Annotated in this window: 46 protein-coding genes and 1 riboswitch (2 of these 47 running past the window's edge); of the genes, 14 read left to right on the forward strand and 32 right to left on the reverse strand. The window is 72.4% G+C overall.

All coding sequences use genetic code 11. The annotated features are described in order from the left end of the window. The 11 genes from DCW30_RS28900 to DCW30_RS28950 form a co-directional block, all read right to left on the reverse strand. Positions 1–1,423: the 5' portion of an ABC transporter permease subunit gene (locus tag DCW30_RS28900; RefSeq protein ID WP_076684898.1), read on the reverse strand. Its footprint begins 545 nt before the window's first position; 1,423 of the gene's 1,968 nt are visible here — the first part of the coding sequence; the start codon lies at positions 1,421–1,423; the stop codon falls past the left edge of the window. Continuing rightward, positions 1,423–2,553, reverse strand: coding sequence for a quaternary amine ABC transporter ATP-binding protein (locus tag DCW30_RS28905; protein ID WP_076684899.1), 1,131 nt, complete (start codon positions 2,551–2,553; stop codon positions 1,423–1,425). Before DCW30_RS28905 ends, DCW30_RS28900 begins: the two co-directional genes overlap by 1 nt. Continuing rightward, positions 2,550–4,127, reverse strand: a complete 1,578-nt coding sequence (locus tag DCW30_RS28910; protein ID WP_076684900.1) for a GMC family oxidoreductase — start codon at positions 4,125–4,127, stop codon at positions 2,550–2,552. The genes DCW30_RS28905 and DCW30_RS28910 overlap by 4 nt, the downstream gene beginning before the upstream one ends. Before the next feature lie 65 nt (positions 4,128–4,192). Beyond that, complete coding sequence (locus tag DCW30_RS28915; protein WP_076684901.1) at positions 4,193–5,695, reverse strand: aldehyde dehydrogenase family protein; 1,503 nt, start codon at positions 5,693–5,695, stop codon at positions 4,193–4,195. 149 nt (positions 5,696–5,844) lie between these two features. Then, positions 5,845–6,438, reverse strand: a complete 594-nt coding sequence (locus DCW30_RS28920; RefSeq protein ID WP_076684902.1) for a hypothetical protein — start codon at positions 6,436–6,438, stop codon at positions 5,845–5,847. Next, positions 6,438–6,683 (reverse strand): helix-turn-helix transcriptional regulator, encoded by a 246-nt coding sequence (locus tag DCW30_RS28925; RefSeq protein ID WP_076684903.1) that lies wholly within the window; start codon positions 6,681–6,683, stop codon positions 6,438–6,440. The genes DCW30_RS28920 and DCW30_RS28925 overlap by 1 nt, the downstream gene beginning before the upstream one ends. Before the next feature lie 59 nt (positions 6,684–6,742). Continuing rightward, positions 6,743–7,540: a hypothetical protein gene (locus tag DCW30_RS28930; protein ID WP_079250028.1), complete on the reverse strand. Its 798-nt coding sequence runs from the start codon at positions 7,538–7,540 to the stop codon at positions 6,743–6,745. 3 nt (positions 7,541–7,543) lie between these two features. Then, on the reverse strand, positions 7,544–7,915 hold the full coding sequence (locus DCW30_RS28935; RefSeq protein WP_076684904.1) for a hypothetical protein: 372 nt from the start codon (positions 7,913–7,915) through the stop codon (positions 7,544–7,546). After that, entirely contained in the window at positions 7,912–9,786 is a 1,875-nt protein-coding gene (locus tag DCW30_RS28940) for a hypothetical protein (protein WP_076684905.1), read from the reverse strand. The genes DCW30_RS28935 and DCW30_RS28940 overlap by 4 nt, the downstream gene beginning before the upstream one ends. Before the next feature lie 167 nt (positions 9,787–9,953). Continuing rightward, complete coding sequence (locus DCW30_RS28945; RefSeq protein ID WP_076684906.1) at positions 9,954–10,943, reverse strand: malate dehydrogenase; 990 nt, start codon at positions 10,941–10,943, stop codon at positions 9,954–9,956. Between the two features lie 453 nt (positions 10,944–11,396). Beyond that, positions 11,397–12,503: an XRE family transcriptional regulator gene (locus DCW30_RS28950; RefSeq protein WP_076684907.1), complete on the reverse strand. Its 1,107-nt coding sequence runs from the start codon at positions 12,501–12,503 to the stop codon at positions 11,397–11,399. 509 nt (positions 12,504–13,012) lie between these two features. Between DCW30_RS28950 and DCW30_RS28955 the strand changes: the two genes are divergently transcribed. Continuing rightward, positions 13,013–13,315: a hypothetical protein gene (locus DCW30_RS28955; RefSeq protein ID WP_062778425.1), complete on the forward strand. Its 303-nt coding sequence runs from the start codon at positions 13,013–13,015 to the stop codon at positions 13,313–13,315. Between the two features lie 70 nt (positions 13,316–13,385). On the opposite strand, the gene DCW30_RS28960 is transcribed toward DCW30_RS28955, so the two are convergent. From DCW30_RS28960 to DCW30_RS28975, 4 genes are all read right to left on the reverse strand, one after another. Beyond that, on the reverse strand, positions 13,386–14,075 hold the full coding sequence (locus DCW30_RS28960; protein ID WP_076684908.1) for a response regulator: 690 nt from the start codon (positions 14,073–14,075) through the stop codon (positions 13,386–13,388). Beyond that, positions 14,072–15,235, reverse strand: coding sequence for a sensor histidine kinase (locus tag DCW30_RS28965; protein ID WP_076684909.1), 1,164 nt, complete (start codon positions 15,233–15,235; stop codon positions 14,072–14,074). Before DCW30_RS28965 ends, DCW30_RS28960 begins: the two co-directional genes overlap by 4 nt. Positions 15,236–15,501: 266 nt before the next feature. After that, positions 15,502–16,074 (reverse strand): DUF3017 domain-containing protein, encoded by a 573-nt coding sequence (locus DCW30_RS28970; RefSeq protein ID WP_076684910.1) that lies wholly within the window; start codon positions 16,072–16,074, stop codon positions 15,502–15,504. Between the two features lie 20 nt (positions 16,075–16,094). Then, a complete protein-coding gene (locus tag DCW30_RS28975; RefSeq protein WP_062778435.1) occupies positions 16,095–16,955 on the reverse strand; it encodes a bifunctional methylenetetrahydrofolate dehydrogenase/methenyltetrahydrofolate cyclohydrolase in 861 nt (286 codons plus the stop codon). A gap of 245 nt (positions 16,956–17,200) precedes the next feature. Here DCW30_RS28975 and DCW30_RS28980 point away from each other — a divergent pair, with 245 nt between their 5' ends. Next, positions 17,201–17,911, forward strand: coding sequence for an RDD family protein (locus tag DCW30_RS28980; RefSeq protein ID WP_062778438.1), 711 nt, complete (start codon positions 17,201–17,203; stop codon positions 17,909–17,911). A 158-nt stretch (positions 17,912–18,069) separates the two neighbouring features. On the opposite strand, the gene purH is transcribed toward DCW30_RS28980, so the two are convergent. Together purH and purN are read right to left on the reverse strand one after the other, a co-directional pair. Continuing rightward, positions 18,070–19,662 (reverse strand): bifunctional phosphoribosylaminoimidazolecarboxamide formyltransferase/IMP cyclohydrolase, encoded by a 1,593-nt coding sequence (gene purH / locus DCW30_RS28985; protein WP_076684911.1) that lies wholly within the window; start codon positions 19,660–19,662, stop codon positions 18,070–18,072. Then, positions 19,659–20,255, reverse strand: a complete 597-nt coding sequence (purN, locus tag DCW30_RS28990) for a phosphoribosylglycinamide formyltransferase (protein WP_076688955.1) — start codon at positions 20,253–20,255, stop codon at positions 19,659–19,661. The genes purH and purN overlap by 4 nt, the downstream gene beginning before the upstream one ends. Before the next feature lie 538 nt (positions 20,256–20,793). Between purN and DCW30_RS28995 the strand changes: the two genes are divergently transcribed. Further along, a complete protein-coding gene (locus tag DCW30_RS28995; RefSeq protein WP_079250030.1) occupies positions 20,794–21,555 on the forward strand; it encodes a hypothetical protein in 762 nt (253 codons plus the stop codon). A gap of 313 nt (positions 21,556–21,868) precedes the next feature. On the opposite strand, the gene DCW30_RS36905 is transcribed toward DCW30_RS28995, so the two are convergent. Beyond that, a complete protein-coding gene (locus DCW30_RS36905; protein ID WP_162933519.1) occupies positions 21,869–23,803 on the reverse strand; it encodes a cell division protein PerM in 1,935 nt (644 codons plus the stop codon). Between the two features lie 216 nt (positions 23,804–24,019). Here DCW30_RS36905 and DCW30_RS29005 point away from each other — a divergent pair, with 216 nt between their 5' ends. Continuing rightward, a complete protein-coding gene (locus DCW30_RS29005) occupies positions 24,020–25,225 on the forward strand; it encodes a helix-turn-helix domain-containing protein (RefSeq protein WP_076684914.1) in 1,206 nt (401 codons plus the stop codon). A gap of 93 nt (positions 25,226–25,318) precedes the next feature. Here DCW30_RS29005 and sucD read toward each other — a convergent pair whose 3' ends face one another. The 5 genes from sucD to DCW30_RS29030 form a co-directional block, all read right to left on the reverse strand. Further along, positions 25,319–26,203, reverse strand: coding sequence for a succinate--CoA ligase subunit alpha (gene sucD / locus DCW30_RS29010; protein ID WP_062782865.1), 885 nt, complete (start codon positions 26,201–26,203; stop codon positions 25,319–25,321). A gap of 21 nt (positions 26,204–26,224) precedes the next feature. Further along, on the reverse strand, positions 26,225–27,403 hold the full coding sequence (gene sucC, locus DCW30_RS29015) for an ADP-forming succinate--CoA ligase subunit beta (RefSeq protein WP_062782868.1): 1,179 nt from the start codon (positions 27,401–27,403) through the stop codon (positions 26,225–26,227). Between the two features lie 333 nt (positions 27,404–27,736). Continuing rightward, positions 27,737–28,864 (reverse strand): VWA domain-containing protein, encoded by a 1,128-nt coding sequence (locus DCW30_RS29020; protein ID WP_076684915.1) that lies wholly within the window; start codon positions 28,862–28,864, stop codon positions 27,737–27,739. Between the two features lie 721 nt (positions 28,865–29,585). Further along, entirely contained in the window at positions 29,586–32,006 is a 2,421-nt protein-coding gene (locus tag DCW30_RS29025) for a DUF5682 family protein (protein WP_076684916.1), read from the reverse strand. Then, on the reverse strand, positions 32,003–33,127 hold the full coding sequence (locus DCW30_RS29030; protein ID WP_062782876.1) for an ATP-binding protein: 1,125 nt from the start codon (positions 33,125–33,127) through the stop codon (positions 32,003–32,005). The genes DCW30_RS29025 and DCW30_RS29030 overlap by 4 nt, the downstream gene beginning before the upstream one ends. Before the next feature lie 153 nt (positions 33,128–33,280). On the opposite strand from DCW30_RS29030, the gene DCW30_RS29035 reads away from it, so the two are divergent. Continuing rightward, positions 33,281–34,627, forward strand: a complete 1,347-nt coding sequence (locus DCW30_RS29035) for an SWIM zinc finger family protein (protein WP_076684917.1) — start codon at positions 33,281–33,283, stop codon at positions 34,625–34,627. A gap of 125 nt (positions 34,628–34,752) precedes the next feature. Beyond that, positions 34,753–36,546 carry a DUF5691 domain-containing protein gene (locus tag DCW30_RS29040; protein WP_237283390.1) on the forward strand — a complete coding sequence of 598 codons (1,794 nt, stop codon included), beginning with the start codon at positions 34,753–34,755 and terminating at the stop codon, positions 36,544–36,546. A gap of 420 nt (positions 36,547–36,966) precedes the next feature. Here DCW30_RS29040 and DCW30_RS29045 read toward each other — a convergent pair whose 3' ends face one another. After that, positions 36,967–37,383: a coenzyme B12-dependent isobutyryl CoA mutase small subunit gene (locus DCW30_RS29045; RefSeq protein WP_076684918.1), complete on the reverse strand. Its 417-nt coding sequence runs from the start codon at positions 37,381–37,383 to the stop codon at positions 36,967–36,969. 556 nt (positions 37,384–37,939) lie between these two features. Between DCW30_RS29045 and DCW30_RS29050 the strand changes: the two genes are divergently transcribed. Further along, positions 37,940–38,737 (forward strand): lipase family alpha/beta hydrolase, encoded by a 798-nt coding sequence (locus DCW30_RS29050; RefSeq protein ID WP_237283551.1) that lies wholly within the window; start codon positions 37,940–37,942, stop codon positions 38,735–38,737. Between the two features lie 299 nt (positions 38,738–39,036). Continuing rightward, positions 39,037–40,620 (forward strand): M23 family metallopeptidase, encoded by a 1,584-nt coding sequence (locus DCW30_RS29055; RefSeq protein WP_076684919.1) that lies wholly within the window; start codon positions 39,037–39,039, stop codon positions 40,618–40,620. Positions 40,621–40,756: 136 nt separating this feature from the next. Here the strand turns inward: DCW30_RS29055 and pcrA are convergent, their stop codons facing one another. Next, positions 40,757–43,279, reverse strand: coding sequence for a DNA helicase PcrA (gene pcrA / locus DCW30_RS29060; RefSeq protein WP_129299913.1), 2,523 nt, complete (start codon positions 43,277–43,279; stop codon positions 40,757–40,759). Between the two features lie 349 nt (positions 43,280–43,628). Next, positions 43,629–43,785: riboswitch (cyclic di-AMP (ydaO/yuaA leader) on the forward strand. A gap of 7 nt (positions 43,786–43,792) precedes the next feature. Between pcrA and DCW30_RS29065 the strand changes: the two genes are divergently transcribed. Next, entirely contained in the window at positions 43,793–45,010 is a 1,218-nt protein-coding gene (locus DCW30_RS29065) for a C40 family peptidase (protein WP_076684921.1), read from the forward strand. A 104-nt stretch (positions 45,011–45,114) separates the two neighbouring features. Here DCW30_RS29065 and DCW30_RS29070 read toward each other — a convergent pair whose 3' ends face one another. Beyond that, a complete protein-coding gene (locus DCW30_RS29070) occupies positions 45,115–45,468 on the reverse strand; it encodes a hypothetical protein (RefSeq protein ID WP_076684922.1) in 354 nt (117 codons plus the stop codon). A 449-nt stretch (positions 45,469–45,917) separates the two neighbouring features. Between DCW30_RS29070 and DCW30_RS29075 the strand changes: the two genes are divergently transcribed. Further along, positions 45,918–46,991 carry a C40 family peptidase gene (locus tag DCW30_RS29075; RefSeq protein WP_076684923.1) on the forward strand — a complete coding sequence of 358 codons (1,074 nt, stop codon included), beginning with the start codon at positions 45,918–45,920 and terminating at the stop codon, positions 46,989–46,991. 91 nt (positions 46,992–47,082) lie between these two features. Here the strand turns inward: DCW30_RS29075 and DCW30_RS29080 are convergent, their stop codons facing one another. Beyond that, positions 47,083–47,814, reverse strand: a complete 732-nt coding sequence (locus tag DCW30_RS29080; protein WP_076684924.1) for a LuxR C-terminal-related transcriptional regulator — start codon at positions 47,812–47,814, stop codon at positions 47,083–47,085. Further along, positions 47,811–49,100: an ATP-binding protein gene (locus tag DCW30_RS29085; protein ID WP_076684925.1), complete on the reverse strand. Its 1,290-nt coding sequence runs from the start codon at positions 49,098–49,100 to the stop codon at positions 47,811–47,813. Before DCW30_RS29085 ends, DCW30_RS29080 begins: the two co-directional genes overlap by 4 nt. A gap of 184 nt (positions 49,101–49,284) precedes the next feature. Between DCW30_RS29085 and DCW30_RS29090 the strand changes: the two genes are divergently transcribed. Together DCW30_RS29090 and DCW30_RS29095 are read left to right on the forward strand one after the other, a co-directional pair. Further along, entirely contained in the window at positions 49,285–50,649 is a 1,365-nt protein-coding gene (locus tag DCW30_RS29090; RefSeq protein ID WP_076684926.1) for a PspC domain-containing protein, read from the forward strand. Continuing rightward, positions 50,636–50,875 (forward strand): hypothetical protein, encoded by a 240-nt coding sequence (locus tag DCW30_RS29095; protein ID WP_076684927.1) that lies wholly within the window; start codon positions 50,636–50,638, stop codon positions 50,873–50,875. The genes DCW30_RS29090 and DCW30_RS29095 overlap by 14 nt, the downstream gene beginning before the upstream one ends. A 13-nt stretch (positions 50,876–50,888) precedes the next feature. Here the strand turns inward: DCW30_RS29095 and DCW30_RS29100 are convergent, their stop codons facing one another. Both DCW30_RS29100 and DCW30_RS29105 read right to left on the reverse strand, forming a co-directional pair. Continuing rightward, positions 50,889–51,413 carry a DoxX family protein gene (locus DCW30_RS29100; protein ID WP_076684928.1) on the reverse strand — a complete coding sequence of 175 codons (525 nt, stop codon included), beginning with the start codon at positions 51,411–51,413 and terminating at the stop codon, positions 50,889–50,891. 200 nt (positions 51,414–51,613) lie between these two features. Further along, positions 51,614–52,879, reverse strand: a complete 1,266-nt coding sequence (locus DCW30_RS29105) for a hypothetical protein (RefSeq protein ID WP_076688960.1) — start codon at positions 52,877–52,879, stop codon at positions 51,614–51,616. Between the two features lie 347 nt (positions 52,880–53,226). Here DCW30_RS29105 and DCW30_RS29110 point away from each other — a divergent pair, with 347 nt between their 5' ends. Continuing rightward, positions 53,227–53,739 (forward strand): pyridoxamine 5'-phosphate oxidase family protein, encoded by a 513-nt coding sequence (locus tag DCW30_RS29110; protein WP_076684929.1) that lies wholly within the window; start codon positions 53,227–53,229, stop codon positions 53,737–53,739. 86 nt (positions 53,740–53,825) lie between these two features. Here the strand turns inward: DCW30_RS29110 and guaA are convergent, their stop codons facing one another. Continuing rightward, positions 53,826–55,412, reverse strand: coding sequence for a glutamine-hydrolyzing GMP synthase (guaA, locus tag DCW30_RS29115; RefSeq protein ID WP_062775255.1), 1,587 nt, complete (start codon positions 55,410–55,412; stop codon positions 53,826–53,828). Positions 55,413–56,206: 794 nt separating this feature from the next. Between guaA and DCW30_RS29120 the strand changes: the two genes are divergently transcribed. Then, on the forward strand, positions 56,207–56,533 hold the full coding sequence (locus DCW30_RS29120; RefSeq protein ID WP_076684930.1) for a chorismate mutase: 327 nt from the start codon (positions 56,207–56,209) through the stop codon (positions 56,531–56,533). An 804-nt stretch (positions 56,534–57,337) separates the two neighbouring features. On the opposite strand, the gene DCW30_RS29125 is transcribed toward DCW30_RS29120, so the two are convergent. Further along, positions 57,338–57,671, reverse strand: partial view of a hypothetical protein gene (locus DCW30_RS29125; RefSeq protein WP_237283391.1) — the 3' end only. The gene runs 404 nt beyond the window's last position; only the last 334 of its 738 coding nucleotides appear in the window; its start codon lies off the right edge, out of view — the gene reads right to left on this strand; its stop codon occupies positions 57,338–57,340.

Here is a 57,671-nt window from a genome sequence, read left to right on the forward strand (position 1 = left end):
CGGCGAGGACCTGCGCGAGCGTGTCGAGGGACTTGTCCCAGACGCCGAACACGCCGATGGCGGCCATGGCGGCGACGGCGGTGAGCGCGGTCTGCCAGGTGCCGATCAGCCAGGCGAGGGCGGCGACGATCAGCAGCGCGGCCCACCAGGGCAGGCCCTGGAGGCCGTCGCGGACGGGGTTGAGGACCCAGGTGGTGAAGTGGGACGCCCAGTCGGCGGTGCCGCCCACGACGGGCACGCCGGTGTAGAGGTGGTCGACCATCCACTCCTTGGCGGTGTTCACCGAGGGGGCGATGTTCACGACCCAGTCGGTGGGCCACTCCAGGCGGTCGGCGAAGCGGGCGGCGAGCGCGGCGGCGACGGTCACGGCGGCGGCGACGGACCAGCCGCGCCATCCGCGCAGGGCGGAGGTGTCCTGGCCGTGCGCGCCCGCCTTCTCGCCGGCGGCGGCGGTGACGCGGTCGAGGACGACGGCGAGCAGCACGATGGGGATGCCGCCGGCGAGCGCCTGGCCGACGTCGACGGTGGAGAGCGCCTGGTAGACGCGGTCGCCGAGGCCGCCCGCGCCGATCACGGAGGCGATGACGGCCATGGAGAGCGCCATCATGATCGTCTGGTTGACGCCGAGCAGGAGCTGCTTGGCGGCCAGGGGCAGCCGGGCGGAGAACAGCCGCTGGCGGCCGGTGGCGCCCAGCGAGGTGACCGCTTCGAGGACGCCGCCGTCGGCGCCGCGCAGGCCGAGCGCGGTGAGCCGGGCCATGGGCGGCGCCGCGTACACGACCGTCGCGATGACGGCCGCGGGGACGCCCATGCCGAAGATGAGGGCGAACGGCAGCAGGTACGCGTAGGCGGGCAGCACCTGCATGGTGTCGAGGACGGGCCGCAGGATGCGGAAGACGCGGTCGTTGAGGCCGCCGGCGAGGCCGAGCAACGCGCCGATCACGATCGAGGCGAGGACCGCCACGACCATCAGGGCGAGCGTCTGCATGGTGGGTACCCACATGCCGAGCAGCCCGCAGGCGGCGAACGCGGCGGAGGCGGTGACGGCGAGCCGTACGCCCGCCACGCGCCAGGCGATGAGCCCGGCGGCGACGGTCACTCCGGCCCAGCCCGCGGCGAGCAGCACGAGGTAGACGCCGCGCACGGAGAGCACGATGGCGTTGCTGACGTGCCCGAAGAAGTAGGTGAACAGCGGGTGGCTGTCACGGTTGTCGATGATCCAGTCGCTGGTCCTGCCGAGCGGCTCGGTCAGGTCGACGGTGAGCGCATGCGGCCAGGCGCCGGAGGCCCACTTGGCGCTGACGATCGGCACGAGGACCGCCGCGGCGAGCGCGAGCAGCAGGAGCTTGGCGACGGCGCGGTGGCGCAGGAGCGCGCCGATGCCCGTATCTCGTACGGGGCCGGAGGCGGTTGCGGTGGCCATCAGGCGACCACCTCGCCCTTGCCGGAGGGCTCGCCGGGGGCTTCGGCGGCGGCCTCGACGGGGGCGCCGGTGCCCGCGACCACGGCGAGCAGCCCCGCGTGGTCGACCACGCCGAGGCAGCGCTTGCCGTCCATCACGCGCACCGGGAAGCCCGAGCGTGCGACGGCCTCGATGGCCTCGGAGACCTTGGCGTGGGGCGGGAGGGCCGCGCCGCGGCTCTCCTCCTCGGAGCCGGCGGGGCGCATGGCGCTGCGCACGCTCATGACGTCGGCGCGGGCCACGTCGCGCACGAAGTCGCGGACGTAGTCGTCGGCCGGGGAGCCGACGATCTCCTCGGGCGTGCCGAGCTGGACCACGCGGCCGTCGCGCATCAGGGCGATGCGGTCACCGAGCTTGAGCGCCTCGCTGAGGTCGTGGGTGATGAAGACCATGGTGCGGCCCTCTTCGCGGTGCAGGCGGACGACCTCTTCCTGCATGTCGCGGCGGATCAGCGGGTCGAGGGCGCTGAACGGCTCGTCGAAGAGCAGGACTTCCGGGTCGACGGCGAGGGCGCGGGCCAGGCCCACGCGCTGCTGCTGGCCGCCGGAGAGCTGGCCGGGCTTGCGCTGTTCGAGGCCGTCGAGACCGACCTTGGCGATGACCTGGAGGGCCTTCTCGCGCCGCTCGGCCTTGCCGACGCCCTGGATCTCCAGGCCGTAGGCGACGTTGTCGAGGACGGAGCGGTGCGGCAGGAGGCCGAAGTGCTGGAAGACCATGGCGGCGCGGCGGCGACGCAGTTCGCGCAGGCGCGCCTTGTCCATGGCGAGGACGTCCTCGCCGTCGATGGCGAGGCGTCCCGACGTGGGCTCGATGAGCCGGGTCAGGCAGCGTACGAGTGTCGACTTGCCCGAGCCGGAGAGGCCCATGACGACGAAGACCTCACCCTTGTTGACCTCGAAGGACACATCGCGCACGGCCGCGGTGCAACCGGTGCGTTCGCGCAGTTCGGCGGGGCTGAGGTCGTGGAGAGCGGTGTCGTCGGGTATGCGCTCCGCCTTCGGGCCGAAGACCTTCCAGAGGTTCTCGACGGCGAAGACGGGCCCCTCGGGGGCCACCGTCTCGTCCTTGGTCGTCACGAGGGCCTCGCTCATCGGCCGTCACCACCCAGCATCTCGGCACATTTCTCCCCGACCATGAGCACTCCGATCATCGGGTTCACGGCGGGCATCGTCGGGAAGACGGATGCGTCCGCGATACGGATTCCGTGCATGCCCCGGATTCTCAGTTCCGGGTCCACCACGGCGAGTTCATCAGTGGAAGCGCCCATTCGGCAGGTTCCGGCCGGGTGGTAGACCGTGTGCGCGGCCTTGCGGACCAGTTCGCTGATCTCGGCGTCGTCGGTGACGCCGGGGCCGGGGAAGACCTCGCGCTTGAGCCACTTCTTGAACGGCTCGGCCTTCGCGACCTCGCGGGCGAGCTTGATGCCGTCGACGAGGGTCCGCCCGTCGTAGTCGTCCTCGTCCTCGAAGTACCGGAAGTCGAGGGCGGGCTTGACCTCGGGGTCGGCCGACGTCAGGTAGAGGCGGCCGCGGGCGCGGGACTTGGGGATGTTCGGGGTCATCGACACGCCGTGCTCGGGGCGTTCGTAGCCCAGGCGCTCCGGGTTGTCCGTGAAGGGGATCTGGTAGAAGTGGAACATCAGGTCCGGGCCCTTGTGGTCCGGGTCCCGCTTCACGAACAGGCCCGCGTCGGAGTCCATCGCGGAGTTGCCGGGGATCGGCCCGTTCGTCTCCCAGACGATGACCGACTCCGGGTGGTCGATGAGGTTCTCGCCGACGCCGGGCAGGTCGTGGACGACCGGGATGCCGAGCGCGTCGAGGTCCTTCTTCGGGCCGATGCCGGAGTGCATGAGCAGCCGGGGCGTGTCGACGGCTCCGGCGCAGACCACCACCTCGCGGCGGGCGGTGAGCAGCTTCGCCGCGCCGTCCTCGGTGCGGATGTGGACACCCCGGGCGGTCTTGCCGTCCAGCTCCAGCTTGGTGGCCCAGGTCTCCAGGAACAGGTGGAGGTTCGGCCGGTCGCCCGCCTCCATGTGGGGGTGGAGGTAGGCGACCGAGGCGGAGGAGCGCTTGTTGTTCTCCGGGTGGTACGCCAGGTCGAAGAAGCCGACGCCCTCGTCGAAGGGCTTGTCGTTGAAGCCGACGACCTCGGGGACGCCGAGGGCGGTCTTCGCCGCCTCGACCCAGTCGGTGGCGATCTGGTTCTGGTCCTTCTTGGCGACGCGCACGATGTTGTTGCGCAGCTTGCCGAAGTAGGGGTCCATCGCCTTGGCGTTCCAGCCGGCGGCCCCGGCCTCCTCCCACTCGTCCCAGTCGGACGGCAGCGGCTTGAAGGAGATCAGGGTGTTGTGCGACGAGCACCCGCCGAGCACCTTGGCACGGCTGTGCAGGATGTGGGAGTTGCCGCGCGGCTGCTCCGTGGTCGTGTAGCCGTAGTCGAGGTCGCCGCCGAGCAGACCGAGCCAGCGGCGGAGCGTGAGGACGTCCTCACGGTCGATGTCGCTGGGTCCGCCCTCGATGACGGCGACGGTGACGCCGGGATCCTCGGTGAGCCGGGAGGCGATCACCGATCCCGCGGTGCCGCCGCCGACGATGACGTAGTCGTACTCGGCCTCGGCCTCGGCCTCGGCGCCGGACTCGGCCACTGCCTGGGGGGTTTCAGCCATGGGGGTAGCTACTCCTCTTCCTGCGAGGTGGTGCAAGGTGCTTGCGCGTAAGGGGTGGACGGGCGTCAGCCCGCGAACCAGCGCACCGGGCGCGGTGCCAGGTTCTGGTAGACGTGCTTGGACTCGCGGTACTCGGCGAGACCGGCGGGGCCGAGCTCGCGCCCGACGCCGCTCTTGCCGAAGCCGCCCCACTCCGCCTGCGGCAGGTAGGGGTGGAAGTCGTTGATCCAGATGGTGCCGTGGCGCATCCGGCGGGCCATGCGGCTCGCGCGGCCCTGGTCGCTGGTCCACACGGCGCCCGCGAGACCGTACTCGGTGTCGTTGGCGAGGGCCACGGCCTCGTCCTCGGTGCGGAAGGTCTCGACGGTCAGGACGGGCCCGAAGACCTCTTCGCGGACGGCCTTCATCTCGCGGTGGCACTGGTCGAGCACGGTCGGCTCGTAGAAGTAGCCCTCGGCGGGCCGCACTTCGCTCGGCTCGGGGCGCTTGCCGCCGGAGCGGAGCACCGCGCCCTCCTCCAGCGCGGAGGCCACGTACATCTCGGTCTTCTCGCGCTGCTGCGCCGAGACGAGCGGGCCGCACTCGACGCCGTCCTCGGTGCCGCGGCCGAGCTTGATCTTCGCGGCCCTGCGGGCGAGTTCGGCCACGAAGCGCTCGCGGACGGACTCCTCGATGATGAGGCGGCCGCCGGCGGAGCAGACCTGCCCGCTGTGGATGAAGGCGGCGTTCAGCGCCTGGTCGACGGCGGTGTCGAAGCCGTCGTCGGTGGCGCAGGCGTCGGCGAAGACGACGTTGGGGTTCTTGCCGCCGAGTTCCAGGGCGACCTTCTTCACGCCGAGGGCGGCGGCCTGGGCGACCTTGGTGCCGGAGACGAGGCCGCCGGTGAAGGAGACCAGGTCGACGTCGGGGTGGTCGGCGAGGCGGGCGCCGACGGTGTGGCCGGGGCCGGTCACGATGTTGGCGACGCCGGCGGGCAGGCCGGCCTCGACGAGCAGCTCGATGAGCGCGACGGTCGTCAGCGGCGTGATCTCGCTCGGCTTGATGACGAACGTGTTGCCCGCGGCGAGCGCGGGCGCGATCTTCCAGCTGGCCTGGAGCAGCGGGTAGTTCCAGGGCGTGATCATCGAGCAGACGCCGACGGGCTCGTGCACGACGACGCTGTGGATCTCGTCGGAGCCCGCGTCCACGACGCGTCCGGCGCCCTCGCCGATCACCAGGTCGGCGAAGTACCGGAAGGCGTCGGCGACGCAGTCGACGTCGACGCGGCCCTCTTCGAGGGTCTTGCCCGCGTCCCGGCTCTCCAGGAGGCCGATCTTCTCGCGGTCGCGTACGAGGAGGTCGGCGACCCGGCGCAGCAGCGCGGCGCGCTCGGCGACGGGGGTGGCCGGCCACGGCCCGTCGTCGAAGGCGGCGCGTGCGGCGGCGATGGCCGCGTCGGCGTCCTCGGAGCCGCCCTCGGCGATCAGCGCGAACGGCTGGGCATCCGCCGGGTCGAGGATCTCGCGAGTGGCGCCGGAGGCGGCGCTCAGCCACTCTCCGCCCACATGGATGGTCTGTTGTGCGGACACGTCCCGTATGCCTTCCGTTCCTGTCAAATGCCCCGCTAGTCACTCGCGGGAGCCGGGAGCACCTTCCCAACGGGCGGGAAAGCATGCCTGGCCTGGCCGAAAGTGCGCTGTGTCACTGAGCGCGGGGACAGGAAGGGCGGAACGTGCCGCTATGGCCGGGGCGGCCGGGCGTCGGCGGCCTCCGCGGCGCCGCCGAGGTCGCCGAGGTCATCGAGTCCGTCGACGCCCTCGTCGAAGTGCGGCTCGTCGCGTACGGAGAGGCCGGCCACCCAGAGCGGCATCAACCAGTGGACGACGAAGACGGAGAACAGGACCGGGAAGAGGTACCCCTCGGTGTCCGCGCCCTTCAGGGTGAGCGCGCCCGCCCCGACGGCCACCGCGAGGAGCAGCCACAGCATCACGCTCCGGGACCGGGCCGCCACCTGGACGCGCTCCGCGCGCTGGCGCTCGTCCAGCGCGCGGACCCGCAGTTCGAGCAGGCCGCGGGTGGAGCTGTTGATGACGCCGGTCGCGACGCACCAGGGCAGCAGCAGGCCGAGCATCGCGAACGTGGCCCAGCGCTGCTCGCCCACGACGGAGAACAGCCAGGCGGCGACGGCCACGGCCGTCAGCGCGACGTGGCCCACCACCACGGCGCGCCTGCGGGCGGCGGTGGCGTGGAGGGCGTCGCCCTCGCGGCGGTTCATCAGCCGGTACATCCGCCGGTCATAGCTGGTCAGGGGGCGTTCGTCGGCCGCCGTCATCACTGGTTCCTCCCGTAGACCTGATCCGTGAGCGGCCGGAACGGTTCGAGGGAGAACAGCGCCTCGACCGGCAGCTCGAAGAACTTCGCGACCTTGAGTGCGAGGTCGAGGCTCGGGTTGTACTGCCCCCGCTCGATGTAGCCGATGGTCTGGTAGTGGACACCCACCGCCTCGGCCAGGCGCTGGCGCGACACCTTCCGCTCGGCGCGCACCATCGCCAACCTGTTGTGCACGTGCTCGCTCATGTATAAGAAGTACTACATTCAAGAGCAGGTGAGCAATAGGCGACAGGCGACAGAGGAAGCTACGTCCCCGGGGTCGGGCACTCCTGGAACGGCGGGCAGAACCGGGTCAGGGCCGTCGTGAGGAGTTCCTCCTCGTCGGCCCTGCCGTCGGCCTCGGCGCCGTAGGCCGCCACCGCGTACAGCCGGCCGTCGAAGGCCTCGAAGCGCTGGTCGATGACGTGCCAGATGCCGATCTCCCGCTCCCCGGGAATCCGGTCGGTGAGGTGTTCGAGGCGGGCGGCGGGCAGTCCGTCGCGTTCGAGACGCCCGAAGGAGATCTGCTCGTACCCCTCGGCCTTCCGCACGGACGAGACCTTCAGGTACTCCCGCAGCGAGTCGTATGGTGTCGCCTCGCCGACCTGGTACACCTGCAACCGCCTGGCCCCGTCGGGGCTGCGGTAGTTGACCACGTCGTGGCCCTCGTCGGGGGAGATCTGCTCACGCTCCCAGCCGCGCGGCACGGCGAGCCGGTAGCCCTGGAGGTCGGTCACCTCCTCGTAGTCGGCGGGCAGCGCGCCCGTCGGGGAGGGGGACGCGGTGGAGCCGGCGCCCCCGCCCTCTTCCCGCGACGGCCCCCACTCCCCCCGGTACGCCACGGGCCCCGGCTCGTCCTTCCAGCCGAGCGCCCAGACGCCGAAGGCGAGGGAGCAGGCCGCGAGGACGGCCAGGACGCCGTGCAGCGCCGTGCGCTGGCGGGCGGCGTCCCGCTCGTGGAGCCCGGCGATCCGCCGCTCCTCCTCGGTGTCCTGCCACTCCTGGCGGACGGGGTCGAAGGCGCGCGCGGGGCCGTCGGCGCGCACCGGTTCGCGGGACCGCACCGCTCAGCCCGGGATCTGGGCGATCGCCTGCAGCACGGCGGTCACCGACGCGGCCGTCGCGGTGGCGGCGCCGTACCGCTCAAGGAGGGTGCGCAGCCTCGTGAGCGGACCGCTGCTGCCGGTGCGGCCGATCTCCCGCTCGACCGCGACGAGTTCGGCGTCCAGCTCCTCGTCCTCGGGCGTGTGCCCCTCGGCCCCGTCCAGCTCGCCGCGCAGGGTGCGCACCGCGCCGAGCAGCCGCTCGTACCCCTGTCCCGGCACGATCGTGACGTTGGTGGAATCGGCCCTGCCGTGGTCCCCGAAGGCCTGGGAGCCCCCGCTGATCGAGCCGATCTGCACGTGCGCCCCGCCGCCGGTGCCCGTCTCCGCGCTCATGCCGTGCTCCTCTCGTGGTGCGCGGCCCGGCCGTGGGCGCCGGTGGCGAGGGCGCCGCCGGACATCTCCCCGATGTAGACCCCGCTGTTGGTGATCTGCGTGATGTGCTGCTCCAGGCGGTCCGTGCGGTATCCGCCGAGGCGCAGCGCCTCGCGGACGCCCTCGCCGATGCGGTCCTGGAGGGTCTTCGTGTAGCGGGCCACGTCCATCTCCTGGAGGAGGGAGAGGCTGTCGGTGGCGGCCAGTTCGCGCAGCGAGACGTCCGGGGCGTCGGACGGCACGCCGTCGGGCAGCGCGGGCCAGAGCGCCGAGCAGCGCCGCCGCAGCGCGCGCAGGGCGTCCGCGGCGCGCGGCCCGAGCCACCTGGGGGCGGCCTCGTCGTCGTCGGCCAGCCAGAACCGGAGCGAGGCGCCGAGGGACGGCAGCGTGCGCAGCGCGGCCACGCCGATCGCGAGGCCGGCGGTGGGGGCGTCGACGCAGGCGCGCAGGGCGTCGCGCAGCGGGCCCTCCGGTTCGCCCGCGACGATGCGGTCGACCGCGCGGTACTCCGGCACGATCGGCCCGAGCACGTGCGGCACCACTTCCAGGACCAGCATGCCGCCCTGCGTGTGCACCCCGACCAGCAGCGAGAGGACGACCTGCTCGTCCCAGGCGCCCACCCTGAGCCGCAGGAAGTGCCGCCGGGCCTCCCCGCCCTCGCCCGCCGCTTCGGCGATGTGCCGCCCGACCTGCGCGGGGGCGTAGACCGCCGCGGGCTCCTCACCGGGCCCGGCCTCCAGCGGCTCGTCGCGGCCGGGGCCCGCGGGGAGGCAGACGAACTCGGTGATCTCCAGGTCGCGCAGCCGGTCCCTGCTGCCGGTCGCGGCGGAGGTGCGCAGCTCCTGGAGGCGGGGCCGGATCATCTCGATGACGTCGCGCGCGGCGAGCGGCGCCCGCGGCGGCGCGCCCTGCCGGGGCACGCCGCCGCCCGGCTGCTCCTGTGGCTCCTCGCCGTCGCGGCGGCGCAGCTCAAGGACGACGGACCACGGTTTGCGGGGTGTGCCGGAGCCGATGAAGGGGCGGTTGGCGTCGTACAGGGTGAGCGGGGCCCGCTGCTCGCGGCGGACGCACTCGGCGATGCGCGCGTACCGGCGCGGCAGGCGTGACTGGGCGACCCCGTCGAAGTTCCGCCGGGCAAGCTCGGTGCGGAGCGTCCGCTTGGCGAGGTGCTGGTGGCGCCACACCACGGCCGCCATGAGGAGCGGGAAGACCACGGGGTAGGGGTTGTCGCCGATCCCGGCCAGCGCCTCGATCCCGTACGCGGCGGCCGTCGACCAGACGAACAGGTTCAGCAGGAGGGCGACGCGGCGCCGCAGCCAGGCGAGGACGGGCGGCAGCTGCGCCTCGCGGGGCGACCCGCCGTGCGTGGGGCGTCCGGAGACGGCCCTGGCCAGCCGGAGCAGCAGCACGACGACGGCGTACGAGACGGCCCAGCCGCCCGGTACCAGGGTGCCGAACCCGCCCCAGGGCCCGGAGTGCTCGCCATGGTCGGCGGGCTCGACGGCGAGCAGCGCGATGTCCCCGCCGGAGAGCCCTGCCTCGCCGCCCGCCCGGTCCGCCAGGGCGTCCCAGATCATCAGCGAGTCGGCGGCGAGGAACCCGGCCCAGGCGGCGAGCAGCAGCCACGCGGTGCGCACCTCGGCGCGGCGGGCGCGCAGCGCGTGGGCGAGCACCGGCAAAACGTCGGCGCCGAGGGCCGGGGCGACGGGGCGCTCGGCGTGTCCGACGAGTTCGTCGACGACGCGCCTGCCGAACGCGGGGTCGAGCCGGACACCGGCGCAGAGCAGCCGGGTGGCCTCGGTGTTCGCGTACTGCGGCAGGTCGTCGTGCATGAGCGCAAGCTAGGGGAGCGTGCGCGCCCCGGTGCGGAGAAGGACCTTCCGGTCCCCCGAACCGGTGAACAGCGGTGGTGCGGGGACGGCACCGCCCCCGGTGGCCGCGGTGAGCGGCTGCCGGGGGCGGGTTCGCCTCACGGGCGCGGGCGCCCGGGAGTCTCGTGCTAGATGAGGCCGAGACCGCGGACGGCCTCGCGCTCCTCGGTGAGCTCCTGCACGGACGCGTCGATGCGCGCACGCGAGAACTCGTTGATCTCCAGGCCCTGGACGATCTCGTACTTGCCGTCCTTGGTGGTGACGGGGAAGGAGGAGATGAGGCCCTCGGGAACGCCGTACGAGCCGTCGGACGGGATGCCCATGGAGGTCCAGTCGCCGTCCGCAGTGCCGTTGACCCACGTGTGGACGTGGTCGATGGCGGCGTTGGCGGCGGAGGCGGCCGAGGACGCGCCGCGGGCCTCGATGATCGCGGCGCCGCGCTTGGCGACGGTCGGGATGAAGTCGTCGGCGAGCCAGGCCTGGTCGCTCACGACCTCGGCGGCGTTCTTGCCGGCGATCTCCGCGTGGAAGATGTCGGGGTACTGGGTGGCCGAGTGGTTGCCCCAGATGGTCAGGCGCTTGATGTCGGAGACCGAGGCGCCCGTCTTCTTCGCCAGCTGCGACAGGGCGCGGTTGTGGTCGAGGCGGGTCATCGCGGTGAAGCGCTCGGCCGGCACGTCCGGGGCGGCGGCCTGCGCGATGAGCGCGTTGGTGTTGGCCGGGTTGCCGACGACGAGGACCTTGATGTCGTCCGCGGCGTTGTCGTTGATGGCCTTGCCCTGGGGCTTGAAGATGCCGCCGTTGGCCTCCAGGAGGTCACCGCGCTCCATGCCCTTGGTGCGGGGGCGGGCGCCGACCAGGAGGGCGACGTTGGCGCCGTCGAAGGCGACGTTCGGGTCGTCGCTGATCTCGATCGAGTTCAGCAGCGGGAAGGCGCAGTCGTCGAGCTCCATGGCGGTGCCCTCGGCGGCCTTCAGCGCCGGCGTGATCTCCAGAAGGCGCAGGTTGACCGGCACGTCCGCGCCGAGCAGGTGGCCCGAGGCGATGCGGAAGAGCAGCGCGTAGCCGATCTGGCCGGCCGCGCCGGTGACGGTGACATTCACGGGAGTGCGGGTCATGGCGATCTCCGTAAGACAGCTGGCGGTGGGGTCCCGTGTCCCTCTACTGGATCCCCTGATTCCTGGATCCCCGCCGACGCCTCTTCGAGTCCTCGATCGCCTCTCGATGATCGATCTCTTGGCATCAAGAGAGATCCGCCGCCAGGCTATCGCGCCCCGGCCACCCCCTGCCGCCGGGTCCGTGTGGCCCAGCCCACAGCTTCACCGCGATGCCGGAGACGGTGACGCGGAAGCGCTGACGCCGAAACCGCGGTGCGGGAAAACGCGTTGCCGGAAAAGAGGGGCGGCCGCCACCGGGGGGAGGGTGGCGGCCGCTGTGGGGGTGTGAACCACTCCCGTGGGGGTACCGTCCGCCTGCCCCGCGATGAACGGCTCATGCACCCGCCGCGGAAAATTCTTGCCGCCGCCCGTCGACGGCCTGGTCAGAGGGCCGGCGGGGGGCCTCCCGGACGGTTACTCCGTGCAGCCCGTCTGCCCCGAGGCCAGCGTCGCGCAGGCCTTCGCGGACGTGCCCTCCTTGACCGCGACCATCGGCGTGTACGCGTCGAAGTCCTCGTTGACCGTGCTGTTCTGCTGGGCGTCGGCGCCCTTGCCCGATCCGGTGATCGTGACCTTGTCGCCCGGCGTGGCCTGGGTGATGCGCGCCCACGCCGCCCCGCACGTCTTGCTGTAGCGCACCTCGACCAGGGTCTTGCCGACCGTGGCCCGCGAGGCGGTCTTCGCCAGCTCGCCGCCGCAGCCCATGTTCTCGGGGTCCTTGCCCGCGCAGTCCGCGCCGCTGCACTCGACGCCCGCGGGCAGCTCCGCCTCGCTGGACGTGGGGGTCTTGGACGGTTCCGCCCCGGCCTTCTTCTCGTCGCCGCCGAAGTCGGTCAGGAAGACCGCCGCCGCGATCACGACGAGGGCTCCGACGACCCCCGCGAGGAACATCGTCAGCTTGCGCTTGCGGCGCTGCCCGTCGGGCGACTCGCCCTGCCGGGCCGCGTGCGGCGCGCCCGGGCCCGGGGCGGAGTGGGCGGCGGGGGTGTGGTGCGGCGGCAGCGTGGGCGACACGCCCGCGGGGCCCGCCACGCCGGTCAGGCCGCCGACGCCCGCGGAGCCGTTGCGCGCCGGGGCCGCGTCGTCCCTGCCGGGCGGTTTGCCGGAGGACTTGCCGGCGGGTTTGTCGGACGTTCTGCCGGACTTCGACCGCGACTTGGCGGACGCGGCCTGGCGCTGTTCCGCCTCCTTCAGCGCGGCCCGCGCCTGGGATATGCGTATCGCCTGCATGGTCATGTCGTGGCGCATCTCGGACCGGCTCCAGGCGCGCTCCGCGAGCTCCCAGAGGGTGATGAGGTGCACGGGCGGCGTGCCCGTCACCTCGGCCAGCGCGACGATCGCCCCCTTGGGCGCGAGCAGCCGCCCGTTCAGATAGCGCTCCCACGACGTCTTGCTGTACCCGGTCCGGTCCGAGACCGCCGCGATGCTCAGACCACTGCGGTCCACGAGCCTGCGGAGCTGGTCGGCGAACTCCCTGACCTCTGGGTCGAGCTCGTCCGGCAGTGCCTTCCAACGAGGCATTACTCCCCCTATTCCCCCCGTACGTGCCTGTCGTGCCCCCGTACGTCCTTGTCCTGCGCCCGCGTCCGCCCGGTCGCCGCCCCGTCGAGAGGGATGCGCGGAGTCAGGATGTCAGTTCCCGCGGTCCGCCGAACAGTGTCCCACCGCCTCGTGGTGGCCGGTCACGCACATCGGACCAGGGTCGTTGCACGCCTCGAACACCGTTGCGGAATGGTCACCTCCGTGCCACAGGGGCCGGGCAGAGCTTGAACGATGTTGGCGCGTCCATGACTCTGGATCTCGAGCGGAACGCACCGCTTACATCGGGTGATTCCTCCGGGAATCGACCCTCCCTGACGACGGCACCCGTCCTCCCACGGGGGAGAGGACGGGCGCCGTCTCCTTTCCGTTCCCCTGCGCGCCGGGGTGATTGGCCCGAAAGGGCGTACTTCGGCCAAGTCTGCGGCGCGGACCCCGGGGAGATCGGCAGAGTGCAAAGGCAACGCACGCACTCATGAAGGGACCCGTACATGAAGTACGGCAAGCGTCTCGCCGGCGGCCTCGTCGCCGCCTCCGCCCTCCTCGGCACCTGCCTCGCCACGGCCCCCGCGGCCGAGGCGGCGGCGGTGCGGGGCACCGCGCCATCCTGTGTGAAGCGGGACGTGATCAAGCACCGCAAGTACGTGAAGGTCACGAACAACTGCCGCGAGACCATGCACCTGAAGGTCGTCATCGACTGGGGCAACGACTCGCCGTGCCTCACCTACCAGCCGGGCCAGCAGTGGGAGTGGAACTGGGGCCGCGGCTCCTACGGCAAGGTCGTCACCTGCTGACCGACGACCGCCGGGGGCCGTGCCGGGCCCCCGGACCCGCACCCGCACCCGCACCCGCACCGCGGGAGGCTCACCGCGCGCCCGGCGTGACGAGGCCCGACTCGTAGGCCACCACCACCGCCTGCGCCCTGCTGTCCAGGCCGAGCTTGCTCATCGTGCGGTTGAGGTGCGTCTTGACGGTGGCCTCGCTGATGTAGAGCCGCTCGGCGATGTCCGCGTTGGTCAGGCCGCGGGCGATCAGCTTCAGGACCTCCACCTCACGCCCGGTCAGCGCCGCGAGGTCGGGCGGCGGTCCGCCCTCGGCGCCGCCGTCGGGGCACGCGGCCTGCCGCGCGAACGCCTCGACCAGGCGGCGCGTCACGCTGGGCGCGAAGAGCGCGTCGCCGCCGCCGACCGCCGCGACCGCGGCGAGCAGCCGCTCCGGGCCCGAGTCCTTGAGCAGGAACCCCGAGGCGCCGGCGCGCAGCGCCCCGTACACGTACTCGTCGAGGTCGAAGGTGGTCAGGACCAGGACCCGCGGTGGGGGTTCCGCCGCCTGGGCGAGGATGCGCGTGGTGGCCGTGATGCCGTTCGTGCCGGGCATCCGGATGTCCATGAGGATGACGTCGGGCCGCGTCTCGGCGGCGAGCGCCACGGCCTCGTCGCCGTCGCCCGCCTCGCCGACGACCTCGATGCCGGGCGCGGCGCGCAGGAGTCCGACCAGGCCCGCGCGGATGAGGAACTGGTCGTCCACGACGAGTACTTTCACCGAGCCGGTCATCCCGTGGTGTCGTCCCCCCGCGCCGCTGCCCGGGCCGAGGTCGGCAAGGTGAGGCGCACGGCGAATCCTCCCTCGCTCAGCGGGCCGATGCTGATCGTCCCGCCGTAGAGCTTGGCCCGCTCCCGCATCCCAATCAAGCCGTGCCCCGCGCCCGTCCGCACCTTGTCCGGAATCACCCCCTCGCCGTCGTCGGTCACCGAGACCTCGATGTGGTGGCGCCGGTAGGCGAGTTCCACGGTGGTGCCCGCGCCGCCCGCGTGCTTCATCACGTTGGTCAGCGCCTCCTGCGCCACGCGGTACGCGCACAGCTCGACGCCGGGCGCGAGGGGCCGTGGAGTGCCCGTCACGCGCAGCTCGACCGGGACTCCCCCGGCCCGCACCCGCTCGACCATCTCGTCGAGGCGGGCGAGGCCCGGCATGGGCGCCGCCGGCGCGCCGTCCTCACCGTCGCCGTCCTCCGCCCGCAGCACGCGCAGCATGCGGCGCAGCTCTTCGAGCGCCTCGCCGCTGGTGTCCGCGATGGTGCCGAGCGCCGAGCGCGCCGTGGGCGGGTCCGAGCCGAAGACGAAGGTGGCGAGGCCCGCCTGCACGGATATGACCGACATGTGGTGCGCCACGACGTCGTGCAGCTCCCGCGCGATCCGCCCCCGCTCCTGCTGGACCTCGCGCCGTGCCCGCTCGTCCTGCTCCCGTTTGAGCTGCCGGGCCAGTTCGGCCGTCCGGCGCGCGGCGTGCCCGAAGCGCCAGATCACCAGGGGGAAGCCGACCGCCTGGGCGACGACGGCGGGCATCGCCGCTCCCGCGTCGCACAGGCCCGCGTAGATCCACACGGCTCCCATCAGCACCGCGCAGGGCAGGGAGACGCGGGCGGGCCGCACGGACGCCACGGTGTAGACGGCGAGCATGGGCGCGAAGGTGTTCAGGACCGGCCAGTACCCGGCGGTGACGTACACGGTCCACACGGCGTGCACGAAGAGGAGCACGGTGAGCGGCGCCTTGCCCCGCAGGACCGCGGGCAGGTTGACGAGGGCCACCAGCGCGTACCCGAGGGGGTCGAGTTCCGGCCAGCCCTGCCGTGCGGACTCCTGGCCGAGCAGCACGGCCACCGTGGTCAGGGCGACCGCGATGAGCGCGTCGACGACGACAGGGCGGATGCGCATCGCCGCAGCGTAACGCGCGTTCTCTGGGCGGTACGTCAACCAGCGGCGGTACCGCGGAAGTTGTAGGAACCGCGCGGCTACCGCGCCGGGAGTGCCCCGGGATCAACCTGGTGTGTGACGACGCCCCCGGGGACCCCGCCGTAGCTTTTGCACCAGGGGGAGTGCGCGCCGGCTTCCGCGCCAGAGGCCGTCGGGAACGACGGTGGCCCGTCCCTCCGGGGGAGGACGGGCCACCGTCACGCACCGCTCACGGCGTCGGCGCCGGGTCAGCTGTCGATCGTGAAGTGCAGCGTGTCGTCCAGGAACGGGATCTCCAGGACCGGCTTGGGCTGCGCCATCAGGGCCAGCAGGATGATGGCCCCGCCGAGCGCCCCGTACGTCACCATGTCCGTGAACCGCGAGCGCACCGCCAGCATGCCGACGTCCGGCAGCGCCCACCGCAGCACGGCGCCGCCGACGAGGGCCACGCCGATCAGCACGGTGCCGAGCCGGAACACGTCGAGCGCGGTGAGCAGCAGCCCCAGGCCGACCAGGCCGAGGACGCTGAGCAGCGGCCACTGGCGGGCCGGGGCGGGGGCGTCGCCGGGGGCCGCGCGGCCGCCGCCCTCGGGGCGGGCGGTGTCGCGGGTGAACAGCGGGAAGCGGCGCGAGACCTTCCGCGGTTCGCCGTCGGGCCCCGGCGCGCTGACCGCGCCCTTGGCCTCGACGTCCGCCGGGTCCTGTGCCGGCTCCTCTGCCGGGTGCGCAACCGCGGGCCCGGCCGCCTCCGCCTCGGCGGACCCCGCGGCCTTCGCGGACCCCGCGGCCTTCGCGGACTTCCGCTCGGATTCTGCGTTCATGAGCGCGCCCCTTCCCCGGGTCAGCTCGCGGCAGTGCTGCGCTCGGCGGCCTCGACGACGTTCACCAGGAGCTGGGCGCGGGTCATCGGACCGACGCCGCCCGGGTTCGGGGAGATCCACCCGGCGACCTCGGCGACGCCCGGGTGGACGTCCCCGACGATCTTGCCGCTGTCGTCGCGCGAGACACCGACGTCCAGGACGGCGGCGCCCGGCTTCACGTCCTCGGGCTTGATGAGGTGCGGGACGCCCGCGGCGGCCACGATGATGTCGGCCCGCTTCAGGTGCGCGGCGAGGTCACGGGTGCCGGTGTGGCACTGCGTGACCGTGGCGTTCTCGGACTTGCGGGTGAGCAGCAGCGGCATCGGCCGGCCGATGGTGACACCGCGCCCGACGACCACGACCTCGGCGCCCTTGATCTCCACGCCGTGCTGCCGCAGCAGCCGGATGATGCCGTACGGGGTGCAGGGCAGCGGGGCCGGCTCGTTCAGGACGAGGCGGCCGAGGTTCATGGGGTGCAGTCCGTCGGCGTCCTTGGCCGGGTCCATCAGTTCCAGGACGCGGTTCTCGTCGATGCCCTTGGGCAGCGGGAGTTGGACGATGTAGCCGGTGCAGGCGGGGTCGTCGTTGAGTTCGCGCACGACCGCCTCGATCTCCTCCTGGGAGGCGGTGGCGGGCAGTTCGCGCTGGATGGAGGCGATGCCGACCTGCGCGCAGTCGCGGTGCTTGCCCGCGACGTACTTCTGGCTGCCCGGGTCGTCGCCGACCAGGACGGTACCGAGTCCGGGCGTGACGCCCTTCTCCTTCAGGGCCGCCACGCGGGCGGTCAGTTCGGACTTGATCGCGGCTGCGGTGGCCTTGCCATCGAGAATCTGGGCGGTCATGACCCCATCTTCCCGGATGAGGGCCGCCCGGTTCCAATCAGGGCGTCACCACGTCTCACCCGCTGATCAGCGAGGTTGCACTTGCACAACACCTGCACGCCGCGCCTGGACAAATAAGCCGCGGCTAAAGAACCATGTGCGGCACAGTGCCGCGGGCAGTGTCGGGGGGACGGACCGCATCTGTGACACCTTCCTCCGTGATGTGCCGCGTCGTCCCCGCACCATCCCGACGGAGGAAGACCGCCATGAGTTACGGCGACCCCAACAACCCCTACGGACAGCAGCCGCCACAGGGGCAGCCCGGTTACGGCCAGGCTCCGGGCCAGCCCGGCTACGGTTACCCCCAGCAGGCGCCGCAGGGCGTCCCCCAGCAGGGCTACGGCTACCCGCAGCAGCCGGCTTCCCCGTACGGCGCGTACCCCCAGCAGCCCGGTGGTGGCTACGGCTACCAGGGCGGCGGTCCCACGGTGGCGTCCATGGGCCGCCGCTTCGGCGCCCGTGTGATCGACGGCGTGGCGTTCGGCATCATCTACGGCATCCTGCTCGCGATCGGCATCGCCGGTCTCGTGGGCGCGGCGTCGGACTGTGACCCGAACTCGGTCACGTACGACAGCTGCATGAACGACGCCGGCTCCGACGTCATGGCCACCATGGGCGCCTCGCTCGGCGCCTTCGCGGTCGTCGGCCTGCTCTACGAGTGGCTGATGACGGCCCTCGTCGGCGGCACCCTCGGCAAGCTCGCCGTCGGCATCCGCGTCATCAACGCCGACACCGGCCAGAAGCCGGGCGTCGGCGCGGCCTTCGTCCGCTACATCATCCCGATCCTCGGCTCCCTGGCCTGCGGCATCGGCGCCCTCCTCGTCTACCTGTCCCCGTTCTGGGACAAGACCGGACGCCAGCAGGGCTGGCACGACAAGGCCGCCAAGACGATGGTGGTCCAGCGCTCCAACAACTAGCGCCCCGGCCGCACGCCGACGCGCGAAGGCCGCGCCTTCCCTTGCGGAAAGGCGCGGCCTTCGGCGTGTCCGACCGGGTGTCAGCCCGCGGGTGAGCCCGCTCGGGGGCTCGGTGCTCGGGGCTCCGTGCTCCATGCTCGGGGCTCGGGGCTCGGGGCTCAGTGGAAGAAGTGCCGGGTCCCGGTGAAGTACATCGTGACGCCCGCCTTCTTCGCCGCCTCGACGACCAGCTCGTCGCGGACCGAACCGCCGGGCTGGACGACCGCCTTGACGCCCGCCGCGGTCAGGATCTCCAGACCGTCGGGGAAGGGGAAGAACGCGTCGGAGGCCGCGTAGGAGCCGCGGGCCCGCTCCTCGCCCGCCCGCTCGACGGCGAGCTTCGCGGAGTCGACGCGGTTGACCTGGCCCATGCCGACGCCGACCGAGGCGCCGTCCTTGGCGAGCAGGATCGCGTTGGACTTCACCGCGCGGGACGCCTTCCACGCGAACGCCAGCTCGGCCAGCTCGCTCTCGCTCAGGGCCTCGCCCGTGGCGAGCGTCCAGTGGGCGGGGTCGTCGCCCTCGGCCTGGAGCCGGTCGGTGACCTGGAGCAGCGCGCCGCCGTCGATCTGCTTGACCTCGACGGCGTTCGACGGCGCCTGGCCGGCCCGCAGCACGCGGATGTTCTTCTTCTTGGTGAGGGCTTCGAGGGCGCCGTCCTCGTAGTCCGGCGCGACGATGACCTCGGTGAAGATCTCGGCGACCTGCTCGGCCATCTCCTTGGAGACGGGGCGGTTCACCGCGATCACACCGCCGAATGCCGACAGCGGGTCGCAGGCGTGCGCCTTGCGGTGCGCCTCGGCGACGTCGGCGCCGACCGCGATGCCGCACGGGTTGGCGTGCTTGATGATCGCGACGCAGGGCTCGTCGTGGTCGTACGCGGCACGGCGCGCGGCGTCCGTGTCCGTGAAGTTGTTGTACGACATCTCCTTGCCGTGCAGCTGCTCGGCCTCGGCGAGGCCGCCCGTGCCGTCGACGTAGAGAGCGGCGCCCTGGTGGGGGTTCTCGCCGTAGCGGAGCACGTTCTTGCGCTCGTAGGTCGCGCCGATGAAGCCGGGGAAGCCGGACTCGTCGGCCGACGCGTAGTCGTCGGCGAACCATCCGGCCACCGCCACGTCGTACGCGGCCGTGTGCCGGAACGCCTCGCCCGCGAGCCGCTTGCGCGCGGTCAGGTCGAAGCCGCCCGCCTTGACCGCCGCGAGGACGTCGGCGTACCGCTCCGGGTCGGTGACGACCGCGACCGAGGGGTGGTTCTTGGCGGCGGCGCGGACCATCGAGGGACCGCCGATGTCGATCTGCTCGACGCACTCGTCGGGCGTCGCGCCCGAGGCGACGGTCTCCTTGAAGGGGTAGAGGTTCACCACGACGAGCTGGAAGGGCTCGACGCCGAGCTCGTCGAGCTGGCGGCGGTGGTCGTCGAGGCGCAGGTCGGCGAGGATGCCCGCGTGGACCTTGGGGTGCAGGGTCTTGACCCGGCCGTCCAGGCACTCGGGGAAGCCGGTCAGCTCCTCGACCTTGGTGACGGGCACTCCGGCGGCGGCGATCCTCGCGGCGGTCGAGCCGGTGGAGACGAGTTCGACGCCCGCCTCGTGCAGCCCGCGCGCGAGCTCCTCCAGGCCGGTCTTGTCGTAGACGCTGACGAGCGCGCGCTTGATCGGGCGCCGCGCGGCGTCCGCGGTCGCGTTCGCAGCGTTCTTAGCTTCGGCGGTCACGGGATAAGAACCTTTCGTCCCTCAATGCGGTAGCCGTGCCGGGCCAGACGCCCCACGACATCGACGAGCAGCGTGCGCTCGACTTCCTTGATGCGCTCGTGCAGAGCGCTCTCGTCGTCCTCGTCCCGGACCTCGACCACGCCCTGGGCGATGATCGGGCCGGTGTCGACGCCGTCGTCGACGAAGTGGACGGTGCAGCCGGTGACCTTCACGCCGTACGCGAGCGCGTCGCGCGCGCCGTGGGCCCCCGGAAAACTGGGCAGCAGCGCGGGGTGCGTGTTCACGAACCGCCCGCCGAAGCGCGCGAGGAACTCCTCCCCCACGATCTTCATGAACCCGGCGGAGACCACCAGGTCGGGGCGGTGCGCGGCCGTCGCCTCGGCCAGGGCCGCGTCCCACGCGCCACGGGTCTCGTGGTCCTTCACCCGGCAGACGAAGGTCGGGATGCCCGCGCGTTCCGCGCGCTCCAGGCCCGCGATGCCGTCGCGGTCGGCGCCGACGGCGACGATCTCGGCGCCGTAGCCCTCGGCCCCCTCGGCGCGGATCGTGTCGAGCAGGGCCTGGAGGTTGGTGCCCGAACCGGAGACCAGCACGACGAGCCGCTTGGGGCGCCGGACCCGTCCGGGGCCCTCCCCGCTCGCGGGGCGCTCGCCTCGTCGGAGGTCCTCCTGGCTTTCGGGGCGCTCGCCTCGTCCGAGGAGGTCCTCCCGGCTTTCGGGGCGCTCGCCTCGTCCGAGGAGGTCCTCCCGGCTTTCGGGGCGCTCGCCGCCTTCGGGGTCCTCGCCTTGTTCGGGGCCCTCGCCTCGTTCGGGGCGCTCGCCCACAGCGCTCTTGGCCACAGCGGGGCCCTTTCTCGGAAGGTGCGTCTCGTCACGCGTGTCTTGATACGCACGTCTCGGCGCGCGCGGCTTTGTACGGTCGTACGAAGGCTTCGCCTCCCGCCATACGGGGAACCCTACGAAGCGGCCGACCGCCTGCAACGATACCGGCACACCGAACCGCCCCTCACGGGACGGGGGCGCGGGCGGAGGGTAGCGTCTGCGGGAAAGCGCCCCCATACCGACGAACGCCGAGTTGCCGAGCCGCTCATGGGCTCCACCACGGCCCTACCCAAGGGAAGACGCACACCTGATGCCGGACCGTAGCCGCCCTTCGTCTCCACCGCAGGACCCCGACTCCCAGGGACCGGAGTCCCGGGGCGCGGGTGCCCAGGGCACGGGCAAGGACGACGACAACCCCTTCGCGCCGCCGCCGGAGGGGACTCCGGACCAGCCGTGGCAGCCGCGCGGCTCCTCGGGCGGCGACTCCTCGGGGGGCGACTCCGACGGCTCCGGGCGGAAGTCCCCCTGGGGCAGCCAGTGGAGCGACCGCCAGCCGGGCCGCTCCCAGGGCGGCTTCGGCGAGCGCCCCGGCCGACGGGACAATTCCGGCCAGGACGACCCCGCGAAGCCGGGCGGCGGGCCGCGCTGGGACCCGACGGACCCCGCACAGCGGCGAGCGCGCTACGCCCTGCTCTCCGGCATGTGGGCCTTCTTCTTCGCGCTGTTCGGCTGGCGGTACGTCGCGCTGCTGCTCGGCGCGCTCGCGCTGAGCTGGGCCATCCAGTCCCTGCGCGCGAAGCCCCGCACTCCGGACCCGACGGCTCCGGCCCCCGCGGGGGACGCGGCGGCGCAGCGGGCCGCTTCCTCGACGCGGCCGCAGACGACGGCCGCGATCAGCGGCCTGGTGACGGGCGCGCTCGCGCTGCTCATGGTGGCGGGGACGTTCACAGCGCAGCTCGTGTACCGGGACTACTACACGTGCGTGGACGACGCCCTCACGAGCACGGCGCAGCAGGGCTGCGAGGACCTTCTGCCGAAGCAGCTGCGACCGCTGCTGGGAGAGCAGGACTAGGGGCTGCTGCTGGGCCCGGGGTTGCTACCGGGCTCGGGGTTGCTACCGGGCTCGGGGTTGCTACCGGGCTCGGGGTTGCTGCCGGGCTCAGAGCTGGGCCTGAGCTTGGGACTGGGCTTGGGCTTGGGCTTGGGCTTGGGACTGAGCCTGAGCTTGGGACTGAGGTCGGGGCTGGGCCTGGGCTGCCGCTCGCGGCTGAGGTCGGGCTCGGGCTGGCGTTGGGACTTTGGCTGGGGCTGGTGCTGGGCAGCCGCTCGCGGCTGGGGCCGGGCTGGGGCTGGCGTTAAGGCTTCGGCTCGGGCTCGGGCTGGCGTTAAGGCTTCGGCTCGGGCTCGGGCTGGCGTTGGGACTTTGGCTCGGGCTGGCGTTGGGACTTTGGCTCGGGCTGGGACTGGGACTTCGGCTCGGGCTGGGACTGGGGCTTTGACTCGCGCTCGGGGTTGGGCTGGAGCTGGGACTGTGACTCGGGCTCGGGGTTGGGCTCGGGCTGGGGTTCCGGCTCTTGTTCGGGCTCGGGCTGGGGTCCTGAGTCTTGCTCGGGCTCGGGCTCGGGCTTGGGCTCGGGCTCTTGATCGGGCTCGGGTGAAGCCGTGGTCCGGGTTTCGGGCGCGCGGCGCGGGGGGTTCGGGGGCATGGGCGGGGCCTTGACTCCGTCACCGGCCCCGATCTCCGCCTCTGCCTCGCCCCCGGCCTCTGCCTCTGCCTCTGCCTCTGCCACGGTCCCGCTCCCGGCCTCCCCCTCGAAGAAAGCCCTGGGCGGGACCGTAGGCCTTGGCGGGGCCGTGATCGGAGGCGCGGCCCGGGGCGGGGGCGGGGCCAGGGACCCCGCGGCCGCTGGGTCGGAGGCCGCCGGGAGCGGCGTGTCCCCCTGCCGGGCCCGTACGGGCCACAGGCGGGCGAGGCGGGGGCGCGGCAGCAGCGGGCGCGGCAGCCGGGGCCGGGGCAGGGCCGTGGGGAACGGCACCCTGAGCCGCGGGAGCCACCAGGGGCGTCGGCCGTCCCACGTGAGCAGACGCCAGGCCCGTACGACGAGGGCCATGGGCACCGCCACCGCCCCCGTCCACAGCAGCGCCGCCCCGCCCGCAGGCCACCACGCCGGGCCGAAGTCGGCGAGGGTCCCCGTGCCCATCGGGCCGCCCGCCAGCTCCGCGAGCACCGCCATGGCCACCCCGCACACGGCCGCGGACGCCGCCGCGCTCACGGCGGTACGCGCCACCGGCCACACCTCGGCCCGCTCCCCGCCGTCGGGCGCCGCCGCCCGGACGGTGCACCAGGCCACCACGCACCCCGCCGCCACCGGCACCAAGAGGACAGCCATGCCGAGCGGTCCCCCGAGCCCCGCCACGGGCACCGCCCCCAGCAGCGGGAACGGTGGCAGCGCCGCCCCCGCCTCCACTCCCCCGGGGGCCACCACGGTGCCGGCGCCGACGGTGAAGCCGGGGCCGAGGGCGTAGACAGCGCCCCACACCGCGGCGTTCGGCACCAGGGCGAGGGCCAGCAGGGTCACGGCGACGCTGCCCGACCACACGGCCGTGATCTGCCCGAACGACGCGTGGACGGCGCCGATGCGCGCCACGAGGGCCACCGAGACGAGCAGCGCACCGCCGCCCACTAGCGCCACCGCGCCCGCCGCCCCGGCCCGCAGCACGGCCAGCGCCTCCTCGCGCACGAAGGGCCCTCGTAGGACATGGGGCCGCAGGCGGTCGGGCAGCACGTTCAGGGCGGGCCGCACGGAGACCGGCAGGGGGCCGCGCGGGTAACCGTGCCCGGCCCACACCCCGAGTCCGGCGACCACCCCGACCAGCAGCGGCACACGCAGCAACGCGCCGAACCACTCGGGCCGCGGCTCGCCTCCCGACGCGTACACCAGCATGAAGAGGGCGACCAGCAGATACCCCGACACGACCCCGCCCCACGCCGTCCGCACCGGGTGGCCGCACGCGTCGGGAGCCGCCGCGTCCCGCGCCGCCCGGTGCACGAGCCAGCCCGGCAGGGCGACGAGGAGCAGGGGGGTGAGCCCGACCGGCGCCGGCACCCCCGATGCGGTGTCCGCCCTGATCAGCTCGGTGCCGTGGGCGAGGAGCCAGAGGCTCGCCACGACGCGCAACACCCCGTCGGGACCGCTGTCCGGGTAGGGCGAACCGATCCACAGCACCATCACGAGGACGGCGAGCGCACCCAGTCCGAGGCACGCGGCGACGGCCCCGACCACCATGCAGGTGGCCAGGTCGGGCGAACGGTCACGCATGCGTTCTCGCGACGCCGACGGTTTCACGGGCGACGGGGCTGCGCTGTGATCGGTCGTTAGGGTCACGCGGCCATGCTGCCAACGACACGCGCCTTCTTCACGTAACAGGCGAATATCGGATGTGTCGCCCAATATACGTTTATGTAATTATTCGTACTGCGGACAGCCGCGTCCGGCAGTCCGCGGTGCGTCGGCCCACGCTGCGGAGATTCCGACATGACCCAGAGCCCTGCCACGCCTCTGCCGTCCCCCGAGGAACGACGCAGGCTGCGCGAGGCGAAGTCACTGACCCAGGCCGAGCTCGCCGCGGCGCTCGGCGTCCCGCAGGAGACGGTCCGCGCCTGGGAGGCAGGCCGCGCGACCCCGGAGGGCCCCGCGGGCAAGGCCTACGCGAAGCTCCTGGCCTCCTCCACCGCCGCGCGGACGTCAGGGCCACGGGGCGAGCGGGTCCGGCATGCCGAGCGGGTCCGGCGGGGTGAGCGGGTCCAGCCGGGCGAGCGGGGTGAGCGGGTCCAGCCGGGCGAGCGGGGTGAGCGGGTCCAGCCAAGCGAGCCGCTGTCGGAGCCGCCGGAGGCGCTGCCGGGGCCGGGCGGGTGTGGGGCGGCGGCGTTCCGCCCCGTGGACGACGCCCACCCGGCCGACGCCTTCGACGCCCTCTGCGCCCACAGCGCCGCCGCCCTGGTCGGCCAGGCCTATCTGCTCACCGGCAGGCGCCGGCTGGCCCAGGAGTCGGTGGAGCGCGCGTTCCAGCACGCCTGGCAGCGGTGGCCGGAGGTGGCCGTGGACCGCGACCCCGCCGGCTGGGTACGGGCCGCCGTCCACGAGTACGCGATGTCCCCGTGGCACCGCTTCCGCCCCGGCCTGCGCCACCCGGACGCCCCGCCCGCCGAGCCGGCCGACCGCGCCCTCTTCCGCGTACTCATGGCTCTGCCGCCCGCCCAGCGCCGCACCCTGGTGCTCTACGACGGGGTGGGCCTCGACCTGCCGGACACCGCCGCCGAGACGGAGGCCAGCACTCCGGCCACCGCGTACCGCCTGATGCACGCGCGCGAATCGGTGGCCGAGGCCCTGCCCGATCTGGCGGCCCCCGAGGAGCTCCACCGCCGCCTCGGCGAACTGGCCACCGCCGCCGAGCTCCCGCCCCCCGAGCCCGAACACGTCCGGCTGCGCGGCGAGCACCGCACCCGCGTGTGGACCCGCGCGGCGATCGCGTTCACCGCCCTGATCATCGGGGCGACCTCCCTGACGCTGCGCACGGCCCCGACCCGTTACGAGGCCCCCGTGGCCCCCGGCAAGGCGGTCACCGGCATCCCCGCGTACATGGGCCCCGCGCCCCTGACGAACCGTTCCCGCGCCCTCCACACCCACCTCGACGCCCAGCTGTCGACGGGCCCGGGCCGCCTGACGCCGGGCCTCGGATAGCGCGCGCACCTGGGCCCCCATACGAAAGAGTGGGCCCGCGTCCCCCAGGGGAGACGCGGGCCCACTTCTGAACCGCTGGGCCAGAGGCCTTGATCAGCCGGCGAGGATCTCGCGCGCGAGCTTGGCGGTCTCGGTCGGCGTCTTGCCGACCTTGACGCCGGCGGCCTCAAGGGCCTCCTTCTTCGCGGCGGCCGTGCCGGAGGAGCCGGAGACGATGGCGCCCGCGTGACCCATCGTCTTGCCCTCGGGCGCCGTGAAGCCCGCGACGTAGCCGACGACCGGCTTCGTCACGTTGGCCTTGATGAAGTCCGCCGCGCGCTCCTCCGCGTCGCCGCCGATCTCACCGATCATGACGATCAGGTCGGTGTCGGGGTCGGCCTCGAACGCCTCCAGGGCGTCGATGTGCGTCGTGCCGATGACCGGGTCGCCACCGATGCCGACGGCCGAGGAGAAGCCGATGTCACGGAGCTCGTACATCATCTGGTACGTCAGCGTGCCGGACTTCGAGACCAGGCCGATGCGGCCCGGCTTCGTGATGTCGCCCGGGATGATGCCGGCGTTCGACTGGCCCGGGGTGATGAGACCGGGGCAGTTCGGGCCGATGATGCGGGTCTTGTTGCCCTTGGCCTTCGCGTACGCCCAGAAGGCGGCGGAGTCGTGGACGGCGATGCCCTCGGTGATGACGACCGCGAGGGGGATCTCGGCGTCGATCGCCTCGACGACGGCGGCCTTGGAGAAGGCCGGCGGCACGAAGAGGACGGAGACGTTGGCGCCCGTCTTCTCCATGGCCTCCTTGACGGTGCCGAAGACCGGGACCTCGGTGCCGTCGAAGTCGACGGAGGTGCCGGCCTTGCGCGGGTTCACGCCGCCGACGATGTTGGTGCCGTCACCCAGCATGAGCTTGGTGTGCTTCATGCCCGTGGCACCGGTCATGCCCTGGACGATGACCTTGCTGTCCTTGTTGAGGAAGATAGCCATGGCTGTTCTGTCCCTCGTCCCTTACTTCGCGGCCGCGAGCTCGGCGGCCTTGTCGGCCGCGCCGTCCATGGTGTCCACGCGCTGCACGAGCGGGTGGTTGGCGTCGCTGAGGATCTTGCGACCCAGCTCCGCGTTGTTGCCGTCGAGGCGCACGACCAGCGGCTTCTCGACCTTCTCACCCTTGGACGCGAGCAGCTCCAGGGCCTGCACGATGCCGTTGGCGACCTCGTCGCACGCGGTGATGCCACCGAACACGTTGACGAAGACGGACTTGACGTCCGTGTCGCCGAGGATGATCTCCAGACCGTTCGCCATGACCTCGGCGGAGGCGCCGCCACCGATGTCGAGGAAGTTGGCCGGCTTCACGCCGCCGTGGTTCTCACCGGCGTACGCGACGACGTCCAGGGTCGACATGACCAGACCGGCACCGTTGCCGATGATGCCGACCTCGCCGTCGAGCTTCACGTAGTTGAGACCCTTGGCCTTGGCGGCAGCCTCGAGCGGGTTGGCTGCGTCCTTGTCCTCGAGCGCCTCGTGCTCGGGCTGACGGAAGTCGGCGTTGGCGTCCAGGGACACCTTGCCGTCGAGGGCCAGGATGCGGCCGTCCTTGGTCTTCACCAGCGGGTTGACCTCGACGAGGAGCGCGTCCTCGGCGACGAAGGTGTCCCACAGGGTCACCATGGCCTCGGCGACCTTCTCGGCCACGTCGGCCGGGAACTTCGCCTGGGCCACGATCTCGCGGGCCTTCTCGATGTCCACGCCCTCGACGGCGTTGACCGGGACCTTCGCGAGGGCCTCGGGGGTCTTCTCCGCGACCTCCTCGATGTCCATGCCGCCCTGCACCGAGGCCATGGCCAGGAAGGTGCGGTTGGTGCGGTCGAGGAGGTACGAGACGTAGTACTCCGCCTCGATCTCCGGCGACAGCTCGGCGATCATCACCTTGTGGACCGTGTGGCCCTTGATGTCCATGCCGAGGATGTCCGTCGCGCGAGCGACGGCCTCGTCCGGGTCAGCCGCCAGCTTCACGCCGCCGGCCTTGCCGCGGCCACCGACCTTCACCTGCGCCTTGACGACCGACTTGCCGCCCAGTCGCTCGGTGGCCTCGCGCGCCGCCTCAGGCGTGTCGATGACTTCACCGGCCAGCACCGGTACACCGTGCTTGGCGAAGAGGTCCCTCGCCTGGTACTCGAACAGGTCCACGCGCGTCCGTCCCTTTATCCGTGATCTCGCTGCGATCTCGCTGCTTTGGTGTCAGCTGTCTGCGTGGGCGTGCCGCGGAGGGCAACGTGACTGCGCTGTCACAAGGGAGGCGTAGGACGGAGTCCCATACGCGGCATGTCCGTCTCGCAGGTTATCGCCGTGGGACGTGCCTCCCTAAATCGCAGATCACATTTGGGCGGTGATGACGGTCACAGATCGTGCGCCGCCGGGCACCGGGGCCGCTCCGACGCCGCCCGGGCACCACCCGTTTGCTCCCGTTGCTCCGGCAATCGACCGGCGTACGAGATGTGTGTCACGCTCGCGGCCCCGCGATCACGCCGCCGCCGTGTCGGGTATGGGGAGAGGGCGCTTCTCGATCGCGGCCGCCATCACCTCCGGGAAGAGGTCGGGCGTGCAGGCGAAGGCAGGCGCGCCCAGCGCGGCGAGCGCCGCGGCGTGCTCGCGGTCGTACGCCGGCGCCCCCTCGTCGGACAGCGCGAGCAGCGTCACGAACTGCACGCCGGACGCCTTCATCGCCGCGACCCGCTTCAGCATCTCGTCCCGGATGCCGCCTTCGTAGAGGTCGCTGATGAGGACGACGACGGTCTCGGCGGGGCGGCTGATCTGCGACTGGCAGTAGGCGAGGGCGCGGTTGATGTCGGTGCCGCCGCCCAGCTGCGTGCCGAACAGGACGTCCACCGGATCGTCGAGCTGCTCGGTCAGGTCGACGACGTTGGTGTCGAAGACGACGAGCCGCGTGTTGAGCGAGCGCATCGAACCCAGCACCGCCCCGAACACCGACGCGTAGACCACGGACGCCGCCATCGAACCCGACTGGTCGATGCAGAGGATGACCTCCTTCTTCACGGACTGCGACGCCCGCCCGTACCCGATGAGCCGCTCGGGCACGACCGTCCGGTACTCCGGCAGGTAGTTCTTCAGGTTCGCCGCGATCGTGCGGTTCCAGTCGATGTCGTGGTGGCGCGGCCTGCTGACGCGCGCGCTGCGGTCGAGCGCGCCGGTGAGGGTGGCGCGGGTCCGCGTCGAGAGCCGCTTCTCCAGTTCCTCGACGACCTTGCGCACGACGGCACGCGCGGTCTCCTTGGTGGTCTCCGGCATGGCCTTGTTGAGCGAGAGCAGCGTGCCCACCAGGTGGACGTCCGCCTCGACGGCCTCCAGCATCTCCGGTTCCAGGAGCAGCGCGGAGAGACCGAGCCGGTCGATGGCGTCGCGCTGCATCACCTGGACGACGGACGAGGGGAAGTACGTCCGGATGTCCCCCAGCCACCGCGCCACGGCCGGCGCGGACCCGCCGAGCCCCGCGGTCCGCTCCCGCCCCTGCCTGCGGCCCTCCTTGTCGCCCGCTCCCCCGTACAGCGCCTGGAGCGCCGCGTCCATCGCGGCGTCCCGCCCCCCGAGCTCGCACCCGGTCCCGTCGGCCCCGCCGCCGCCGAGCACCATCCGCCACCGCCGCAACCGCTCGTCCCCCACGCCGCTCACTCCGGTCCCTTCCGCCGAGCTCACTCCGGCCCCTTCCGCCGAGCTGACTCCTCCGCTCCCTTCCGCCGGGTTCACTGCCCCCTCCGCCGAGCTCGCTCCGACCACGTCCGCTGGGCTCACTCCCACCGCTTCCGCTGAGCTCACTGCCGCCTCCGCTGTGCTCACTCCGGCCGCCTCCGCTGAGTCGCCACGTCCTGCCATGCCGGTCACACCACCACGCTCCTCACCGGCTACCGCCGGGTCTCCTTCTGCCTGCCGGTCCTTGCTGCCGGTTTCACCGCTGGTGCCGCTTTCACCGCTGGTGCCGCTTTCACCGCTGGTGCCGCTTCTCGTCTCACCGCTCGCCTACCGCTGTGGGTGGGTCGGTGCTCGGGTTGGCGTGCGGAAGGCTGCCGGTGCCGCGCCAGTTGCCGTCGGCGCCTCGCCGCTCCGGCCGGCGGACTGCTGGCGCCGGACCGCCTGGGCGACGCGTTCGGCCCTCTGCCGGTGCCGCGCCGGCCGCCGCCGCGGGTGCCGCACGCTCCAGCCGACCGGCCAGCCGCCGCCAGTTGCTCGCCAGCACGGCCGACCGGCCAAGCGCTGCTGGTCCTCGCCACTCTGACCCGACCCTCGACCGGCCCCAGAAGACCCAGGTGGGTGTGGGCGCCGCTCACCGACCCGGCGACGACCGGCGTCACGCGGGTCACATCGCCGCCCCCGCCAGATCGGCATCCGCCCCCGCCAGGTGGGTGCCCGCCTCCACCGGGCCCGCGCTCGCCCCCGTCAGGCCCAGCAGCAACCGCACCGTCGGCACCACGGCGTCCGCGCGCTCCGCGTCCAGGTCCCCGGCGAAGCCGGGTATACCGAGGCCGGTCACCGGGGGACCGGCCGTGGCGGGGCCTCGGCGGACCAGCTCGCCGAGGGTCCGCCGCACCCCCTGCTCGTACGCCGAGAACGTGCGCCGCAGCAGCGGCAGTACGTCGACGAAGGCGTCGTCCGACACCCCGCTCAGCCATGCGTCCACCAGGCCCAGCAGCCTCTGGTCGTGGACGAGGAGCATGCCGCCCCCGGAGCCGCCGCCGACGAAGCCCTCGATCCAAGCCGCCCCTTCGGCCGGTTCGCTGCCCCGTGACAGCGCCAGGCCCATGAGGCGAGCGGCCTCCTCGTCCGCCAGTTCCCCGCTGTCCAGCAGCAGCCGCACGCTTCGCCCCCGGACGACCCCGGCCACGGCGTCCCGCTGCGCCAGCAGCCGCAGCACGGACCACCACCGGCTGCGGACGTCCGGCACGCCCCCGGGCCCGGCCCCCGGCACGGCGCCCCCGGAACTTCCGGCACCCCCCGCCCCGAACTCCCCGAGCAGCCCCACCGCCTGATGCACGGCGTCGACATGGCCCCGCATCTCCAGCGCCGCGTCCGTGCCGAGCCCCGCGCACGCACCCGGCAGCCCCACGAAGACCCGCTCGGCCAGACCGAGGGCCACCTCCCCGAGCGCCGCCGTGTCCGTGCCCCGCACGTCCCCGTACCGCAGTGACCGCACCAGCGCGGGCAGCGCCTGCGCGAGGTGCCCGACGTCCGCGTCCAGCGCCGCGCGGTCGCCGAGGACCCTCATCACCACCGGCAGCGCGTCAGGCAGCTCCGCCAACAGGCACCGCTCGGCCAGTCCCGTGACGTCGGCCAGCGCCACCGTCCCGACCGCGTCGGCAGAGGCCTTGCTGGTGGCCGCGCCCAGCACCGTCGTGCCCCAAACGCCCGCCTCCGCGACCCGGACCGACAGCTCCGGCTCCCACCGCAGCCGCCAGGTCTCCCGGAATGTCCCCGTGCTCCCGCGAGAACGTGCCGGCTCCCCCCAGCCGACCCCGAGGAGCCGCAACCGGTGCAGCAGTGTGCTGCGCGCCGCGTCTGTCTCCTTGCGCAGGTCCAGCTCCAGCTCCCGGTCGAGCGCCTCCGGCTTGAGCCGCAGTCTGCGCTGCGACCGCGTGAGGTCACGCTGCAACGGCACCGCGGGCGCCGACTCGGGCACCTCGCCCAGGACATCGCCGACGACCAGCTTGTCGTGCACCAGGGCGAGCGGCACGTCCGAGCCCTCGCACATCACCGCCCGCACGGCGTCGGTCGTCTCGGTGAGTCCGGCCAGCGGCCTCCCCCGCATCGCGGCGAGCGTGTCGGCGAGCCGGACCGCCTCGATGACGTGCGCGGACGAGACGAGCCTGTCCTCGTCGCGCAGCAGCCCCGCGACCTTGGTCATCCAGCGCTCGACGGGCCGGTCCGGGGCGCTGAACAGGTGGCCGTACCACCCGGGGGACGCGATTCCCGCGCCGTACCCACTGGCGCGGGAGAGCCTTCGGTGGGTCCATGGCACCCACGTCATCTCGGCCTTCACCTTGGGCAGTCCCTTGAGCAGCGCCCGGTCGGCGGCCACGGTGGCCCTCCGCCGCAGGGCGGGCACATGCCAGGCCCCGCACACCACGGCCACGCGCCCCGCCCCGAACTCCCGTACGGCAGCCCGCGTCTGGAGCCGCATATACGCCTCGCGGACGAGGTCACGGTCGTGCCCGCCGTCCCCGTAGGTCTCGCGCAGGGCCTCCATGGCATCACCCAGCGCCTCGAACGGCGCCAACACGTCGCCCCCCGTCGCGCGGTGCTCGACCACGTCCTCCCACCACCGCTCGGGGTCGTCGTACCCGGCGGTCTCGGCGAGCACGGCCAGCGGATCGACGCGCACCGCCTCCTCCCCCGCAGGGGTTTCACCGCTCTCCTCGGACCCGGTCGGCTCGTCCGTCCGCGCCAGCGAGTGCGCGGCCGGCAGGTCGATGAAGCGGACCGGCACGCCCCGCCCGACGGCCCACCGGATGGCCACCCACTCCGGGGAGAACTCGGCGAGCGGCCAGAACGCCGAGCGGCCCGGCTCGTCCACCACGTGCGCGAGCAGCGCGACCGGCGGCCGCATCCCCTCGTCGGCGGCGAGTCCGACCAGCGGGTCGGCCTCCGGCGGCCCCTCGACGAGCACGGCGTCCGGCAGCACCGCGTCGAGCGCGGCCCGCACGGCCCTCGCCGACCCCGGCCCGTGGTGCCGCACCCCGAGCAGCAGCGCCCCGGCCTCCGCCCCCTCCCCCGTCCTGGTCATACGCTCACCTCGCGGCAGGCGCGGTAGAAGTCCTTCCAGCCGTCGCGCTCGCGCACGACCGCCTCCAGATACTCCTGCCAGATCACCCGGTCCGCCGCCGGATCGCGGACGACGGCGCCGAGGATGCCGGCCGCGACGTCGCCGGGGCGCAGGACACCGTCCCCGAAGTGGGCGGCCAGAGCGAGGCCGTTGGTGACGACGGAGATCGCCTCGGCGGTCGACAGCGTGCCGCTGGGCGACTTCACCTTCGTACGCCCGTCGGCCGTCACGCCGTCGCGCAGCTCGCGGAAGACGGTGACGACACGCCGTATCTCGTCGATGCCCTCGGGGCCCGTGGGCAGGTCGAGCGAGCGCCCGAGCTGGTCGACACGGCGCGAGACGATGTCGACCTCGGCGTCGGCACTGGCCGGCAGCGGCAGGACGACCGTGTTGAAGCGGCGGCGCAGGGCGCTCGACAGGTCGTTGACCCCGCGGTCGCGGTCGTTGGCCGTGGCGATGAGGTTGAACCCCCGTACCGCCTGGACCTCTTCGCCCAGCTCCGGGATGGGCAGGGTCTTCTCGGACAGGATCGTGATCAGCGTGTCCTGCACATCGGCCGGGATGCGGGTCAGCTCCTCGACGCGTGCCGTCATGCCGTCGGACATGGCACGCATGACGGGGCTGGGCACGAGCGCGTCGCGGCTGGGGCCGTGGGCGAGGAGCTGCGCGTAGTTCCACCCGTACCGGATGGCTTCCTCCGGTGTGCCCGCCGTGCCCTGCACGAGCAGCGTCGAGTCACCGCTGACCGCCGCTGCCAGGTGCTCCGACACCCAGGTCTTGGCGGTGCCGGGCACGCCGAGCAGGAGCAGGGCGCGGTCGGTCGCGAGCGTGGTGACGGCGACCTCGACGATGCGGCGGGGGCCCACGTACTTCGGCGTGATCACCGTGCCGTCGGGCAGCGTGCCGCCGAGCAGATACGTCGCGACGGCCCACGGCGACAGCTTCCACCGCTGCGGGCGCGGCCGGTCGTCCTGCGCGGCCAGCGCAGCCAGTTCGGCGGCGAACGCGTGCTCGGCGTGGGGCCGCAGGGCCTCGGCCCGATTCGCGGTCGCGGACGTCGTCGAGTCGACGGATACGGACATGGAGCGATCCCCCTCCAGCTCGTCCGGGCTCGTGTGGCCCGGATGTGGTTCCACCGTGCACCACGCCACTGACAATCGACCCTTGCACGCCTCTGACCTGCTGGAACGTACACGGCAAGGTCGATTGTCAGTGGTGGGCCCTACCTTCGAGACATGACTCAGCAGGGGGTGCGCTGGACGGCGGATCAGGTGCTGGCACTGGCGCCTGACGCCCCGTCACGCAAGGCGGGGAGCAAACTCGGTGTGGCCGGCCCGTGGTCGGAGGCGGGCAGTTCGAGCGAGGGGACGGTGTGGGGGCTGTGCAAGGGCAGTGGCAGCAAGCCGTATCAGACGATCGTGGACATCGCGGACTCGGCGGGTCCGGCGTACAAGTGCAGTTGTCCGAGCCGGAAGTTCCCGTGCAAGCACGCGCTGGGGCTGTTGCTGCTCTGGGCCGGCGCGGACGGCACCGTGCCGGACGGCGAGCCGCCGGCCTGGGCCGGGGAGTGGCTGGCCGGCCGCCGCAAGAGAGCTGAGGACAAGCGGAGTCCGTCCCTGTCCACCGCGGCTCCGGCCGACCCCGAGGCCGCGCGCAGGAGAGCGGAGAAGCGGGCCGAGCGGATCACCGCGGGGGTGACGGAGCTGGAGCAGCGCCTCGGTGACCTGCTGCGCGGGGGCACGGCCGCGGCGGAGCAGGCGGGGTACGGCATGTGGGAGGAGACCGCGGCCCGCATGGTCGACGCCCAGGCGCCCGGCCTCGCGGCGCGAGTAAGGGAGTTGGGGGCCATCCCGGCCTCGGGGCCCGGCTGGCCCGTGCGCCTGCTGGAGGAGTGCGCGCTGCTCCATCTCCTCGTCCGAGGCTGGCTGCACCGCGACGGGCTCCCGGACGGCCTCGCCGCCACGGTCAGATCCCGCGTCGGGCTGCCCGCACAGCCCGAGGGACCACCGCTGCGGGACGACTGGCTGGTCCTCGCGCAGTACGACACATGGGACGGCAAGCTCACCACGCGCCGCATATGGCTGTACGGGACGGAATCCGGCCGCATGGCGCTCCTGCTCTCCTACGGGGCGGCGGGCCGAGCCCCCGCTCTCTCGCTGCCCGTGGGTCTGCTGCTCGACGCCGAGCTGACCGGGTACGCGGGGGCGCGGCAGCTCCGGGCGGAGCTGGGCGAACAGTTCACGGCCCCGGCCCCCACCGCTCGGCGGCCACCGGGCGTGCGCACGGACGAGGCCGCCGCCCGGTACGGCGAGGCGCTTCGCGACGACCCCTGGCTGGAGACGTGCCCGGTCACGCTCTCCGCGGTGATACCGGCCCGGGCCGGCGAAGCGTGGCAGCTGGCGGACGCCGACGGCGCCTCGGCGCTGCCCGTGGCACCGGGAGCGGCGGGAGCCGGCCTCTGGCGCATGGTCGCCCTGTCCGGCGGCGCCCCGCTGACGGTGTTCGGCGAGTGCGGCCACCGGGGCTTCACCCCCTTGGCCGCTTGGCCGCGGGGTGCGGGAGAGGCGGTGCCGCTGTGCTGACAGGCGTACGCGAGGCGGGGCAGGCACCACGGCGGACGCCCCTGGAGGGACGGACAACGCAGGAGCAGCGGACGTCCCAGAAGCAACGGACATCCCAAAAGGCGCGGACCTTCCAGGAGGAGCACATGCCCGGCACACCTTCGCAGGACGAGAACCCGTCCGCCGGCACCTCGCCCGCCGGTACCTCGCGAGGCGGTACCTCGGGAGGCGCGGGCTCGCGGGGCGTGGCTCAGCGAGGCGGGGCTCAGCGGACCGAGGAGCCGCAGCCCGGGACACCGGGGGGCGAGCTCTCTCGGGCCGGAACCCCGCAGGCCAGGGCCCCCCAGGCGGCCTGGGACGAGCTGGTCACGACGGCCCTGCTCGGCACCGACCGCCGCGCGCTGCCCGACGCTCTCCTCGGGTCCGGCAAGGAGGCGCCGGTCGCCCTTCTCGACGCGGCGGCGGAGCAGACCGTGCGCCGCAGGGCAGGACTGCGCCCGGCGGCGGCCGTCGCCCTGCCCGAGCCCGCCGCCGGCGACCCCAGACCACCAGTGCCTCCCGCGGCCAGGCGCAGACTGGCGACACTGCTCACCGACCAGCCGGGCACGGGCGGCGGCGGCCGGCGGGGCGCGGCGCCCGACCTGATGGAGCTGCTGCCCCAGTGGCTGGCACTGGCCAACGCCCGGGGGTACGGAGCGCCGCCGGAGCTGCTGCCCGCCCTGCTGAACGCCGCGCGTGGCCGCACGGACCTGCGTCCGCAGGCCCTCACCTTCGCGGGCCCCAGGGCCCTGTGGCTGGCCCGTCTCAATCCGGACTGGAAGTTCGCCCTGCGTTCCGCGCCCGGGGGCGGCATGGCCCTGCCGCCCCCGGAGGAGACGGCGAAGGTCAGACAGCTCTGGGAGGAGGGCCTCTTCGCCGAGCGGGTCGCGCTCCTCACCGCGCTCCGCGCGCACGACGCCGAGGCCGCCCGCGAGCTGCTCGTGACGACGTGGGCGACGGAACGCGCCGAGGACCGCCTGATGTTCCTCGACTCGCTGCGGACCGGTCTGTCCGCCGCTGACGAGCCGTTCCTGGAGCAGGCCCTCACCGACCGCAGCCGCAACGTCCGCTCCACGGCCGCCGAGCTGCTCTCGGCGCTCCCCGAGTCGGCGCTGGCCGGACGGATGGCGTCCCGCGCCGCCTCGTACGTGGCGGTGGACCATGTGGCGAGCGTCCCGACCCTCATGGTCGAGGCGCCCCACGCGTGCGACGCGGGCATGGAGCGCGACGGCGTCGTCCCCAAGCCGCCCACCGGCAGGGGTGAGCGCTCCTGGTGGCTCGGGCAACTGGTGGAGGCGGCTCCGCTCACGGCCTGGCCGGCCCGGCTCGGCAACCGCACGCCCGCCGAGATCGTGGCGCTCCCGGTGGCCGACGGCTGGCGGGACGAACTGCACGCCGCCTGGTGCCGTGCCGCCGTACGCCAGCGGGACGCGGTCTGGTCGAGAGCGCTGCTCGGCGCGCCCGCGTCCCCCGACGCGGCGGGCCCCGGAGCCGTGTCGCTCGCCGAGCGGTCCAAGCTGCTCGCCGCGCTTCCGGCCGACGAGCGGTCGGAGTGGGTGGCGGGGTTCGTCGCGGCGCACGGCCTGTCCGAGGCCTTCCAGCTGCTCGCCGTCTGCGCGGTCCCCTGGACCGGACCGCTGGGCCAGGCGGTCGTGGACGCCCTGAACATCGCACGTGACGCGGGCAGCTACCCCTGGAGCTTCAGCGGCGTCATGGGCCTGGCGGAGCGCTGCCTCGATCCCTCGGAGGCCGTCCGCCTCGAAGCGCTCACCGCGATACCCGACGAACCGGAGAACGCCTCGCCCGGCGCGGGCGGCTACTGGGCGGAGGCGTTCCAACGCCTGGTCACGACATTGCGGCTGCGCGCGGCGATACGGGACGAGCTACCGCCGCCGACCTAGGCGGCGGACGCCGGAGCCACTGGGCCGGGCGGCGGACGCAGAGGCCGCCGGCCCGGGCGGCGGGCGCAGGATGCGGGGGCCAGCGGAAGCCACGGGTCCGGTCCGGCTCTGGCCCGGCCCCGGCCTTGGCTCTGGCCATGCCCCGGCCACCCAGCTCCGGCCGCACGGCTCCGGCGACACGGCCACGACCACCGGCCGAGGCCTCGCCCGGGCAAGGACCCGCCACGCCCCCGCGCCCCGGCCCGTTCCGCAGTCGGACGGCCCACCGGACCGCAGGGCCCCGGCCGGGCTCAGGCCAGGATCGGATCAGGCCGGATCAGGCCGGATCAGGCGGGGACAAGACCGGACCAGGCGGGGTCAGGCCGGATCAAGCGCGGGTCAGGCCGAATCAGGCGGGGATCAGGCCGGATCAAGCGGGGGTCAGGCTCCGGCAGGCTGCCGCACGTTGGCGCGGACCCACTCGACGATCGAGGTCGTCGTGGCGCCCGGCGTGAAGATCTCCGCAACGCCCTTCTCCTTCAGCGGCGCGATGTCCGCCTCGGGGATGATGCCGCCGCCGAACACCAGGATGTCCTCGGCCTCGCGCTCCTTCAGGAGTTCGAGCACCCGCGCGAACAGCGTGTTGTGCGCCCCGGACAGGATGGAGAGGCCGATCGCGTCGGCGTCCTCCTGGATCGCGGTGTCCACCACCTGCTCGGGCGTCTGGTGCAGCCCGGTGTAGATGACCTCCATGCCGGCGTCGCGCAGCGCTCGCGCGATCACCTTGGCCCCGCGATCGTGCCCGTCGAGCCCCGGCTTGGCGACCACCACGCGGATAGGCCCGGCTGCCACACCCATCACTGCCTCCATGTACCGAATATCCGTACCGACATCCGTCTGTCCCAGCACAGATACCCCGAGCCGCACGGCCGGGGAAGTGAACGAACGTTATCGCCAGCATCCCGCACGCGGCAGTTTCGCGGTGGACAGGGAGGGGGAAATCACACATTGGGACACGTTCGCTGCGCGCCCGTCCGCTACTCAGGGGTTCTTCGGCCACTCACCGGCGCACCCTCCGCATCCGGGCCAGGCGCGAGGGGAGCCGCGACGAGATCGCCGGGCCATCACCGGCAGGGCACGGCGGATGGCGCGGCACATCGGCGACGCAACGGGGTCACGGGGCCACCCGACGGTGGAGGTCGTCGCCGTCGTGCGCCGACTCCTTGCCCGCGACTCCCCCTAGGGCACACGGGGCGCACAGCCGCCTGCCCGTGCGCCGGTCGGGAGGTCGACGATGCCGGTCACCGGGGTCCGCCCCTTTCGCCTTCTGGGTCTTCCGCTGCCCGCGCCGCCCTTTCTGACGGCGCCGCCCCTGCTGACGGCACTGCCGGGCCTGTCCGCGCTCTCGTCCCGGATGGCCGGGGTCTCCGTGGCCCTCCTGAAGTCCACCGCTCTCGAACTGGTGATCCTCGCGGGCCATCTCCTCCTCTACCCCTCGGGCGTGGCTCAGGAACGCAGGGCGAATCCGGTGCGGCCACCGGCCGACGCGCCCCGCCTCCCGGCGCACGAGAAGCCCCCGGTCCTTCTCCTGCACGGTTTCATCGACAACCGCTCCATCTTCGTGCTGCTCCGCCGCGCCCTCGCCCAGCACGGCGGACGCCGCGTGGAGTCACTCAACTACTCGCCGCTGACCTGCGACATCCCCACCGCCGCCGCACTGCTGGGCCGCCATGTCGAGGAGATCTGCGAGCGCACGGGCCGGTCCCGCATCGACGTCGTCGGGCACAGCCTCGGCGGGCTGATCGCGCGTTACTACGTCCAGCGCCTCGGGGGCGACGCGCGTATACGCACCCTGGTCACGCTCGGGACACCGCACGGGGGCACCCGTGTCGCGCCCCTGGCCGACGCGCACCCCATCGTCCGGCAGATGCGGCCCGGCTCCACCGTGATCGAGGAGCTGAAGGAACCGGCGCCGGACTGCCGTACGCAGTTCGTGAGTTTCTGGAGCGACCTCGACCAGATCATGGCCCCGCTGGAGACGGCGTGCGTGGACCACCCGGACCTCGTCGCGCAGAACGTCCGCGTGACCGGGATCGGCCATCTCGCGCTGCCCGTCCACCCGGCCGTCGCGAACGGCATACGACAGGCCCTGGATCTGGCCGATCCGGGAGCGGACGCCACGGAGGCGCCGACCGGCCTCACGGTCGCGTGAAGCGGAAGCTCGCAATCCACCCAGGACACGCCCGAACCGTCAAGGCGCTTGAAGCGGGATCCGACCATCAACTACCGGACATCCGGCGCAAAATGCTTACCTCCGCAGTCATGGAGACGACGCAAAACATCGAACGCCTCTCGAACGCAAAGCCAAAGCTGTGCCCGCAGTCCGCCGAAAGGCGGCCGAATGCCCGTTTCCTGAGAGCATGAAACCTGCCGAAGATTGTCGCGCCCGTATACCGCCGGGTACAGTCGCCGCACTGCTCCGCCCTTGCTGCCGAGGCGAAAGAGAAGTTGGTGAACGACCGTCACCCGTCGGGGAGCTCGACTCCCCAGCCCTCGGCACCCGACGCCGAGTACGCCCACTACGCGGCGTACGAAGCGCACAGTGCCCAACACGGTGGCCATGGCTACGACGCCTACTCCACCGGCGGTTTCGACACCGGCGCTCTCGACACCGGCACCTTCGCGGTGGACCCGCTCTTCGGCGACATGCCCGGTGGTGAGTACGACACCGGTCAGTGGGCGACCAGCACGGGCCCCCAGCCGACCATCGGCTACGACCCGTACGCCGCGCAGCACCACACCGCGCCGTACGACACCGGCAGCTTCGACACCACCTCCGCGTGGGCGACCGGCGGCCATCAGCACCTCGGCGACGCGCAGCACCTCGCGAACATCCCGTCGCAGCCGACCCACGACGGCACCGGCCAGTGGGACACCACCGCCTGGAACCAGGCGCCGCAGACGGGTCAGTGGGAGACGCAGGCCTTCGACTCGGGCGCGTATGACGCCACGGCGTGGAACTCCGCCGGCGACGCGCACCACCCGCACCCCGAGCACCCTGAGCACTCCGAGCACCCCTCGGATCTCGCACACCCCGCGGACCTCACGGGCCATGCGGGCCACTCGGACCATGCAGACCACGCAGACCACGCAGACCACGCAGACCACGCAGACGACGTGGACCTCGCGGACGAGCAGCCGTACGAGCTCACCGATCCCTACGAGATCTCCGCCGACGCCTCCTACGAGGCCGACGCTCTCCACGACACCGCCGAGCACGAGCCGGTCACGGTGAGCCCGAGTCCCGCGCCGCGCGCCTCCCGCGCCAAGAACGGCGGCTCCGGCCAGGGCCGTTCGCGGGCCCGTCGCCGTACGCCGACGAAGCGTTCCGCCCTGTTCACCGTCGCCGTGCCCTCCGCCTGCGTGATGGGGGTCGCCGGTGTGGCCGCGGCCTCGGTGGGCGACTTCGGCGGGGACGACAAGAAGGAGACGACGGCCTCCGCCGCGGACGAGGCCGCGCCCGTGAAGCCGTCGACCGCCAACAACAAGCTGGACACCCAGCTCGCGAACCTCTCCGCGGACGCCGGCGACTTCGCCGACCGCGCGAGCCGCACGCAGGAGCGCATCGACCTCAAGGCCGAAAGGGTGGCCGCCAAGAAGCAGGCGGCGGCGGAAGCGGCACGCAAGGAACGGCTCCGCCCCAAGTTCTCCCTGCCGGTGAAGCAGCACGGACTCAGCGCCTACTACGGCCAGGCCGGCGTCAACTGGATGTCGGCGCACTCCGGCATCGACTTCCCGGTGTCCTACGGCACGGAGGTCCTGGCGGCGACCGACGGGACCGTCTCCACGAAGTGGAACAGCGCCTACGGCAACATGGCGATCGTGACGGCCAAGGACGGCACGGAGACGTGGTACTGCCACCTCTCCACGCACAAGATCTCCAGCGGCCCCGTGAAGGCGGGCGACGTCATCGCCTTCTCCGGCAACTCGGGCAACTCCACCGGCCCGCACCTGCACTTCGAGGTGCGTCCCGGCGGCGGCTCGGCGATCGACCCGCTGCCGTGGCTGCGCAGCCACGACCTCGACCCGACGTAACCCCGGCCGTCACCGCCCTCCGACACCAGACCTCCCGTACGGCCTGGTCGTCGCACCCGCCGGCGCTGCCCCTCCGTACAGTCTGATCGTCCGCCCTGCGGCCTGGTCGTCGCTCAAGTCCGACCAGGCCGGGGCGTCACAGCTTCTCGACCGGCGCGTACCGCAGCAGGAGCCGCTTCGGCTTGGGCTCGCCGAAGTCCACCGTCGCCTCCGCGTTCGCCCCCGTGCCCTTCACTCCGACCACGGTCCCGAGACCGAACTGATCGTGCGTGACCCGGTCCCCGACGGCCAGCGAGACCACCGGCTTCTCCGAGGCGCGGCGCGTGGCGAAGCCCTGCGCGCCGCCCGTGCGCGAGCGCGACGAGGACAGCGACGAGGCGATGCCCGCAGCCGGGCCTGACGACGCCGGAGCGCCGACGGAGCCCTTCCGCTTCCAGTCCAGATGCGTATCCGGAATCTCTTCGAGGAAGCGCGACGGCGGGTTGTAGGAGGGCGTGCCCCAGGCGCTGCGCATCGAGGAGCGTGTGAGGTAGAGCCGCTCCCGCGCGCGCGTGATGCCCACGTATGCCAGGCGGCGCTCCTCCTCCAGCTCCTTGACCTGGCCGAGCGAGCGCATGTGCGGGAAGACGCCGTCCTCCATGCCGGTCAGGAACACCACCGGGAACTCCAGGCCCTTGGCGGTGTGGAGCGTCATCAGGGTGATGACTCCGGAGCCGTCGTCCTCCTCATCCGGAATCTGGTCCGAGTCGGCGACGAGCGCGACGCGCTCAAGGAAGTCGGAGAGCGATCCGGTCGGCGCTGTCCCCGCCTCGCCTGCTCCGGCTCCGCCTTCCGCCGCCTCACCGTCGGCGGTCGGTGCCGCTTCCCGCTGGGCGTTCTCCTGCTCGAACTCCAGCGCCACGGCGGCGAGCTCCTGGAGGTTCTCGATACGGGTTTCGTCCTGCGGGTCCGTCGAGGCCTGCAACTCGGCGAGATAGCCCGTGCGTTCGAGTACGGCCTCCAGGACGACTGCCGGGCCCGCGCCCGACTCGACGATGGTCCGCAGCTCCTCCATCAGCGTGTTGAACCGCTTGACGGCGTTCGTGGAGCGGGCCGCCATTCCGTACGCCTCGTCGACGCGGCGCAGCGCCTGCGGGAAGGAGATCTTCTCGCGCTGCGAGAGCGCGTCGATCATCGCCTCGGCACGGTCGCCGATGCCCCTCTTGGGCACGTTCAGGATGCGCCGCAGCGGGACGGCGTCCTCGGGGTTGGCGAGAACGCGCAGGTAGGCCAGCACATCGCGGACCTCCTTGCGCTCGTAGAAGCGGACGCCGCCGACGACCTTGTAGGGCAGGCCGACGCGGATGAAGATCTCCTCGAAGACACGTGACTGCGCGTTCGTCCGGTAGAAGATCGCGACGTCGCCGGCCTTCGCGTCGCCCGCGTCCGTGAGGCGGTCGATCTCGTCTGCGACGAACTGCGCCTCGTCGTGCTCGGTGTCCGCCACATAACCCGTGATGCGCGCGCCCGCGCCCTGGTTGGTCCAGAGGTTCTTGGGGCGGCGGCTCTCGTTCCGCTCGATGACCGCGTTGGCCGCCGTCAGGATCGTCTGCGTCGAGCGGTAGTTCTGTTCGAGGAGGATCGTCGTCGCGTCGGTGTAGTCCTCCTCGAACTGGAGGATGTTGCGGATGGTGGCGCCGCGGAAGGCGTAGATCGACTGGTCAGCGTCACCCACCACGCACAGCTCGGCCGGGTCGTCGCCCTCGCCCCCGGAGGGGCCGACCAGCTCGCGCACGAGGGCGTACTGCGCGTGGTTCGTGTCCTGGTACTCGTCGACCATGACGTGGCGGAAGCGGCGGCGGTAGTGCTCGGCGACGTCCGGGAAGGCGCGCAGGAGGTTGACCGTCGTCATGATCAGGTCGTCGAAGTCCAGTGCGTTCGCCTCGCGCAGGCGTGACTGGTACATGGCATAGGTCTGGGCGAGGGTCTTCTCGAAGCCGTCGGCGGCCCGGCCCGCGAAGTCCTCCTCGTCGATCAGCTCGTTCTTGAGGTTGGAGATCTTGGCGCTGAACGACTTCGGCGGGAACTTCTTGGGGTCGAGGTCGAGGTCGCGGCAGACCAGGGCCATCAGGCGCTTGGAGTCCGCGGCGTCGTAGATCGAGAAGGAGGACGTGAAGCCCAGCTTCTTGTACTCGCGGCGCAGGATGCGGACGCAGGCGCTGTGGAACGTCGACACCCACATCGCGTTGGCCCGCGGGCCCACGAGCTGCTCGACGCGCTCCTTCATCTCGCCCGCGGCCTTGTTCGTGAAGGTGATCGCGAGGATCTGGCCGGGGTGCACACCGCGCTCGGCGAGGAGATACGCGATGCGGTGGGTCAGCACGCGGGTCTTGCCGGAGCCGGCGCCGACGACGATGAGCAGCGGGGAACCCGCGTGCACGACGGCCGCACGCTGGTTCTCGTTCAGTCCTTCGAGCAGCGTCGCCGGGTCGGTCACCGGGCGCGGGGCACCGTCCCGGTAGTGCGTGTCCCGGGTCATGGGCGCGTCGAACTTCCCGTCGAACAAGTCGTCCGGAACGTGCTCCGGAGCGCTGTCCTCGGGCGGGGGCGGGTGTTCTTCGTCCGTGGCCCGGGAGGGCTGCAGGTCCGCCAGGAAGCTGTCGTCAAAGAGGCTGCTCATCGCCTCCCGAGTCTAGGCGGACCCACTGACAACCCGCGCCGGGTTCCGCCGACCCGCCCCTCGCTCACAGCGCGTTCGCGGCCGGACACCGTCCGGAACCGCAATGTTTTGGAACCGGCCGACACCGGCCCACACCGCCCGACGCCGTCCGAGACCGCGCCGTGCCGGACGCCGGCCGACACCGGCCGACACCGGGTGACAGCACGCTCCGCACGGCCCGCGCCAGGGCCTCGTAAAGTCACGAAAATGTATCGGGCATATCGAACATCAACCTTCACAGGCGTCGCACAAGTTGGCTAGCGTGCTGCGCGGGCCGCTCGTATTCCCACCGGCGAACCCCGCCGGGAACGCGCGGCCCCCGCCGAGTCCGACGTGTTCGGAGCCGGGGACCCACCGAGAACCTGGGGTGAATCGGTCCCGTACGCAGTACGGAACCGTAGGGCAACCTTCCGGACCACCCGCCCGAACCCGACAGCTAACCCGGTAGGCGGCCTACGGAAGGAGTCGCCTCCCTTGGCGTCGCACCGCAAGCCGCGGACCCTGCAGGCCGGAATAGTCCGCACCGCCCCCGCCGTCGGCATCACCACGGCCGCCCTCACCTCCGTGGCGCTGCTGTCCCAGAGCGCCCAGGCCGCGCCCTCGTCGCCCACGAAGCCCAGCCTCGAAGAGGTGCAGAAGAAGGTCGACGAGCTGTATCAGCAGGCGGGCGTGGCCACCCAGAAGTACAACTCGGCCAGGGAGAGGACCGAGAAGCAGCGCGAGAAGGCCGACCGCCTCCTGGACGATGTGGCCAAACGCACGGACAAGCTGAACGACGCGCGTCAGGAACTCGGCTCCTTCGCCGCCGCGCAGTACCGCACCGGAGGCGTCTCCGACACGGCCACGATGCTGCTGGCCGACGACCCGCAGGGCTACTTCGACCAGAACCACCTGGCGGACCGGCTGACCACGCGGCAGAAGAAGGCCGTCGACGACTACGAGACGCAGCGGGCGGCGGCGGCGAAACAGCGTACGAAGGCGGCGAGGAGCTTGGAGACGCTGACCGACTCGCGGGACGACCTGCGGACCAGCAAACGGACCGTCCAGAAGAAGCTGGGCGAGGCGCGCGAGCTGCTGTCGGACCTGACCGCCGAGGAGAAGGCACGGCTCGCGGCGATCGAGCGCGAGAAGGAGCGGGAAGCCAAGCGCAAGGCCGAGAAGCTGGCCCGCGAACAGGCCGCCGAGGCGGAGCGCGAGCGCAAGGCCGAGGAGGCCGCGCAGAAGGAGAGGGAGAAGGAGAAGGAGCGGGGGGACGGCCAGGGCGCCGGGTCGGGCTCTGGCTCGGGATCGGGCACTGGCTCCGGTCCCGGTTCCGGTTCCGGAAACACGGAGGGCGGCTACGCCACCAAGGCCGCGAAGGTCATCGACTTCGCCGAGGCCCAGATCGGCAAGCCCTACGTGTGGGGCGCCACGGGGCCCGACTCCTACGACTGCTCCGGCCTCACCCAGGACGCCTGGAAGGCCGCCGGGATATCCCTGCCGCGCACCACATGGGACCAGGTGAAGGTCGGAACGACAGTGAGGACGGCGGACGCGAAACCGGGTGACCTGGTCTTCTTCTACGACGACATCAGCCACGTAGGGATCTACATCGGCGACGGCAAGATGATCCACGCCCCGAAGCCGGGCGCGAACGTCCGCGTCGAGTCGATCTACTACATGCCGATCCACAGCGTGGTGCGACCGGCTTAGCCACGCTCTCCCTGGCCGGTGCCCGGAGTGACTACCGGCGACGAAAACGCCCTCCACGCGTGCGTGGAGGGCGTTTCCCTGGTTCCGGTCTCAGCGGCCCGGCATCAGGTCCACAGCACGGCGATGAAGATGTTCGCCGTGGTCAGCAGCCCCACCGCCCCGAACACGCCCTTGTCGATCTTTTCCTCGTCACGCTTCACGTAGACCAGCGCGAGGATCACGATCAGCACGGCCATCTTGATGCCGATCTTGAGGTTGTCGACCGCGTTGTCGTCGGCCTGGTTGAGGCCCACCAGGACCACACCGGTGACGAGCATGGTCAGCGCACCGTGCAGCATCGCGGGGACGAAGCGGGCCGTGCCCTGGCCCATCTGCTTCATCTGGGTCAGGAAGCCGCCGAGGAGGCAGGCGATGCCGATGATGTGCAGGGCGACGAAGAGATGGATGAGTACGTCCATGAGCCGGAGCCTAGCCCGCGCTCCTCACGTCGATCACGGGCGGGCCCTGGGTCCCTGGTGGCTCTCGCGGGATCGCCGGGGCCACGTAGCCGCTCCCCAAAGGCCCCGTAGCCGCTCCGCAGGGTCCCTGAGCAGCTCCGCCGAGCCCCTTAGCAGTTCCGCGCGGTCAGGGCGGCTGTGTCCGCCGCATCGGTCGGGGCCGTACGCGAAGGCTGCCCCGCCCGGCGGTCGGCACGGTCAGACCCGATCGACGTTCCGCCCACTTCCGACAGTTGCGCACATTCCGCGGCCGGCCCGTGACGGCCGCGCTTAGCGTCCTCTCCCAGGTGCCCGGCTCCCCCATGCCGTCCAGCGCACGGGCGGCAGTCGGACACCACCGCCGAGAAAGGCCCGGCGGCGGTCCCGTCCCCCTGTGCGGGCCGCCGCCGGACATGTGAGGAGTTCTCTTCGTGGCAGCGCACCGCAAGCCCCGGCACCGCTTCTTCCGCGGCAGCACGGTCCGCACCGCCGCCACGATCGCCCTCGCGGGCGCCGCGTCCGCGACCGCCTTCGACGGCACGGGGCACGCGGACCCGCAGCTCAGCCCGGCGGAGGTGAAGGCGAAGGTCGACGACCTCTACCGCGAGGCGGAGATCGCCACCGAGAAGTACAACGGCGCCGAGGAGAAGGCCGACGAGGCGGAGAAATCGCTGGGCGTCCTGCGCGACGAGGCGGCCCGCAGGACGCAGAAGCTCAACACCGCCCGCCAGAGTCTCGGCTCCTACGCGACCGCCCAGTACCGCACCGGCGGCATCGATCCCTCCCTGCAGCTCGCGCTCTCCTCGGACCCCGAGCAGTACCTGGAGCGCGCCTCGCTCGCCGACCGGGCCGGCAGCCGGCAGGCCACCACGGTCAGCGACGTGCGGAAGCAGCTGCGGGGCATCGACCAGCTGCATGACGAGGCCGGCGACCGCCTGGCCACCCTCCGGGCACGCCAGGCCGAGCTGCGGAAGCACAAGACCACGGTCACCGAGAAGCTCTCCGAGGCCAAGCGGATCCTCTCCCGGCTCACCGCCGAACAGCGCGCGGGCGCCACGGGCGACCGGCGCGCCGAAACCCGGGACGACCCCAACGGCCCCCGGGCCTCCCGCGCGGACGCCGGGCACGCGACGGGGGCCGCGGCGAAGGCTCCCAACGCCCGAGCGGCAGCCGCCGTCTCGTACGCGTACAAGGCGATCGGCAGCCCCTACGTATGGGGTGCCACGGGCCCCAGCGCCTTCGACTGCTCAGGCCTCATCCAGGCCGCGTACCGCGCGGCGGGCGTCTCGCTGCCCCGCACCACCTACGCGCAGATCGCCGCGGGCGAGCGCGTGCCCCGCTCCGCGCTCCGCCCCGGTGACCTGGTCTTCTTCTACTCCGGCATCAGCCACGTAGGCATCTACGTGGGAGACGGCCAGATGATCCACGCCCCCAACCCGAGCGCCCCGGTCCGACTCGCACCGCTCGACCAGATGCCGTTCGCAGGGGCCACAAGGGTGGCTTGAGCCGCCGGCCCGAGCTGGCGCCTCGACTGAGGGGTGGCCCAGAGCCCGGAGCGCAGGCTCCGCACGTGGACCCAGCGGCCGACCGCCCCGCTCAGACCAGCCGCCGCGCCGTCGCCCACCGCGTCAGCTCATGGCGGTTGGAGAGCTGCAGCTTCCGCAGGACCGCCGACACATGTGACTCAACGGTCTTCACGGAGATGAAGAGCTGCTTGGCGATCTCCTTGTACGCGTACCCCCGCGCGATGAGCCGCAGGACCTCCCGCTCGCGCTGCGTGAGACGGTCCAGGTCCTCGTCGACCGGCGGCGCGTCGGTGGAGGCGAAGGCGTCCAGGACGAAGCCGGCCAGGCGCGGCGAGAACACCGCGTCGCCGTCCTGCACCCGGAAGATCGAATCGACCAGGTCGGTGCCGGTGATGGTCTTGGTGACGTACCCACGTGCGCCGCCGCGGATGACACCGATGACGTCCTCGGCGGCGTCGGAGACCGAGAGCGCGAGGAAGCGCACCGGGTTCTCCGCGTCCACCATCAACGGCGCGCAGCGGCGCAGCACTTCCACGCCTCCGCCGCCGGGCAGATGCACGTCGAGAAGAACGACCTCGGGCCGTGTGGCCGTGATGGTCGTGACCGCCTGGTCGACATCGGGCGCCTCCCCGACCACCTCGACGCCGGTGATGTCGGTCCGGCCGATCTCCGCCTGCACCCCGGTGCGGAACATCCGGTGGTCGTCGACGAGCACGACCCGCACGCGACGCCCGCCCGCACCGCCGCCCTCGTCCGAACCGGTCGGCTCCACGGGCTCGTTCGCCTCGGTCGCGTCGCTCATGTCGTCGCCGTCCTCTCCATTTCCAGCTCGACTTCCGTGCCGCCGCCGGGCACCGCGCGCAGCCGCGCCGTCCCGCCGTTGCGCTGCATGCGGCCGATGATCGATTCTCGTACGCCCATGCGGTCATCCGGCACGGAATCCAGATCGAAGCCGGGACCGCGGTCCCGGACGGACACGAACACCGTCTCTCCCTCGACTTCGGCGAAGACCTGCACCGCGCCACCCTCGCCACCGTACTTGGCGGCGTTCACCATCGCTTCCCTCGCGGCCTGCATCTGCGCGGTCAGCCGCTCGTCGAGCGGGCAGTCGCCGACCACGACGACCTCGATGGGGACGCCGTGCTTGTCCTCGACCTCCGCCGCGCTGCGGCGGACCGCCTCGGCCAGGGTGTCGGGCTCCTCGTCCTCGTCCTTGCCGGTGCCCTCCGGGTTGTAGAGCCAGGCACGCAGGTCGCGCTCCTGGGCACGGGCGAGGCGGCGCACCTCGCTCGGGCTCTCGGCATTGCGCTGGATCAGGGTCAGCGTGTGCAGCACGGAGTCGTGCACATGGGCGGCGACCTCTGCTCTCTCCTGAGCCCGGATGCGCATCAGCCTCTCCTCCGAGAGGTCCTGCGTCATGCGGACGAGATAGGGGCCCGCGAGGAGCGCGATACCGACGAGCACGGCCAGCGCGGCCTGCAGCACGGCCCCGAGGTGGGCGGCCGAACCCTGGAGCACGAAGATGCCGGAGACACCGGCGCCGACCAGGAGCACTCCGGCAGCCGAGCGCGCCAGCGTCAGGGTGTGCCGACGGCGGCCGACCGCCATCCAGCGGGCTCTGCGTGCGTTGTCGGCCTGCCGCCAGACGAGAGCGACACCCGCGGCGACGAGCAGGGCCGGAATGACATAGGCCTTCGTCGAGCCGTCCAGATTCACATTGCCGACGAACGCCATGGCGACGACGACCATCGCGAGGAGCGCGACGATCTGCCCCTTGTCCGGCTTGCGCGCCACGAGTCTTCGCCGGCCGTCGGGGGAGACCTCGGTCGTGACGGCCGCGGGCGGCCGCTCGGCGTCGACACCACCGATGCCGAGCGGGACGAAGAACCAGAACGCCGCGTACAGCAGAGCGCCGAGGCCGTCCGCCGTGGCCAGGCCGACGAAGACCAGCCGCACCCAGATCACGGGCAGTCCGAGGTGCCCGGCGAGGCCGCGTGCGACACCACCGAGCCAACGCCCGTCGCCGCTGCGGTACAGCTTGCGCAGCGGTCGGACGGCGTCGGTGGGCGGAGCGGCGGTTTCCGGCATGTCATCGATATTCACACGCGGGCGCGAGCGCGGGCATCAGGGTCGATCCCCGAGACTTCCCTGACTTCGACCCCTGGCTCGTCCCTGTCAGGGGCCGTACCCGAGAGGTCTCAGGGGTGATATCAGGGTTCGGCCAGGGTTGTCCCGACTGCCGCGCCGGGCTCACGGCCGTCACCATGGACACATGACAGATCAGCAGCCCGCCGAGACGGAGACCGAGGCCGCCATCCACGACGCCCTGCGCGATGCGTACGGCGCGTCGGGCGGTCCCGCGGGCCGCTTTGAGCAGGAGCTGGCGCCGGAGGAGCGGAAGTTCCGCCGCGATCGCCGGCACAAGCGGCTCGGCGGCGTGTGCGCGGGGCTCGGCCGGCACTGCGACATGGATCCGGTGATCTTCCGCATCGGCCTCGCGGTCCTCGCGATCACGAGCGGGCTCGGTCTGGTCTTCTACGGCTTCGCGTGGCTCTTCGTCCCTTACGAGGACGAGGAGGAGAACGAGGCGCGCAGGCTCCTCTCCGGCCGGGTGGACGGCCAGGCGCTGACCGCCGTGCTGTTCGCCCTCGTGGGCTGCGGGGTCTTCCTCACCTTGCTGAACAACGGCGGGGCGCTGACGTTCGCCGCCGTCCTCTCCCTGCTGCTCGCGGGCGCGGGGTACTGGTCGCAGCAGCGCGGAGCCCTCGCCCCCGATCCGGTCGCCGCACAGGCCGCGGCGGACGCTCCGCCCGAGGCGAAGGCGCCGCCGGTCACCGACGGCCCCTCCTGGTGGCGTGACCCCATAGTGAAGGACGGCACACACGACGGGATCTCGGGTTATTTCTGGGGCCCGCAAGGCCTTGAGGTCCGCTATGACCCGACGGGCCACCACCATGGCGAACCTGACGCGGAGCGCGCGTCCGCCCGGCCGCCCAAGCCCCGCGGCCCGCGCTGGATCGGTGGCTGGGTGTTCCTGCTGGCGCTGCTGGCCGGCGGTCTCGGCACAGGGCTGACCTGGGACGAGCACCCGCTGGGCACGACCTTGCAGACGGGTCTGTCCTCTGCGCTCGCGGTGTTCGGCCTGGGCATCGCTGTCAGCGCCTTCCTGGGGCGCACGGGAGCGGGGTCGATCGTGCTCGCGGTCATCACCGCCGGGCTCCTCGCGGCCACGGCGGCCCTGCCGAAGAACATCACCACGCACTATGCCCGGACGGACTGGATACCGACCACGGTGGCGGATGTCCGCCCCCAGTACGAGGTGGGTCTCGGGACGGGCAAGCTCGACCTGAGCAAGATCGACCTCGGCAGGGGCCAGACGCTGGAGACCGGCGCCGAGGTCGGCATGGGCGACCTGAAGGTGATCGTGCCGAAGGACGTCACCGTGCGGCTCGACGCCGAAGTGGGCGTCGGTGACATTGTGCTGCCGGGCGACAAGGCCAAGGACCTGGACATCGCTCCGGGCAGGGAGAAGAAGGTGACGCTGGAGCCGTCCTCGGGCGGCAAGGACGGCGGCACGCTCGATCTGCGGCTCGAAGTAGGCGTCGGACAAGCGAAGGTGACCCGTGCTACGTCATGAATCACACCCCGGCAAGCTGGTGGCCGGCCTCTGCATCCTGGCGGTCGCCGTCGTATACGCGGGTGACGCCACAGGTGCCTGGGAGGCACCGTGGTTCGTCGCGCTGCCCATGGTGATGGCGGGGCTGCTCCTCGCGGGCGTGACGGCGGCGATCCATGGCATACGCCCGCGCGGCGCGACGCGCCCGGGTGGCCGCCCCCGGCCCGGCCGGGAGTCGCGCGACTGAACGGGCTTCGCGGCTAGCGAGGCCCGAGGGCGTCCCTGCGGTGGCCGGTCAGCATGGCGTCGACGGAGAGGACGGAGGCCCCGGCGAGCACCAGTGGCAGCCATGCCATCAGGTAGGCGAGGTCGTTGCCGTAGTAGTAGGGCTCGGTGGCCCAGCTGACGGTCAGCCACAGGCTGAGCGAGATCAGCGCGCCGCCCAGTGCGGCGATGCGGGCGAAGAGGCCGATCAGGGTGCCGATGCCGACGGCCAGTTCACCGAAGGCGATGGTGTGGCCGAAGCCGACGGGGCTCTTCAGCGAGAGGTCGACCAGGGAGGGGATCGCGGAGATGTCGCGGATGTCGCTCATCATCTGCCCGATCGACCCGACGCCGCTCGCCCGCAGGAAGGCGTCGTCGGTGAGCTTGTCCAGGCCGGCGTAGACGAAGGTGACGCCGAGGAAGATCCGCAGGGGGACCAGGGCGTAGCGGGAGGCGGTCGTCCGCCAGTCGTCGCGCCCGGCGCAGTGGGTGTGGCTGTCCGTCCGCATGCCGTGAGCCATGGCTCTCGCCGCCTCTCCCGTCGACCCGTCACCTGACCATACGGAGAAGAAGGGGCAGTTGCTCATCCGTCCGCGACGGAACGCACGACATACCGCGCGGAATCCTGCACGGCATCGTTCGAAAATTTCAGGGACCTTGAGGGGAGGGAACTCGCGATGCCTCAGTCGAGGGGGGTCGGCCGGTGGCTGGGTCGGCTGGTTCAGTCCGTGACGTCGATCGTGACGCGGTTGGTCTCGATGCCCGCCGCGGTGACCACCTGGACGTCGACGCGACCGGGCTCCACGTCGACGGGCACGGGCACGGTCAGCGTGGTGTCGGTCGGGTTGGCGAAGCCGCCCGGCACGGGCACGAGCGGCACATGGACGTGGACCGCGCCGATACGGACGATCATGCGGGCCAGCCGGTCCGCGCCCCCCGCCCCGGGCGGCACGAAGCCGGCGCCGCGGATCTCGATGTCGTCACCCGTGCGGATCGGGGCGTCGAGGTCACCGGCCTCACGGGACCGCACCACGGAGAGGATGACGGGACGGCCGCCTTCGGAGTACTTCCCCGCCAGGTACGTGGCGGCCGACACGAGGACGAGCAGCGCGAGCCCCCAGGGCAGATCCGGCAGCTGCTCGGGCCGACGCGCGAGACGTACGGCGGCGAAGACCACGGCGACGGCGCTGACCAGGACGTACTGCGTGTCGGTGAAGCTGCCTCGGCCCGCGTCGTCGGTGAGCGTGTCGGCGGGCCGGGGCCGGTGGGCGCGCGCCTTCTGGAGCCGTTGGCCGAGAACACGCAGGCCGACGACCCTGCGTACGAGGACGGCGACCCCGCACACCACGGCGAGGACGGTCACCATCGCGGCGGCCCGTTCGATTCCGAGCCCGGCGATCACCTCGTCCCGCTCGTCGTGGACCGAGGCCACGGCCAGCCGGCCCGCGAGGACGAGCACCGCGAAGACGACCAGGAACACCCAGGAAGCGGCCACGACACGCGAGGTGGAGAGCCGGTTGTCCTCACCGATCACCGGAGCGAGGACGCCGCCGCGCTCCCGGTGGACGTATGCCGCGCCGGTCAGCGTGCCGCACACCAGCAGGGCGGCGATGAGCCCTGACGTGCGCGCGGGGGTCCAGCCCGCGCCGATCGCGGTGAGTGCCTGGACCAGGAGGAGGACGGTGAAACCGCACCAGACGACAGCCAGGGTGCGGGGCCACAGGCGTCGCAGCCAGGCCTCGCCCTCGGCCCTGCCGCGTTCGGCGACGTCCTGCGCGGACTGCGTCAGCTCGTCCGACACCCACTGCCGGGAAGCGCCCGCCGAGTGGGCGACGGCCGCGGGGACGCCTTCACCGGCGGCCAGTTCGTCACGCTTGGCCAGGAACGCGGCCACGGCCAACCGGTGTCCCTCGCGGGCGCCGTGCGGGCAGCCGCCGCACGTGCAGCCGCCGCCGTGCGCGCCCTGTCTCGCCTCCTGCACCGCCACCGCGTACGCCGCCTTCCCCACCCTCGCAGCCCGTCCGGCCGCTGCTGAACATCCCTGCGAAACAAGGGGATTGTGCCGCACTGCGGGGTGCCCGCACTCCTCGGGTCAGGTCAGCGGAGGTGAACTACCCGGCGCGATGTTGACGGCGAGGTCGGGTCGGCAGGCCGGGCTCGCCGCGGCGGATGTCCTGCCACAGGGGCCGGCAGGTGATCCGCGCGACCAGGTCGCTGCCGGGCCGCTCTCGGGGTCGCACCGTCCGCCGGTGACCGAACAGCGGGGCGGGGAGCAAGCATTCGGGGAGGTCAAAGACGACACAGGATGTCTGGTATCGGCGGGATACTCGGCGCATGTCGTTCAACCGGAAAGATCTCGGCACAGCGGAGTCCGCGGCCTGGGGGGCCTTCGTCGCGGCGGAGCCGGAGTTCGCGGCGACGGTCCAGAGCCGCTTCGACGCGTTCGTCCACCACACCCTCGCCACGCTCCGCAAGGACGGGTCCCCGCGCACCACGGGGCTGGAGGTGCGCTTCCTGCACGACGAGTTGTGGCTCGGCATGATGCCGGGTTCCCTCAAGGCACTGGACCTGCGCCGCGACCCGCGGTTCGCACTCCAGGCCAACCTGGGCCCCGAGGCGGAGATGACCGACGGCGACGTCCGGATCGCGGGTCGTGCGGTCGAGGTGCGGGACCCGCAGGTCATCGCAGGCTATGCCGACGTGGTGCAGCCGCCGGACGCGGACGCGTTCCATCTCTTCCGCACCGAGCTGACGGAGGTGGTCCGCACGTACATCGAGGACGGGAAGTATCTCGCGGTGCAGCTCTGGAAGCCGGGCGCCGCGCTGCGGACGACGCGGCGCACCTGACGGGTCCCGGCGGCGGGCCGGGCGACGCGAAACGGCGCCGCCCGCCTCGCGGGAGGCGGACGGCGCCGTTCACGGCAGGAGGGAGGTCACTCCCACTCGATGGTCCCCGGCGGCTTCGAGGTCACGTCGAGCACGACGCGGTTCACGTCGGCGACCTCGTTGGTGATGCGCGTGGAGATCTTCGCCAGGACGTCATAGGGCATGCGCGTCCAGTCGGCCGTCATGGCGTCCTCGGACGAGACGGGGCGCAGCACGATCGGGTGGCCGTAGGTGCGGCCGTCGCCCTGGACGCCGACGCTGCGGACGTCCGCGAGCAGGACGACCGGGCACTGCCAGATGTCGCGGTCGAGACCGGCTGCCGTCAGTTCCTCGCGGGCGATGGCATCGGCCTCGCGGAGGAGGTCCAGACGCTCCTTGGTGACCTCGCCCACGATGCGGATGCCGAGGCCGGGGCCCGGGAAGGGCTGGCGCTGGACGATCTCGTCCGGCAGGCCGAGCTCGGCGCCGACCATCCGGACCTCGTCCTTGAACAGCTTGCGCAGCGGCTCGATGAGCTGGAACTCGAGGTCCTCGGGGAGGCCGCCAACGTTGTGGTGGGACTTGATGTTGGCGGTGCCGGTGCCGCCGCCGGACTCGACCACGTCGGGGTAGAGCGTGCCCTGGACCAGGAACTCCACCGGCTGGTCGCCCGGCGCCTCGGCGATGATCTCCGCCTGGGCCTGCTCGAAGACGCGGATGAACTCGCGCCCGATGATCTTCCGCTTCTCCTCGGGGTCGGAGACGCCGGCGAGGGCCTTCAGGAAGCGGTCCGCGGCGTCGACGACCTTGAGCTGGACGCCGGTCGCGGCGACGAAGTCCTTCTCGACCTGCTCGGTCTCGCCCTTGCGCATCAGCCCGTGGTCGACGTAGACGCAGGTGAGCTGCGAGCCGATGGCCTTCTGCACGAGGGCGGCGGCGACGGCGGAGTCCACGCCGCCGGAGAGGCCGCAGATCGCGCGCTTGGTGCCGACCTGCTCGCGGATGGCGGCGACCTGCTCGTCGATGACGTTGCCGGTCGTCCAGTCGGGCTTGAGGCCGGCGCCGCGGTAGAGGAAGTGCTCCAGGACCTGCTGGCCGTGCGTGGAGTGCATCACCTCGGGGTGGTACTGCACGCCGTACAGCTTCTTCTGGTCGTCCTCGAAGGCCGCGACGGGCACGACGTCCGTGGACGCGGTGACCGTGAAGCCTTCGGGCGCGGCACTGCACGCGTCGCCGTGCGACATCCACACGGACTGCTCGGCCGGGGTGCCCTCGAAGAGGGTGGAGTCGGCCTTGGAGACGGCGAGCGGCGTACGGCCGTACTCGCGCGCGCCGGTGTTGTCGACCGTGCCGCCGAGGGTGGTCGCCATGAGCTGGAAGCCGTAGCACATGCCGAAGACGGGGACGCCGGCCTCGAAGAGGGAGCGGTCGACGGTGGGCGCGTGCTCCGCGTACACGGAGGAGGGGCCGCCGGAGAGGATTATCGCCGCGGGGTTCTTGGCGAGCATCTCGGCGACGGGCATCGTGCTCGGCACGACTTCGCTGTAGACCCGTGCCTCACGGACGCGACGGGCGATGAGCTGGGCGTACTGCGCTCCGAAGTCGACGACCAGAACGGTGTCGGGAGCGGCGGCAGCGGGGGGCGCTGATGGCACGGCGGCGGCCTTCCGGCGTTGAGCGTGAGCGAGAGGCTCAGTGCGTGAGCAGGGGGTCTGTTTTGTCGATTCTACCGGGCTCGACGGGACCGCCTTCGTCGCATCCGACGGGGCTCATGACGGCGGGGCTCGTGACGGGAGGGAGAACACCGGGGCGGTACGCGTCGGGCGCGGGACGGCACGGGGGTGCACACCGGGACCGTGCCGGGCCATGCGGGGCCCGTGCGGGGCCGCCTGCCGAGTGGTGCCGCGGCTCGGCAGGCCAGGGACGGCACGGCAGACGCCGCGCGGCGGCGGGGTAAGGCGACACACGGCAGGCACCGCGGCGCAGCGGGGCGACAGACGCCGCAGGGCAGCAGGGCGGCAGGCACCGCGGGGCGGCAGGGCGACAGACGCCGCAGGGCAGCAGGGCGGCAGGCACCGCGGGGCGGCAGGGCGGCAGGCGCTGCGGGGCAGCACCGACGGAGGCGGGGCGGTACGCCAGAGGCGGTGCAGGGTGGCAGGTGAGGAGTCCCAGAGGCCTGGCGGGGGTGCGGTCTCAGTATGCGGGCCGGGTGCCAGAAGCGTTTGACCCCGTGCGGGCCCGTGGGGGCATACTGGCTCCGTGACCAAGCGCTACGACTTCCTCTTTACCTATGGCACCCGGCCCGCCGGCTGCCATGGTCGAGCTGCTTGATCACCTGACAAGCGACTTACCGGGCGTCCCGGGCCGACAAGGCCCGGGGCGCTTCGTCGTATCCGGACCTTGCCGCTCCGGGGCTCCCCGGCCGAACCGAACCTTCGAGGAGCCCACGATGACCACCGCCACCGCTGCCACCACTGCCGCTGCCACCACCGCCGCTGCCGCTGCCGACAGGACCGGGGCGCGTACGCCCGAGGCTGTCGGCACGATCGAGAACGCGCGGGAGCGTATCGACGCGCTCGACGACCGCATCATCGGTCTCGTCCAGGAACGGATGGCCGTCTCGGCCGTCATCCAGGAGGCCCGGATCACCTCGGGCGGGCGCCGCGTGAACCTCTCGCGCGAGATGGAGATCCTCGGCCACTACAGCGACGCCCTCGGAAAGCCCGGCACGGCCCTCGCGATGACCCTCCTCGAACTGTGCCGCGGCCGCGTCTGACCGCCCGGTCCTGGCCCCGTCGGGCCACCGCGCCCCGGGGCCCAGGCCCTGCGGGGTCCGAGGCGCTGCGGGGTCCGAGGCGCTGCGGGTCCCGGGCCCTGCGGACCTGAGTTCGGATCGGCTCTCACCCGTACGGCGCGTGACCGGGGCCGGGCGGGCTTCGTTGGTCCCGGTGTCCGTGTCAGCCAGGGGCGGGCCCGCACGAACCACGCGTGGCTCCGCTGGGGCGATGAGGCGCACGGACCGTTGTCCCGTGCGCCGTGGGACCTCGCTCCAGTGACGTGACCGGACGGCAGGGGACAGCAGCCCGGTCACCCAAGAGAACGGTCGGCTCCGGGGACGCCCGGGGCCGACCGGGCTCCTTGCCCGGTCCCCCGTCCCCCCCCAGGCCTCCCCGGGCCCGTTTTCCGGGCCCTTTTGCCTATAGAAGCGGTAGAAACGGTTGCGCCCCCGTCCGGCCATCGAGCACGATGCGTACGAGGACGGCCTCGCGGCCTCCGTCCAGAACTCCATTGCCAGTGGTCGAGACCATGCGTGCGCCCCCTGTGCGCCGGGTCGGCCACCGGATGTACGGACCAAGCGGCGCACCCCCCGGCGCCGCCCCTCGGCACCGTCGCCGCCCTGAAGCGGTGCCGACGGCCAAGGGCCCCGCGGATCCGTCCCGCGGGGCCCTTCGCTCTGTCCGTCCAGGCGCGACGACTCACTCGGCGGCCACCGGCCACCGAAGCCCGGCTACCGGCTACCGCGTTCCAGCTATCGGCTACCGGGTCCCGGCCGCCGGCTACCGGCCCCCGCTACCTCCCGCTACTGCTTCTCGAGCTTCGTGACCTGCGCCTTGACGACCTTCTCCGGGACGCCGAACGCCTTCGGCTTGAGCAGGTTGATCGAGTAGAAGGCGACGAGCGTCGAATCGCTGCGCACGACGGTGAAGCTCATCGGCGTCTTCTGGTCGTCGATGAGACCCACGAGCTTGTACGAGATGGCGTCGTCGCCCAGCTTCGGGGCGGTCAGGGGAGCGACCTCGCCGAACTTCGAGCCCACGTCCTCGTAGGACTCGCACTTCTCCGTGGCCGTACGGAGGTCGTCCATGACGTTCTTGGCGGCGCCCTCCTTGTGTGCGAGCAGCGCGAACGAGATG

Origin of the sequence: Streptomyces alfalfae (genome assembly GCF_004127445.1) — a bacterium.
Lineage (GTDB): Bacteria > Actinomycetota > Actinomycetes > Streptomycetales > Streptomycetaceae > Streptomyces > Streptomyces alfalfae.

Coding starts and splice junctions, on each gene's coding strand:
- DCW30_RS28905 (WP_076684899.1), bottom strand. CDS start 2,553: ATGAGCGAGGCCCTCGTGACGACCAAGGACGAGACGGTGGCCCCCGAG.
- DCW30_RS28910 (WP_076684900.1), bottom strand. CDS start 4,127: ATGGCTGAAACCCCCCAGGCAGTGGCCGAGTCCGGCGCCGAGGCCGAG.
- DCW30_RS28920 (WP_076684902.1), bottom strand. CDS start 6,438: ATGACGGCGGCCGACGAACGCCCCCTGACCAGCTATGACCGGCGGATG.
- DCW30_RS28925 (WP_076684903.1), bottom strand. CDS start 6,683: ATGAGCGAGCACGTGCACAACAGGTTGGCGATGGTGCGCGCCGAGCGG.
- DCW30_RS28935 (WP_076684904.1), bottom strand. CDS start 7,915: ATGAGCGCGGAGACGGGCACCGGCGGCGGGGCGCACGTGCAGATCGGC.
- DCW30_RS28940 (WP_076684905.1), bottom strand. CDS start 9,786: ATGCACGACGACCTGCCGCAGTACGCGAACACCGAGGCCACCCGGCTG.
- DCW30_RS28945 (WP_076684906.1), bottom strand. CDS start 10,943: ATGACCCGCACTCCCGTGAATGTCACCGTCACCGGCGCGGCCGGCCAG.
- DCW30_RS28950 (WP_076684907.1), bottom strand. CDS start 12,503: ATGCCTCGTTGGAAGGCACTGCCGGACGAGCTCGACCCAGAGGTCAGG.
- DCW30_RS28955 (WP_062778425.1), top strand. CDS start 13,013: ATGAAGTACGGCAAGCGTCTCGCCGGCGGCCTCGTCGCCGCCTCCGCC.
- DCW30_RS28960 (WP_076684908.1), bottom strand. CDS start 14,075: ATGACCGGCTCGGTGAAAGTACTCGTCGTGGACGACCAGTTCCTCATC.
- DCW30_RS28965 (WP_076684909.1), bottom strand. CDS start 15,235: ATGCGCATCCGCCCTGTCGTCGTCGACGCGCTCATCGCGGTCGCCCTG.
- DCW30_RS28970 (WP_076684910.1), bottom strand. CDS start 16,074: ATGAACGCAGAATCCGAGCGGAAGTCCGCGAAGGCCGCGGGGTCCGCG.
- DCW30_RS28975 (WP_062778435.1), bottom strand. CDS start 16,955: ATGACCGCCCAGATTCTCGATGGCAAGGCCACCGCAGCCGCGATCAAG.
- DCW30_RS28980 (WP_062778438.1), top strand. CDS start 17,201: ATGAGTTACGGCGACCCCAACAACCCCTACGGACAGCAGCCGCCACAG.
- DCW30_RS28995 (WP_079250030.1), top strand. CDS start 20,794: ATGCCGGACCGTAGCCGCCCTTCGTCTCCACCGCAGGACCCCGACTCC.
- DCW30_RS36905 (WP_162933519.1), bottom strand. CDS start 23,803: ATGCGTGACCGTTCGCCCGACCTGGCCACCTGCATGGTGGTCGGGGCC.
- DCW30_RS29005 (WP_076684914.1), top strand. CDS start 24,020: ATGACCCAGAGCCCTGCCACGCCTCTGCCGTCCCCCGAGGAACGACGC.
- sucD (WP_062782865.1), bottom strand. CDS start 26,203: ATGGCTATCTTCCTCAACAAGGACAGCAAGGTCATCGTCCAGGGCATG.
- DCW30_RS29020 (WP_076684915.1), bottom strand. CDS start 28,864: ATGGTGCTCGGCGGCGGCGGGGCCGACGGGACCGGGTGCGAGCTCGGG.
- DCW30_RS29025 (WP_076684916.1), bottom strand. CDS start 32,006: ATGACCAGGACGGGGGAGGGGGCGGAGGCCGGGGCGCTGCTGCTCGGG.
- DCW30_RS29030 (WP_062782876.1), bottom strand. CDS start 33,127: ATGTCCGTATCCGTCGACTCGACGACGTCCGCGACCGCGAATCGGGCC.
- DCW30_RS29035 (WP_076684917.1), top strand. CDS start 33,281: ATGACTCAGCAGGGGGTGCGCTGGACGGCGGATCAGGTGCTGGCACTG.
- DCW30_RS29040 (WP_237283390.1), top strand. CDS start 34,753: ATGCCCGGCACACCTTCGCAGGACGAGAACCCGTCCGCCGGCACCTCG.
- DCW30_RS29045 (WP_076684918.1), bottom strand. CDS start 37,383: ATGGGTGTGGCAGCCGGGCCTATCCGCGTGGTGGTCGCCAAGCCGGGG.
- DCW30_RS29050 (WP_237283551.1), top strand. CDS start 37,940: ATGGCCGGGGTCTCCGTGGCCCTCCTGAAGTCCACCGCTCTCGAACTG.
- pcrA (WP_129299913.1), bottom strand. CDS start 43,279: ATGAGCAGCCTCTTTGACGACAGCTTCCTGGCGGACCTGCAGCCCTCC.
- DCW30_RS29070 (WP_076684922.1), bottom strand. CDS start 45,468: ATGGACGTACTCATCCATCTCTTCGTCGCCCTGCACATCATCGGCATC.
- DCW30_RS29080 (WP_076684924.1), bottom strand. CDS start 47,814: ATGAGCGACGCGACCGAGGCGAACGAGCCCGTGGAGCCGACCGGTTCG.
- DCW30_RS29085 (WP_076684925.1), bottom strand. CDS start 49,100: ATGCCGGAAACCGCCGCTCCGCCCACCGACGCCGTCCGACCGCTGCGC.
- DCW30_RS29090 (WP_076684926.1), top strand. CDS start 49,285: ATGACAGATCAGCAGCCCGCCGAGACGGAGACCGAGGCCGCCATCCAC.
- DCW30_RS29100 (WP_076684928.1), bottom strand. CDS start 51,413: ATGGCTCACGGCATGCGGACGGACAGCCACACCCACTGCGCCGGGCGC.
- DCW30_RS29110 (WP_076684929.1), top strand. CDS start 53,227: ATGTCGTTCAACCGGAAAGATCTCGGCACAGCGGAGTCCGCGGCCTGG.
- DCW30_RS29120 (WP_076684930.1), top strand. CDS start 56,207: ATGACCACCGCCACCGCTGCCACCACTGCCGCTGCCACCACCGCCGCT.